This is a genomic window from Micromonospora sp. SYSU B005 (assembly GCF_055362685.1).
Map to the genome: position 1 here is coordinate 1 of NZ_JAXCFU010000003.1, position 56,683 is coordinate 56,683.

Below are 56,683 nucleotides of genomic sequence, written 5' to 3' on the forward strand. Positions count from 1 at the left end.
CGGTATGGAAACGGTTGGCTCGACACCACCGGACCTACCGAGGGCCTTCCCTCACCTCAACCCGACACGCCGCCGCACCCCAAATCTCAAACACTCACTAAGAGGGGGCCCCTCCTTTCAGGCGCCGCGCAGGGTGGCGCCGAAGCGCTCGGCGGCGACAGCCACCGCCGCGTCGCGCGCCGCCACCGCCTCCTCGCCCGCGAGGGTCCGGTCCGGGGCGCGGAACGTCAGCTTGTACGCCAGCGACTTGCGTCCCTCGCCGAGCTGCACGGAGGTGTAGACGTCGAACAGGCGGACGTCCTCCAGCAGCGCGCCGGCGCCCTCGACCAGCGCCGCCCGCACCTCGGCCGCCGGCACCGCGTCGTCCACCACCAGCGCCACGTCGATCAGGGCCGGCGGGAACGTGGAGATGGCCGGGCCGGCCGCCAGCGGGGCGGCGGGCAGCGCGTCCAGGTCCAGTTCCATGGCGCTGGTACGCCGGGGCAGCTCCAGCGCGGCCAGCACGGCCGGGTGCAGCTCACCGGCGTGGCCGACGACCACGTCGTCCACCACTAGTTCGGCGCAGCGGCCCGGGTGCCAGGGCGCCCGCTCGCCGGCCCGTACCGTCACCCGGTCGGCGGGGATCCCGGCGGCGTCGAGCACCGCCCGGCCCGCCTCGACGGCGTCCGCCCAGCCGGCCGTGCGGCCCGCGCCCCACCAGCCGGCCGGTTCGATCTCGCCGGTGAGCGCCACCGCGACGTGCCGCGGCTGGGCGGGCACCACCGCGTCGGCGGCGGCGAACTCCTCGTCGGTGGGCCGCCGGTCCACGCCCATCGCGGGCGGGGCACCGGCGCCGGGGCGCGGGTGGAAGACCGTGCCGATCTCGTAGATCGCCACGTCCCGCTGGCCCCGGCCGACGTTGCGCTTGACGATGCCGAGCAGCGGGCCGAGCAGCGTGGTGCGCAGCAGCGGCTCCTCCTCCGACAGCGGGTTCGCCAGCCGTACCGCGGGGCGGCGCGGGTCGTCGGCGGGCAGGCCGAGCTGGTCGACCAGCTCCGGCGCGACGAACGGCTGCGCCAGCACCTCGACGTAGCCGCGCTCGGCGAGCGAGCGGGCGACGGCCCGGCGGCGCTGCTGCTGCCAGGTCAGGCCCCGGCCGGGCGGCGCGGTGGGCAGCACCGACGGCACCCGGTCGTAGCCGTCGAGGCGTACCACCTCCTCCACCAGGTCGGCCGGGTCGGTCAGGTCGGGCCGCCAGCTCGGCGGCGTCACGGTCAGCACCTCGCCACCCCCGGCGGCGGAACCGCCACCGGTGGTCGTGCCGGCGCTGCCCGGGTCCTCGGCGAGCCGGTCGGCGCCGCGCGTGACGGTGCAACCGACCTGCTCCAGCAGCTCCACCACCCGGTCCGGCGAGTACGTCACGCCGACCCGCCGCGAGGGCAGGTCCACCGGCAGCGTCACCGGCGTACGCGGCACGACGTGGTCGATGTCGAGCACCTCTTCGCCCGCGGTGCCGCCGGCCAGGTCGGTGAGCAGCCGGACCGCCTTCTCCAGCGCGACCAGCGGCAGCGCCGGGTCGACGCCCCGCTCCCACCGCTTCGCCGCCTCGCTGAACAGCTTGTGCCGCCGCGCGGTACGGCCGACGGTGGCCGGATCCCAGTGCGCCGCCTCGAACAGCACGTTCGTGGTGGAGGCGAGCACCTCGCTGGTCTCGCCGCCCATCACCGCCGCCAGCGAGATCGGACCGGTCTCGTCGCAGATCACCAGGTCCTCGGCGGACAGCGTGCGGTTGACCCCGTCCAGCGTGGTCAGCTTCTCCCCCGCCTCGGCGCGGCGTACCACGAGCGTCCCGGCGATCCGGTCCGCGTCGAAGGCGTGCATCGGCTGGCCGAGTTCGAGCATCAGGTAGTTGGTGATGTCCACGGCGAGCGAGATGCTGCGCACCCCGGCCACAGTGAGACGCTGCCGCATCCAGCCGGGCGTCTCCACGGTCGGGTCGACGCCGCGCACCATCCGCGCCGCGAACCGGTCGCAGCCGACCGGGTCGCGGACCTCCACCGGGTACGCCGGTTCGGCGGTCGCGCCGGGCGCGGGCGCGTCGGCCGGGTCGCGGAACGGCACGCCGAGCGCGTGCGACAGCTCCCGGGCGATGCCGCGCACGCTCAGCGCGTACCCGCGGTCCGGGGTGATCTCCATCTCGACCACGACGTCGTCCAGGCCGACGACGGGCCGGGCGTCGTCGCCGGGCTGGGCCTTGACGTCCTCGGGCAGCACGACGATGCCCGAGTGGTCGTCGCCGAGCCCCAGCTCCTGCGCCGAGCAGATCATGCCGTGGGAGTTGCGCCCGTACGTCTTGCGCGCGCCGATCGCGAACCCGCCGGGCAGCACACCGCCGGGGAGGATCACCACGACCTTGTCGCCCACGGCGAAGTTACGCGCCCCGCAGACGATCTCCTGCGGCTCACCGGTGCCGTTCGCGGCGCCGACGTCGACCCGGCAGAAGCGGATCGGCTTCTTGAAGCCGGTCAGCTCCTCGATCTCCAGGACCTCGCCGACGACCAGCGGGCCGGTGACCGACTCGCGCAGGTCCACCACGGACTCGACCTCGATACCGAGGTCGACCAGCGCCTGCTCCAGGTCGCCGGTGGGCAGGTCGGCCGGCAGGTCCACGTACTCCCGCAGCCAACTGACAGAGACTCGCATGACTGTTAAACCACCGTTCCCGTAGCTCAGGCGCCGAACGCGCGGGTGAACCGCACGTCGCCCTCGGCCATGTCCCGCATGTCACTGACGCCGTGCCGGACCATCACGGTCCGGTCGATGCCCATGCCGAACGCGAATCCGGAGTAGACCTCCGGGTCGATGCCGCAGGCGCGCAGCACCCGCGGGTTGACCATGCCGCAGCCGCCCCACTCGACCCACTGCGGACCGTCCCGGTGCTCCGGGAACCACACGTCGAACTCGGCCGACGGCTCGGTGAACGGGAAGTAGTGCGGCCGCCAGCGCGTCTTCGCGCCCTCGCCGAACATGGCCCGGGCGAAGTGGTCGAGCGTGCCGCGCAGGTGCGCCATGGTGATGCCCTTGTCCACCACCAGGCCCTCGACCTGGTGGAAGACGGGCGCGTGGGTGGCGTCCAGCTCGTCGGTGCGGTAGACCCGACCGGGCACCACCACGTAGATCGGCGGCTTGCGGCTGAGCATGGTGCGCGCCTGCACCGGCGAGGTGTGGGTACGCAGCACCAGGCCACTGCCTTCGGGTGCGATGTGGAACGTGTCCATCAGGCCGCGCGCCGGGTGGTCGGCCGGGATGTTCAGCGCGTCGAAGTTGGTCCACTCCAGCTCGACCTCGGGGCCCTCGGCCACCTCGTAGCCCATGCCGATGAACAGGTCACTGATCTGCTCCATCAGCACGCTCAGCGGGTGGCGGGCGCCGCGCGGCCGGCGGTCGTACGGCAGGGTCACGTCGACCCGCTCCTCGACCAGCACCCGCGCGGCCCGTTCCCGGTCCAGGATCTCCTGCCGGGCGGCGTACGCGGACTCGATGGCCCGGCGGGCCTCGTTGACCCGCTTGCCGGCGTCGGCCTTCGCGGCCGGCGGCAGCGCGCCGATCTCCCGGCGCGCCAGCGACACCGGGGACCGGTCACCGAGGTGCGCGGGGCGCAGCGCGGTGAGCGCGTCCGGGTCGGCGGCCTCGGCGAACGCCTTCTCGGCGTCGGCCACTGCTCCGGCCAGGGCGTCCGGGTCGAGCAGGGCGACCTGCTTCGGGTCGTACGGATCGTTGCGGTAGCTCATGGTGAACGGGCACTCCCTCACGGCGGCGCCGACCCTCGCGGGTGGCTAGGCGAGTCTACGGACGCGCGGCTTCGCCGCAGCCCGCCGGTGGGGAGTCGTGCAGGGGGAAGGGTCAGGCCCGCCGCCCGCCGACACCGGCGGGCTGGCTAAACGAACGCCGTGGCGCGTTCATGACGAGGCGGACTCCCCTGCTGTCTCTCGCGCGCCCCGGGGGACACGCAGTGCTCTGGCGGAAGAATACAGGCAGACGGCGGCCGCCGCAGCCAGGTTCAGGCTCTCCGCGCGTCCGTGCAGCGGCACCCGGACCCGGGCGTCGGCGGCGCCGGTCAGCTCCTCGGGCAGGCCGTGCGCCTCCGAGCCGAACAGCCACGCGGTGGGGGCAGCCAGCCGTCCCGAGTCGGCGAGGTCGTCCAGGTCGCTGTCGCCGTACCCGGTGGTGGCCAGGATCTCCAGGCCGGCGGCCCGCAGCGCCTCGACGGCGGCGAGCGGGTCGGCGGCGCGCACCACGTCGACGTGGAAGAGGCTGCCGGCGGAGGCCCGCACGCACTTGCCGTTGTAGGGGTCGACCGCCTCGCCCGCGAACACCACAGCGCCCGCACCGGCCGCGTCGGCGGTGCGCAGCACGGTGCCGGCGTTGCCCGGGTCGCGGATCCCGGCGAGCACCGCTACCAGTCGCGGCCCGTGCGCGAGGGCCTGCTCCAGGGGTACGTCGAGGTGCCGGCACACCGCCACCAGGCCCTGCGGCGCGACGGTCTCGGCCAGCGCGGCCAGGGCGTCGTCGGTCACCTCGGAGACGGGCACGTCGGCACGGGCGGCCGCGGCGGCGAGGTCGGCGTACCTGTCGAGCGCCGGCGGGGTGCCGAACAGCTCGACCACGGTGCCGGTGCGGGCGAGCGCCTCCCGGACCGCCTGCGGACCCTCGGCCAGGAACCGGCCGGCCTGGTCGCGGTCGCGCCGGCGATGCAGCCGACGGGCCGCCACGACCCTGGGGGTACGCGGGGTGAACGGTGCGGGAACGGCGTCGAGGCGCCTCCCCTGCGAACGTGACTGCATGGGAGACGCCTCGATCTGCCGTACGGGGTGGGTCAGGCGGCCTGAGCCGCGGCGCCACCGGTGCCCTCGGCCGCCACGGCGGCGCGAGCCAGCTCGACGATCGCCGCGAACGAGGCGGCGTCGTTGACGGCCATGTCGGCCAGGATCTTCCGGTCGACCTCGATGCCGGCCAGGCGCAGGCCCTGGATCAGCCGGTTGTAGGTCAGACCGTTGGCCCGGGCGCCGGCGTTGATCCGCTGGATCCAGAGCTGCCGGAAGTCGCCCTTGCGGTCGCGACGGTCCCGGTAGGAGTACTGCATCGAGTGCAGCACCTGCTCCTTGGCCTTGCGGTACAGCCGGGAGCGCTGACCGCGGTAACCGCTCGCGGTCTCCAGCAGGGTACGACGCTTCTTCTGGGCGTTCACAGCCCGCTTGACGCGTGCCATCTCAACTCCTTCTTCGGTTCAGGTGGCTCGCGTCAGCGGCCGAGCAGCTTCTTGATGCGCTTGGTGTCGGCCTTGGCCAGCTCGACGGTGCCGGTCAGCCGACGGGTCTGGGTGCTGGGCTTCTTCTCCAGGTTGTGGCGAAGGCCGGCCTGCTGGGCAACGATCTTGCCCTTGCCGGTCACCTTGACCCGCTTGCCCATACCCGTGTGGCTCTTCATCTTCGGCATTGGAACGTCTTCTCCCCTGTTACTGGCCGCTGGTCTCAGCGGTCGTGCCGGTCTCGCCGGCTGCTGCGGTGTCGCCGGCCGCCGGGGTCTCGCCGGCCGGAGCGGCCGGTTCCTCCGCCGCCCGGTCGCGCGGTCCACCGCGGGACGCCGTGGCGGCGACCGCGGAGGCCTTGACGGCCCGGTGCGGAGCGAGAACCATGATCATGTTTCGGCCGTCCTGCTTCGGCGCGGCCTCGACGTATCCCAGGTCCGTGATCTCGGACTCGAGCCGGCGCAGGAGCCGGTAACCCAGCTCCGGGCGGCTCTGCTCGCGACCGCGGAACATGATCGTCACCTTGACCTTGTCGCCGGCCTTGAGGAACCGCACCACGTGACCCTTCTTGGTCTCGTAGTCGTGCGGGTCGATCTTCGGCCGGAGCTTCATCTCCTTGATGACGGTCTGCTGCTGGTTACGCCGCGCTTCGCGCGCCTTGAGTGCGCTCTCGTACTTGAACTTGCCGAAGTCCATGAGCTTGCACACCGGCGGGCGCGCCATCGGCGCAACCTCGACCAGGTCCAGGTCGACGTCCGCGGCCAGCTGCAGGGCGCGCTCCAGCGGGACGATGCCCACCTGCTCACCCTCAGGACCGACCAGTCGGACCTCACGTGCCCGGATCTGCTCGTTCACGCGTGGTTCGACGCTGATGGGGCCTCCTCGAGTCGAGTCTCCTACGGTGCCGACTCCGTGGGCTCCCGGGTGGGAGCCGACCCGGAAAGCAGAAGGCCCCGGCGTATGCCAGGGCCCACTCGACCGGTCGGCACGATCACAGGATCGCGCATCCGGCGTCGGGACATGCCCGAAACCGGGGACCGGACCCGGCCACCGTGGCGGCGACTCGGGTGGGAGCGGGCGCTCCGCTTCTCGACCGCCCGCGCGTCAGGGACGGGGGCAGTCTGGTCGACTCCGCAACACTACACCCTCGGCCCAGGTCCGCCCAAACCGGGCTCGCAGGTCAGCGGGGTGCCGACTGGCCGGCGGACAGCGCCGCCAGGTGCGCCTGGTGCAGGCGGCGCAGCGCGCGCACCGCCTCGACCGCGCTCTCCTTGTCGGCGGCCTGCAACGCGACCATCGGCAGCAGGTCGTCGTCGTGCAGCTCCAGGCTGGCCCACGGTGCGCCCCGGTCGAACCGGACACCGCGGACGACCTCCCACGGCAGCTCGTACGAGCTGAACACGTTGCGCACCCGGACGCCCTTGGCGTCGGCGATCACCCGGGGGCGGGTGAACAGCAGGAAGCCGAGCGCGCCGAAGACACCCAGGCCGATCATGGCGAACTGGTCGCCGCGCTGGAACGTGCCGTAGCCGTTGCCGGTGGCGCCGGTCAGCGACGTCGCGACGAGGCTGAACACCACGATCAGCGTGACGGCCGACACCCAGCAGACGACCCGGACGCGGCGGGGTCGCACGGTCACCACGGAATCGCTCACCCGACCAGTCTGCCATCCGGTTCACGCGCGCCTTCGGCCGCCACACGGTCCGGGCCGCGCCGGCGCAGGCCGGTGACCACCACGGCGAGCAGCGTGAGCAGGGCGCCGGCCAGCACCGGCAGCCGCACACCGGGGCCGCCGGGCAGGATCAGGTCGAGCAGCAGCGCGCCGCCGAGCTGCCCGGCCACCAGCGCCAGGCCGGTGCGCAGCACCCCGGCGGCGCGTACCCCGACCAGCAGCGAGAGCACGATGCCGACGCCGAGCAGGCCGCCGACGTAGAGCCACCACTGGCCGGGCCAGCGGGGCTGGCTCGCGAGCGCGCCGGTGAGCGCCGCGACAGCGCCGATCACCACGGTGCTGACCGCGAAGTTGACGGCGAGCCCGGCCGCCGGGCCGACCGACGCGGCGACCCGCCCGTTGAGCGCGGACTGCGTCGCCACCGCCAGCCCGCCCAGGACGCAGAGCAGCACCAGCCCCACCGCCAGGTCGCCGACCGGGCGGCCGAGCTGCGCCAGCGCGACAGCCCCGACGCCGAGCACCGCCCCGCCGACCCGGGGCACTGTGAGCGGCATCCGGCCGGTCGCGGCCAGCCCGGCCCGGTCCACCGCGAGGCCGCCGAGGCTGCCGCCGGCCACCTGGGCGATCGTGAAGACCGCCACCCCGAGCACCGGCACCACCACCGGCGCGACCAGCACGATCACCGCGCCGCCCACCCCGCCGAGGTACGCCCACCAGGGCAGCCCGGAGCGGCGCAGCCCGGCCAGCCCGGCGCGCATCGACGGCAACGCCACGATCCCGGCCAGCACCAGCAGGCAGCCGCCGAGGTTGTTTACGACCGCGCCGAGGACCGGGGCGCCGGTCCGCTCCCCCATCTCGGCGTTGACCGCGCCCTGGGCGGCCGACGCCACGCCACCGGTCACGACCACCGCGAGCGCGGCCGGGAGCGGCAGCGGCCTCACAGCCGGCAGGCGTGGATGTTGGTGACCAGGATCGCGCGGGCGCCGAGCTCGTACAGCTCGTCCATGATCCGGTGCACATCGTCGCGGAGCACCATCGCCTGCACCGCGACCCAGCCCTCCCGGTGCAGCGGCGAGACCGTCGGCGACTCGATGCCGGGGGTCAGCGAGCTGGCCCGGTCCAGCAGACCGGCCGGCACGTCGTAGGCGAGCATCACGTACCGGCGGGCCACCAGGACCCCGTGCAGCCGGCGCTGCAACTGCTCCTGCTGCGCGCCGCCGGTCGCGCCCGCGCGACGGACCAGGACCGCCGAGGAGCGCAGCAGCGGCTCGCCGAAGACCACCAGGCCGGCCTGGCGCAGCGTCGCACCGGTCTCCACCACGTCGGCGACCACGTCGGCCACGCCGAGGCGGATGGCGTTCTCCACCGCGCCGTCCAGGCGGATCACGTCGGCCTTCACGCCCAGCTCGGCCAGGTGCCGCTCGACCAGACCGGGGTACGCGGTGGCGATGCGGTGCCCGCCGAGCTGCTGGACGGAGGCCACGTCGTCGGGCCGGGCGGCGAACCGGAAGGTGGCCCGCCCGAAGTTGAGGTCGACGATCTCCTCGGCCGGCGCGCCGGAGTCGATCAGCAGGTCCCGGCCGGTGATGCCGACGTCCAGGTCGCCGGAGCCGACGTAGGTGGCGATGTCCTTGGGACGCAGGTAGAAGAACTCGATGTCGTTGGCCTCGTCCCGGCAGACCAGGTCCTTCGGGTCGGTGCGCTGGCGGTAGCCCGCCTCGCGCAGCATCTGGGCCGCCGACTCGGCCAGGGCGCCCTTGTTGGGTACTGCGACACGCAGCATGGGAGTGCTCCTTCGTTCGATCGGATGATCAGCGGACGGGCACTCAGAGATGTCGGTAGACGTCCTTCAGTTCCAGGCCGGTCGCGAGCATCAGCACCTGCGCCTGGTAGAGCAGCTGGGAGATCTCCTCGGCGGCCCGCTCCGGGCCCTCGTGCTCGGCGGCCATCCAAGACTCGGCCGCCTCCTCGACGACCTTCTTGCCGATGAAGTGCACGCCCTTGGCGAGCGCCTCGACCGTGCCCGAGCCCGGGGTGCCGGCGGCGGCCTTGGCCTGCAGCTCGGCGAACAACTCCTCGAACGTCTTCACGGAAGGCGATTCTTCCAGCCGCCCCGGGTGAGCACGCCCACCGGGTCCACCGGCGTCGTCCGGCTCACCCGGGCAGCGCGGCGAGGAAGTCCCGCACCGCGGTGGCGAACTCGGCAGGGCGCGCGGCCGGCACCGCGTGACCGGCCTCGACTGTCACCAGGCGGGCGGCGGGGATCCGGGCCGCCATCCGCGCCAGCTCGTGCTGCGGCAGGTGACTGGCGGGACCACCGGCCACCACCAGGGTGGGCGCGGTGATCTCGGTCAACTCCTCCCACCACGTGGGAGGCGGGGCGTTGAGTTCCGCGACGACCGCTTCGCGGGCGGCCCAGTCATAGGGCAGCGGGCCGGCCGGCCGAGGTGGCAGCCGCAGGCCGAGCGGCACCGGTGGCGGCGGTTCGACGAGCACCAGCGCCGCCACCCGGTCCGGAGACGCCCGGGCGAGCAGGTGGGCGGCCACCGCGCCGGAGGAGTGGCCCAGCACCGTGACCCGGGTCAGCGCCAGCGCGTCGAGCAGTCCTCGTACGTCGTCGCGGACCAGTTCCAGCGAGTACGCGTCGGCGGGCCCGGTCGCGCCGTAGCCGCGCAGGTCGGGGGCGTACGTGCGGGTGGTGGCGCGGAGCACGGCCGCGAGCGCGGCCCAGCCCTCCCCCGATCCCGTGCCGCCGTGCAGCGCCACGAGCGGGCGGCCGTCGGCCCGGCCCCAGACCGGTACGCCATCCGCAGCCCCGGCAGGTCCGCGTACCCGATCTCCGTCATCGCAGCAGTCAACCACGGCGCACCGAAGAATTCGTTCAAAGCGGTTCTTTCGAAAGAGTACTTTTCAAAGTAGTCTTTCGATATGACCGGGCAACACCCTCGCGAGATCACCGACGTGGAGACGCTCCGCGCGTTCGCCCACCCCCTGCGCCTGCGCATCCTCAACGCCGTCGGCCTCTACGGCCCGCTGACCGCCACCGAGGTGGCCGAACGGGTCGGGGAGAGCCCGGCCAACTGCTCCTGGCACCTGCGACAGCTCGCCAAGTACGGCTTCGTGGCCGACGCGGGCGGCGGGACCGGCCGGCAGCGCCCCTGGCGGATGGTCACCGACGGGCACCGGTGGGGCGACGGCGACGAGAGTCCCGAACTGGCCCGCGCCGGCGACGCCGCCGCGCGGGTGCTGCTCGACCTGGAGTACCGCAAGCTCTGGGACTGGATGACGGCCCGCCGACAGGAGCCCGCGCAGTGGCGGGACGCGGGCTTCTTCAACCAGTTCATCGGCTGGTACACGGCTGAGGAACTGGCCGGGCTGCGTGAGGAAGTCCGGTCGCTGTTCGCCCGCCACCTGGACCGGTTGGAGGACCCCGCTGCACGGCCCGCCGGGTCCCGCCCGGTGCGCCTGATGGCGTGGGGCGTACCGGAGGTGGAGCAGTGAGGGCCCTGCTGCGCCGGCCGGACTTCCGGCTGTTCTTCCTCGCGCTGACCGTGAGCATGGTCGCCGAGTCGGTGCTGCTGCTGGCGCTCGCGGTGTGGGTGAAGCAACTGACCGGCTCGGACGGGCTGGCCGGTGCCACGTTCGTCGCCCTGACCGCGCCGATGGTGCTCGCGCCGCTGGTCGGCTGGGTGGTCGACCGGGCACCCCGGCGGCGGCTGTTCGTGGCACTGAACGCCGGCACTGCCGTCCTGCTGCTGCCGCTGCTCACGGTGCACGACGACAGCCGGCTCTGGGTGGTCTACGCGGTCGCCGCCGGCTACGGACTGTCCTATATCGCGCTGGGCGCGACGGTCACCGCTCTCGTGCAGGAACTGGTCCCCGGCGCGCTGCTACCCGACGCGAACGGCGCGACGCAGACCGTCAAGCAGGGCCTGCGGCTGGCCGGCCCGCTGCTCGGCGCCGGGCTGTTCGTGCTGCTCGGCGGCCCGGCGCTGGCCGGTGCCTGCGCGGCCGGTTTCCTGCTGGCCGCGGTCGCCGGGCTGGGTCTGCGGCCCGCCCCGGGCGGCACGGTCGCCGGGGGCCGCGCCGCGGGAGGGCGCGACGAGCTGATCGCCGGGATACGGCACCTGCTGGGCGAACCGGCGCTGCGGCGGGCCCTGATCGCTGTCGTCATCGCCACGGTCGGCCTGGGTTTCGGCGAGACACTGTGGTTCGCGTACGTCGACCAGGGGCTCGGCCGCGAGCCGGCCTTTCTCGGGGTGCTCGTGTCGCTCCAGGGCGTGGGCGGGCTGGTCGGCGGGGCGGGGTCGGCCGCGCTGGTACGTCGCCTGGGCGAGCTGGGCGCCATGGCGCTCGGCGTCGCCTGCGTGGCGCTGGCCGGCCTGGCGCTGGTCCGGCCGGCTCTCGGCCTGGCGGTCGCGGCGAGTGTGCTGATCGGACTGGGGTTGCCGGTCGCCTGGGTCGGTGTGATGACGCTCGTGCAGCGGCGTACCGCCCCGGAGTTGGTGGGCCGGGCCTCGGCCGCGCTGGACGCGGTGGCCAGCGCACCGCAGGCGGTGGCGATCGGCGCGGGCGCGCTGCTGGTCGGCCTGGTCGACTTCCGCCTGCTCTACGCCGCGATCGGAGCCGTACTGACGATCGCCGCCGGCTACCTGTTCACCGGCCGCCAGCTCAGCCCACCGACGGCACCCGCCCTCCTCGGACACCACTCCCCCGCGCTCCCGCCCCGCGGCACACAGCGTCCCGCCGCGCGTCGATCATGAGGTTGGCGGCGACCGGCGTCCCTTTTGTCACCGTCAACTTCATGATCGACGGGGCTCGACGCGCGCACCGAGACCCAGGTGGGTCAGGCGAAGCCGACCCGGTGGGCGGACTGGGCGTCGAGGGCGCGGACGGCCAGGGCGGCGTCCAGCGCTGCCACCGTCGCCGACCAGCCCTTGTCCTCGGCCGAGCCGGGCAGCCCGGCCCGGTCCCGGGCCTGCTCGATGGTGTCCACCGTCAGCACACCGTGCGCCACCGGCTTGCCCTCGTCCAGCGCCACCCGGGTCAGACCCTCGGTGACCGACTGGCAGACGTAGTCGAAGTGCGCCGTCGCGCCGCGGACCACCACGCCGAGCGCGACGACCACGTCGAAGCGACGGGCCATCGCCTGGGCCACCACCGGCAGCTCCACCGAACCGGCCACCCGGGCCACCACGGCCCGCGCCCCGCACGCCTGCGCGGCGGCCACGGCCCGCTCGGTCATGTGGTCGGTCAGGTCGCCGTGCCACCGGGCGGCCACCACGCCGACGGTCATCCCGGCGGCGTCCACCGCGGTCACGCCCGGCTCACCGAAACCCGCCATCGCCCTACGCTCCGATCTCGTCACCGGCGACCGGGCGGCCCATCGGCGCCTCGGTCACCTCGTCCAGTCCGTCCAGCAGGTGCCCCATCCGGTCCCGCTTGGTGCGCAGGTAGCGCACGTTCTCCGGGTTGGACCGCACGGGCAGCCCCTCCCGGCCGGTCACGGTGAGGCCGTACCCCTCCAGCCCGGCCCGCTTGGCCGGGTTGTTCGTCAGCAGCCGCATCGACCGGACGCCCAGGTCGTAGAGGATCTGCGCGCCGGTGCCGTAGTCGCGGGCGTCGGCCGGCAGCCCGAGGTCGAGGTTCGCGTCCACGGTGTCGCGGCCCTGGTCCTGGAGCTGGTACGCCTGCAGCTTGTGCAGCAGGCCGATGCCCCGGCCCTCGTGCCCGCGCACGTAGAGGACCACGCCTCGGCCCTCCTGGGCGACCCGGGCCAGCGACGCCTGCAACTGCGGCCCGCAGTCGCAGCGCAGCGAGCCGAACACGTCGCCGGTGAGGCACTCGGAGTGCACCCGCACCAGCACGTCCCGCCCGTCGCCCAGGTCGCCCATGACCAGCGCGACGTGCTCGGCCGGGTCGTGCTCGGCGCGGTAGCCGAGCGCCTTGAACACGCCGTACGGGGTGGGCATCCGGGCCTCGGCGGCCAGCTCGACCTGCTTCTCGGTACGCCGCCGATGTGCGATCAGGTCCGCGATGGTGACGAGCGTCAGCCCGTGCTCGGCGCAGAACTTCTCCAGGTCCGGCAGGCGCATCATGGTGCCGTCGTCGTTCACCAGCTCGCAGAGCACCCCGGCCGGGCGCAGCCCGGCCATCCGGGTCAGGTCCACCGCCGCCTCGGTGTGCCCGGGGCGGCGCAGCACCCCGCCGGCGCGGGCGCGCAGCGGCACCACGTGGCCGGGCCGGGCCAGGTCGGTCGGGCCGGTGGCGGCGTCGGCGAGCAGCCGGATGGTGTGCGACCGGTCGGCGGCCGAGATGCCGGTGCTGACGCCCTCGCGGGCGTCCACCGTCACCGTGTACGCGGTGCCGCGCCGGTCCTGGTTCGTGTGGTGCATCGGCGGCAGGTCGAGCCGGTCGCACTCGTCCTCGGTCAGCGGCACGCAGATGTAGCCGGAGGTGTAGCGGACCATGAACGCGACCAGCTCCGGGGTGGCCAGCTCGGCCGCGAAGATCAGATCGCCCTCGTTCTCGCGGTCCTCGTCGTCGACCACCACCACCGGACGCCCGGCGGCGATGTCCGCGACCGCCTGCTCGATCGAACCGAACGTGCTCATGCCACGGCCTCCGAGTACGTCGCCGGGATCGGGGCGGGCGCGGTCGCGACGGCCCGGGAGGTGCGCCACCAGCTGTACAGGCCGGCCGCGCAGAACGCGCCGTAGACCAGGTACATGGCGGCCGACGGGTAGAAGCCGCCGCGCAGCAGCAGCGGTACGCCGACCGCGTCGACGGCGATCCAGATCAGCCAGAACTCGACCCAGCCGCGGGCCATGCCGTACGTGGCGAGCAGGCTGCCGACCAGGATCCAGGCATCGGGCAGCGGCCCCCACGAACCGAGCGCGGCGAGCACCGGGTACGCGGCGGCGGTGCCGGCGACGGCCGCGACGAGCAGGCCGAGCCGCTCCGGCCAGGTGGCCCAGCGCGGCACCACGGCCGGCTCGTCCCCGCCACCGGCGCGCCGGTTGCGCGACCAGCGCCACCAGCCGTACACGCTGACGGCGAAGAAGAAGACCTGCCGGCCGGCCTGGCCGTAGAGGTCGTGCGCCTGCGGGGTGACGAAGACGCCGCCGAGGAACACGGTGAGCAGCAGCGCGTTACCGATCATGCCGACCGGCCAGGCCCAGACCACGCGGCGCAGCCCGAGCAGCGCCGAGCCGAGCCCGAAGACGTTGCCGACGATCTCCCGGACCAGCACCGGCGAGCCGGCCACGTGCACCTGGGCGTCGAGCAGCCAGCCGAGCGGGCCCATCACCGGGCACCCCCCACGCTCCGGTCGCCGAGCAGCCGCTCGACGTACTTGGCCAGCACGTCGACCTCCAGGTTGACCGGGTCGCCGACCTGCTTCGTGCCGAGCACCGTGAGCTTCAGCGTGGTGGGGATCAGACCGACCGAGAACCAGTCGTCGCCCGCCTCGGCGACGGTCAGGGACACGCCGTCGACGGTGATCGAGCCCTTCTCCACCACGTACCGGGCCAGCCCGTCGGGCAGCCGGAACCGGACCGTCTCCCACTGCGCTGCGGGCTCCCGGGCGACGATCTCGCCGACGCCGTCGACGTGGCCCTGCACCAGGTGGCCGCCGAGGCGGCTGTTCAGCACGGCGGCCCGTTCCAGGTTGACCGGGTCGCCGGGGCGCAGCGCGCCGAGCGCGGTACGGCGCAGCGTCTCGCCCATCACGTCGGCGGTGAACACGCCGCCGTCGACGTCGACAACGGTGAGGCAGACGCCGTTGACGGCGATGGAGTCGCCGTGCCGGGCGTCCGAGGTGACGAGCGGGCCACGGATGGCGACCAGCGCGGAGTCGTCGCCGGTCTCGGTGCTCCGGACGATCTCGCCCAGTTCCTCGACGATGCCGGTGAACATGTCAGCCCTCCCTCTTCCGGGGCAGCGCGGTGATCCGCAGGTCGGGACCGACCCGCGTAACGTCGGTGATCTCCAGATCGATGGCGTCGGCGATGGTGCTCACGCCGGCGTCGAGCAGCGCGGTCGGACCGGCGCCGAGCAGCTTCGGCGCCACGTACCCGACGATCCTGTCGATCAGGCCGGCGGCGAGGAACGCGCCGGCCAGCGTCGGCCCGCCCTCCAGCAGCGCGGCCCGCACGCCGCGGTGGTGCAGCTCCGCCAGCAGCGCCGCCAGGTCGACCCGGCCGTCCGGGCCGGCGCCGACCTCCGCGGCGGTGGCCACCCAGGTGCGGGCGGCGCCGTCGCGGACCCGGGCGTCGGCCGGGGTACGCCCCGAGCTGTCCACCACCACCCGCAGCGGCTGCCGGATGGCGAGCGTGCCGTCGCGCAGGTTGCGGGCGGTCAGCCGGGGGTCGTCGGTGAGCACGGTGCCCACGCCGGCGAGCACCGCGTCGACGGTGCCGCGCAGCGCGTGCACGTCGACCCGGGCCGCCTCCGAGGTGATCCACATGCTGGTGCCGTCGGCGGCGGCGGAACGCCCGTCGAGCGTGGCCGCGTACTTCCAGATCACGTACGGCCAGCCGCGGCGCATCGAGGTGAGCCAGGCCACGTTGCCGGCCTCGGCCTCCTGGGCGCGTACCCCGAGAGCGACCTGGACCCCGGCGGCGCGCAGCGTGGCGGCGCCGCCGGAGGCGACCGGGTTGGGGTCGGGCACGGCGATCACCACGCGGGACACCCCGGCGGCGATGAGCGCGTGGCTGCAGGGGCCGGTGCGGCCGGTGTGGTCGCAGGGTTCCAGGGTGACCACAGCGGTGCCGCCGCGGGCGCGCGTGCCGGCCTGGGCCAGCGCGACGATCTCCGCGTGCGGGCCACCGGCGTACGCGTGGAAGCCCTCGCCGACGACCTCGCCCTCGGTGTCGAGCAGCACGCAGCCGACCACCGGGTTGGGGCTGGTGGTGCCGAGGCCGCGCGCGGCCAGTTCGATGGCACGACGCATCGCCTCGTCGACGGAGACGCTCGCCATGGCCGCCTGTCCTCCCGCTCGCCGGTCGCGCGCGGGCGGTTCGGGAACAGCGGCAGGAAAGCCGCGGACACGCGGCGGCGGGAACCCGGGGACGGCGACGCCGACCCCGGGGAGCCCACGCGGCGGCTGAGGGTGCTCAGCGGCCGGCAGGGGCCTCCCCCGTTCCGCGCGCTGTCTCCCATCCGGACTTTCTGGGGGCGGACGAGCCGCACCCCAACCGTCGGCCCCGGATTCTCACCAGGTCCACCGTCCGGCCGAAGCCGTCCGGGTCGCGGGCTTACCACGGTCGGACCGTGGATCACCGCCGGTTCGGAATTTCACCGAGCCCCGCCAGCGCGTGGTGGGTATACGGGAAGTCTTACACGTTCCGCCCGGGCGTGCGCCACAGAGGCGAGCTACCTCACAGGACCGCCTCAGGTGACGCCGCGCCGGCGGTCCACCGCCACGTACGAGCCTGGCTGGCTCTTGGCCACCGTCTTCATCTCCGAGGCCACCGCGATCGCCTCCAGCGGGTCGGTGAACCGCTTGCCGGAATCGGACAGCGACACGCCGATGGAGAGCGTCACCAGCGCGGCGCGGCGGATGTTGCCGCGCCGGTCCTTCAGCTCGACGAAGCCGCGTTCCCGGTCGGTGGCGTCGTACAGCGCGTCCGCGGCCTTCTCGAAGTCGACGACGGCCCGGCTGGTCAGCGGCCGGACCTGGCTGGGGGCGCAGACGATGACGAAGTCGTCGCCGCCGACGTGGCCGAGGAACGCCGGCGGCATCCCGATCGACACCACCGCGCGGTGCAGGCTGCGGGCCAGCGCCGAGATGAACTCGTCGCCGCGCACGAAGCCGTACCGGTCGTTGACGCTCTTGAACCGGTCGATGTCGATGTAGCCGACGGCGTAGTCGACGCCGTTGCGGACCCGGTCGCTGATCTCCCGCCGGATCCGGCTGTTGCCGGGCAGTCCGGTCAGCGGCGAGACCTCCCGGAACTCCTTGTTGCGGCGCAGCGTGGAGTTGACCCGGGCCACCAGTTCCAGCGTGTCGAACGGCTTGACCAGGTAGTCGTCCGCGCCGACGCTGAGCCCGTTGACCTTGTCCTGGGTCATCCCCTTGGCGGTCAGCATGATCACCGGCAGGGCCGAGGTCATCGGGTCGGCGCGCAGCCGCCGGGTCAGTTCCAGCCCGTCGATGCGCGGCATCATCAGGTCGACCACTGCGAGGTCGGGCCGCTGCCGCTCGATGACCTCCAGCGCCTCCTGGCCGTCGGCGGCGTGCAGCACCTCGAAGCCGTGCAGGCGCAGGTTGAACTCGACGAAGCGGGCGATGTCCTCGTCGTCGTCGACGACGAGGATCACGTCGGGTCGCTCGCCGGCCGGGTCCATCTCAGGCCCCGGTCATCGCGCGTTCCGCCAGGCCCCGCAGGCGGCGCACCGCCTCCGCGGGATCGTCGGCGCCGTAGACGGCGGTGCCCGCGACGAACGCGTCGGCGCCGGCCGCGGCGGCCTGCTCGATGGTGTCCGCGGCGATGCCGCCGTCGACCTCGATGCGCAGCTCCAGGTGCCCGCTGTCGACGTGCCGGCGGGCCGCGCGCACCTTGTCCAGCAGTTGCGGCAGGAAACGCTGGCCGCCGAAGCCGGCCTTGATCGTCATGATCAGCAGCGTGTCGAAGCTCGGCAGCAGCTCCAGGTACGGCTCGATCGGGGTGTCCCGGTCGATCGCCAGCCCGGCCTTCGCCCCGGCCGAGCGCAGGTCCTTCGCCAGCGCCACCGGGTCGTCGCACGCCTCGGCGTGGAACGTGACGTTGTACGCCCCGGCGTCGGCGTACCCGGGCGCCCAGCGGCGCGGATCCTCGATCATCAGGTGCACGTCGAACGGGATCCCGGTGACGGCGCGCAGGCTCTGCACCACCGGCAGCCCGATGGTCAGGTTGGGTACGAAGTGGTTGTCCATGACGTCGACGTGCAGCCAGTCGGCGGCGGGCTCCACGGCACGGACCTCGTCGGCGAGGCGGGCGAAATCGGCGGCCAGGATGCTGGGCGCGACGATCGGCGGCGGTACGGTCACGGGGCCAGTGTACGAACGCGGTGATCCGGAGGTAGCGGCACGGCTCCCGGAGCGACCAGCGGTGATCCTTCCGTCACCCCCGGTGCACCGTCCGGCCGTCCGGGGAGAAAGTCGGCACGAATAGTCGCCGGTGACTGGCCGATCGATTGAAAGATGACGAAACTCCTACAGGGACGGTCACGTATGCTGCACGCCCGGGCGCGGGGGACGCCGGTCGGGCCTATGACGACCGGCTGTCATCTCTCCCGGAAGGGGCGGACGATGCGACGGTGGCTCCACGTGCTCGCGCTGGCCGGCGCGGCGACTGCGGTGCTCGCGGGTTGCGCTCAGGTGCATCGGGCCGACGGCGACCTGATCGACGACTGGGCGGCGCTGCCGGTGCCGCAGCTGTTCGTCCCGGCGACCGAGGCCTGCCTGCCCCGGCTGAGCACCGTGGTGGCCGCCGCCACCTACGAGACGGTCAACTGCGCGGGCAGCCACCTGGCCGAGACCGTGCACGTCGGCCGGTTCAGCGGACCGGCGGCGCAGGGCGTGCGCCCGGAACCCGGCTCGCCGGCGCTGCGGACCGCGCGCGCAGAGTGCGACCAGCGGGCCCGGGAGATGATCGGCGGGGACTGGCGGGCCGCCCGGCTGACGCTGAACATCGCGCTGCCCACCGTCACCGCCTGGACGTCCGGCGCCCGCTGGTTCCGCTGCGACCTGGCCGAGACCGACAGCATCGACAACACCCGCCCGGTCAACCGGGTCGGCAGCCTGCGCGGCGCGCTCGTCGGCGACAACCCGCTGGTGCACAGGTGCTTCGACCCGAAGCTGATCGGCCAGAACCTCAACTACATGGCCCCGGTGCTGTGCACCGAACCGCACCGGGCGGAGTTCGTCGGCGTGTACGAGGAACGCGACATGAGCTGGGCGGAGTTCACCAAGGGCGCGCCCGCCACGCACCGGCGCTGCATGACGCTCATCGCCGCGTTCGCCGAGGTGCCGGACAACGCCGAACTGCCGTACCGGGCCGGGTCCATCTTCTACCCGCCGTCGCAGCGGGAGTGGGAGGAGGGCGACCGGGGCGTGCGCTGTTTCCTGTGGAGTGACGACCGCAAGCTGAACCGATCGGTGCGCGGCGCCGGCCCCGAGGGACTCCCGGTCACCTGATCGGCTGCCGTATGCTCCACCGCCGAGGCGTACCGGGTGACCGGACGGCGCCGGATGCGCGGGGGAGGTCGGTCGGGATGCGGCGATGGCGGGTGGCGGTCACCGTGGGCGCGGCGCTGGCGCTGGCGCTCGGCGGCTGTGCCGCGCCGGCCGGAGTGGACCGGGACCTGGTCGACGACTGGCCCGCGTTCGCCGCGCCGGTCGGGTTCGTGCCGAAGTCCGGCGCCTGTCATCCCACGGTCGCCGACGTCGGCTACCTCAGCGGCTACCAGCCGGTCGACTGCGCCACCCCGCACCGCACCGAGACGCTGCACGTCGGCACGATGACCGGCGCGGAGGCGGAGCGTTCCGCGCCGCCGCGTACCGGCTCGGCGGGGATGCGTGCCGCGCACGCCGAGTGCGCCCGCCAGGTCACCCGCGCCGTCGGCGCGGACTGGCGCTCCGGGCGGCTGCGCCTGGCGGTGGTCTTCCCGTCGGCGCTCGCGTGGTCCGGCGGGGCCCGCTGGTACCGCTGCGACGTCGCCGAGATCAGCGATCTGGACGAGGGCGCCGTGTCCCAGCGCACCGGCAGCCTGCGGGGGGCGTTGAAGCCCGGCTCGAAGCTCGCGCTCGGCTGCTTCAACCCGAAGCTGAGCAAGGACAAGGTGCAGTCGATGCGGCCGGTGGCCTGCACCAGCAAGCACCACGCCGAGTTCGTCGGCGTCTACCAGGCGCCGGACATCAGCTACGCGGAGTTCGACCGCACGCCGCTGCGCGCGCACAAGGCCTGCCGCGGCCTGATCGCCAAGTACGCCGGGCTGCCGAACGACGGCAACATGCAGTACCGGGCCGGCACCATCATCTACCACCCGTACGAGGAGCAGTGGCGCGACGGCGACCGGGGCGTGCAGTGCTTCCTGTGGGTCTCCGGACGGTCGCTGACCCGCTCGGTCAAGGGCGCGGGCGCCAAGGCGCTGCCGATCAACTGAGAACCGGGCGGGACGGGCCGGCGCCCACCCCGCCCGGTACCGCTCAGCCGACCTGCAGCGTCACGTCGTCCACGACGAAGCTGGTCTGCAGCGAGGAGTCCTCGACCCCGGTCCACTTCAGCGTGACCGTCTGACCCGCGTACGCGGCCAGGTTGAAGGTGCGCTGGGTGTAGCCGGTCGCCTTGTTCAGGTTCGAGTACGTGGCCAGCGTGGTCGAACCGACCTGCACGGTGAGCTTGTCGTACGCGGTCGAGGTGGTCGTCTCGGCCGAGTCGATGTGCAGCCAGAACGAGAACGTGTAGCTGCTGCACCCGGCCGGCAGCGTGACCGACTGGGACAGCGTTTCGGTACGCGAGGAGCCGTACCCGTTCATCCACGCCTTGTACGACCCGGTGCGGGCCGCCTGGCTGGAGCTGTTGGTGATCACGCCGGAGCTGGCCGTCCACGGCGTGGTGCCGGACTCGAAGCTGCTGTTGCCGATCAGCTGCCCGCCGGTGCAGCCGCCGCTGCCGCCGGTCACGGTGATCGTGTAGCCGGCGGTGCGGGTGACCGAGCCGGTACCGGTCACGGTGAGCGTGAACGTACCGGTGGTGGCCGTCGACGAGGCGGTGACGGTCATGGTGGCCGAGCCGCCCGAGGTGACCGAGGACGGGCTGAAGCTCACCGAGACGCCGCTCGGGGCGCCGCTGGCGGACAGCGCCACGGTCTGCGCGCTGCCGGCGGTGGTGGCGGTGCTGACCGTGGCGGTGGTGGAGCCGCCCCGGGCGACGCTGCCGGAGGTGGGGCTCACCGAGACGGAGAAGTCGTTTGTCGGCGTGCCGCCGCCGACCGCGAGCTGCCAGATCGCGTACGCGACGCCGTCCGCGGCCCGGTTCAGGATGGTCGTGTTGATGTTGCTGGTGTTGTCGCAGGAGCGGTGGTAGCACCCGTCGTACGCCGCGCCCGCGGTGCCGCCCCACTTGCTGGCCTGCGCCGAGGTCTTGGTGTAGCTGGCGCCCGCCGCGTAGCCGGAGGTCTGGATGCCGGCGTTGGCGAACGAGTAGTCGTCCGAGCGGCCCTGCCCCTCGGTGTTCTCCTCCGGCGAGATGCCGAACGAGTCCCAGTACGCCTTCAGCGGCGCGGCGGTGGCCGAGGTGATCCGGTTGATGAAGTACCCGCCGTTGGGCGAGCCCACCATGTCGAAGTTGTAGTAGCCCTTGATGTAGCCGCGCTGGGTGGAGCTGAGCTGGTTGACGTAGTGCTTGGAGCCCTGCAGGCCCTGCTCCTCGCCGTTCCACCAGGCGAACCGGACCCGCTTGGTCATGGTCGGGTTCTGCGCGGCCAGCACCAGCGCGTTCTCCAGCAGCACCGACGAGCCGGAGGCGTTGTCGTTGATGCCGGGGCCGGCGGCGACGCCGTCCAGGTGCGCGCCGAACATGACGACCTGGTCGGAGGGGCCCTGCGGCCACTCGGCGATCAGGTTGTTGCCCGGGTAGGTGCAGGTGGAGCAGTTCTGCTCGGTGACCGTGTAGCCGGCGGCCTGGAGCTTGCCCTTGACGTAGTTGACCGACGCCGTGTAGCCGGCCGAGCCGGCGCGCCGGTTGCCGCCGTTGCTGGTGGCGATGGAGTTGAACTGGGTGAGGTGGGCCTGGATGTTGCTCAGGGAGACGTCCGGGGCGGCGAGTGCGGCGACGGCCGGGGCGGGGGCGGCGGCCGGGGCGGGCGCGGCGGAGGCGGTGCCGGCCAGGCTCGCCGTCGTCAGGGTGGCGACGAGGGCGAGCGCGAGGCTCGTGGTCGGCGTTCTGCGTCTCATGGAGACTCCTCGTGGGGGTTCGGCGGGCGGGGGTGCCGGGACCGGTGGTCGAAACAGTTACATGCATCGATCAAACAGTCAACGGGCTGTCACATCCCACCGGCCCCCTCCCCCCACCGGGATGCCGCACACGCTCCATCCCTCCCCATTTCTCCCATGACGATCAAGGAGTTCGTGTCCGGGGCGCGGCGGCCCCGGGGACACGAACTCCTTGATCGACTGCGAGGGGGAGGTGGATCAGACCCGGCGGAGGACCGCCAGGAACATGGCGTCGGTGCCGTGACGGTGCGGCCAGAGCTGCACCGTGGGGCCGTCGCCCAGGCCCGGCATGCCGGCCGGCAGCAGCGGCCGCGCGTCGACGAAGTCGACGCCGAAACCGCACCGCCGGGCCGCCTCGGTCACCGTCACGTGCGTCTCCACCACGTGCGGCGAGCAGGTCACGTACGCGACCAGGCCACCCGGCCGGGCCGCCCGCAGCCCGGCGGTGAGCAGTTCCCGCTGCAACCGGGTCAGCGGCGGCAGGTCCGACGGCTGGCGGCGCCACCGCGACTCCGGACGGCGGCGCAGCGCGCCCAGCCCGGTGCACGGCGCGTCCACGAGCACCCGGTCGAAGTGCTCCTCCGGCAGCTTCGGATCGCTGCCCACCGTGCGTCCGTCGGTGTGCAGCACCGTCACCGGCAGCCCACGGGTCGCCTGCTCCACCAGTCGTGCCCGGTGCTCGGCCACCTCGACCGCGGTGAGCCGCGCGCCACGGATCGCGGCGAGCGCGCCGAGCAGGCCGGACTTGCCGCCCGGACCGGCGCACAGGTCCAGCCAGCGGCCGTCCGGGCCGTCCAGCGGCGCCGCCGTCAGCGCGTCCGCCACCAGCTGGGAACCCTCGTCCTGCACGTGCGCGCGGCCGTCGGCCACCGCCGGCAGGTCACCCGGCGCGCCGCCGGGCAGGTAGACCGCGTACGGCGAGAACGCGCCGGGCGCGCCGCCCACCTCGTCGGCCAGCGCCACCGGATCGGCCAGCCCCGGCCGGGCGCACAGGTGCACCGGCGGGCGCTCGTTGTCCTCGATGAGCAGCCGGGTCGTCTCGCCCATGTCGCCGCCGAGCGCCTCGGCGAACGACCGCACGATCCACTGCGGATGGCTGTACGCGAGCGCGAGGTGCCCGATCGGATCGGTCTCCTGCGCCGGGGCGAGCTTCGCCACCCAGGCGTCGGCGTCCCGGGTGGTGATCTCCCGCAGCACCGCGTTGGCGAACCCGGTGGCGCCCGGCCCCACCGACCGGACCAGGTCCACAGTGGAGGACACCGCGGCGTGCGCGGGCACCCGGGTGTGCAGGATCTGGTACGCCCCGAGCCGCAGCGCGTCGCGCACCGGCGGGTCGATGCGCTGCACGTCCCGCCCGGCCGCGTCGGTGACGATCGCGTCCAGCGTGCCGGTGTGCCGCAGCGTGCCGTAGGTCAGCTCGGTGGCGAACGCGGCGTCCCGGCCGGTCAGCCCGGCCTCGCGCAGCATCGCCGGGAGCACCAGGTTGGCGTACGCGTCGTCGCGGTGCACCGCCGCGATCGCCTCGTACGCGATCTGCCGGGGCAGGTCGACTGCCGGACGGACCGGACGCCCACCCCGCCGGTCCCCACCGAACCGGTCGCCGCCACGCCGGTCGCCGCCGGGCCGGTCCCCGCCCCGCCGGTCACCGCGCTCACGGTCACCGCGCTCACGGTCCCCGCCGAACCGGTCGCCGGCACGCCGGTCCGCGGCGGGCCGGTCGGAACGCTGCCGGGCGCCGCGCTCACGGTCACCGAACCGGTCGTCGCCCCGGCGCTCGCCGCCGGGCCGGTCGCCGTGCTCACGCGCGTACCCCCCGGGACGCTCGCCCTCGACGGGCCGGTCCGGGCGCTGCGGCCCCGTCACGCGAACACCTCGCCGGCGGTGACCCGGGCGCCGCGCGCCCAGTCGCCGGCGGGCATGGCCTTCTTGCCGGCGGCGCGCACCTCGCCGAGGCGCACCGGCGTGGTGGCGGTGCCGACGAGCACACCGGACTTCTCCACGTGCAGCTCCCCCGGCTTCAGCTCCGGGCCGTCGGGCAGCGGCGTGACCGGGCCGAGCTTGACCCGGTCGTCGCGGAACGTGGTCCACGGGCCGGGCGCGGGCGTGCAGGCGCGGATGCGCCGGTCCACCGCGAACGCGGGGTCGCCCCAGCGGACCCGGGCGTCCTCCACCGTCAGCTTCGGGGCGAGCGAGACGCCGTCGGCCGGCTGCGGCACGGCCCGGGCGGTGCCGGCGCCGATCGCGTCGAGCACGGCGACAAGCAGCCCGGCGCCGGAGTGCGCGAGCCGTTCCAGCAGGTCACCGGAGGTGTCGGCGGGCCGGATCTCGTCGGTGACGGTGCCGTAGACCGGGCCGGTGTCCAGCCCCGCCTCCAGCTCGAAGACGCTGGCCCCGGTCAGTTCGTCGCCGTGCAGCACGGCGTGCTGCACCGGCGCGGCGCCGCGCCAGGCGGGCAGCAGCGAGAAGTGCAGGTTGATCCAGCCGTGCCGGGGGATCTCCAGCGCGACCGGCGGCACCAGCGCGCCGTAGGCGACCACCGGTACGCAGTCCGGCGCCAGCTCGCGCAGCCGGTCGAGGAACTCCGGCTCGCGCGGACGGGCCGGGGTGAGCACCTCGACGCCGTGCGCGTCGGCCCACGCGCCGACCGGCGAGCGGACCAGTCCCCGGCCGCGCCCGGCCGGGGCGTCGGGGCGGGTGACCACGGCGAGCAGCTCGTGCCCGGAGGCGGCGATCGCGTCCAGGGCGGGTACGGCGACGGCCGGCGTGCCGGCGAAGACCAGGCGCATCCGGGTCACCGCCCCAGACCGAACGGGTTGCCGGCGGCGTGCGGGCTGAGCTTGACCGTCGGCGGGGCGGCCTGGTCGTACCACTCGGCCTGGCGGATCGCCTTCATGGCCTCCTTACGGCCTGCCGGGTCGAGCCGGTCGACGAAGAGCACGCCGTCGAGGTGGTCGGTCTCGTGCTGCACGCAGCGGGCCATCAGGCCGGTGCCGACGATCTGCAGCGGGTCGCCGTAGCCGTTGAAGCCCTTGGCGATCACGTTCTGTCGGCGCTTGGTGTCGAAGTAGAGCCCGGGGATGGACAGGCAGCCCTCCGGGCCGTCCTGTTCCTCCTCGTCGGGGAACTCCAGCACCGGGTTGACCAGGTGGCCGAGGACGTCGTCGACGTCGAAGGTGAACACCCGCAGGCCCACCCCGAGCTGCGGCGCGGCCAGGCCGGCGCCGCTCTGCTCGCGCATCGTGTCGGTCAGGTCGGCGATCAGCTTGCGCAGCTCGGCGTCGAAGTCGACGACCGGGTCGGCCGGCGTGCGCAGCACCGGATCGCCGAACAGACGGATGGGCTGGACGGTCACTCGGCGTGGCTCCTTGTCTGGGTCGAACGATGCGCGTCCAGTCTACGGAGTCGGCCCGGCCGCCCCGGGTCGCGTACCGGGAACGGTGACCGGGGCCGCCTCCCGCCCCACGGTCACCGGCAGCGTGGCGTGACCACGCAGGGTGAGCCGGACCCGCCGCTCGGGCCGGCCCGCCACCGCCAGCGCGGGCAGCCGGCGCAGCAGCAGCGGGAACGCCACCTGCGCCTCCAGCCGGGCCAGCGCCGCACCGAGGCAGTAGTGCGGCCCGGCGCCGAATGAGAGCGGCGCGATCTGCGCCCGCCACGGGTCGAAGCGGGCCGGATCGGGATAGCGGCGGGGATCACGGTTGGCCGCGCCGAGCAGCACGATGACCCAGCTCTCCGGCGGCAGGTCGACGTCGCCGTAGCGGGACGACGCGGTGCTCATCCGCGAGGTGAGCTGCACCGGCGAGTCGTAGCGCAGCAGCTCGTCGACGTAGGCGGGGGCGAGGTCGGGCCGGTCGCGCAGCGCCGCCGCGGCGCGCGGATGCTCCAGCAGCGCCACCAGGCCGTTGCCGAGCAGGTTGGTGGTGGTCTCGAAACCGGCCACCAGCAGCACGATCAGGTTGGCCAGCAGTTCGTCGCCGGAGAGCCGGTCGCCGCCGTCGTGGGCCTGGACCAGCGCGGTGGTGAGGTCGTCGGCCGGGGCCCGGCGGCGGGCCGCCACCAGCTCGGTGAAGTAGTCCCGCAGCTCGGTCGCGCCGCGGTCGGCCACCGCCAGCTCGTCGGCGGTGATCTCCGGTTCGAGCACACCGGTCAGGTCGGTGGCCCAGCGCCGGAACAGCGGCCGGTCCGCCACCGGCACGCCGAGCAGCGCGCAGATCACGCCGACCGGCAGCGGGTACGCGAACGCGGCCATGAAGTCGACCGGCCCGTCGGCGCCGAGCATCGCGTCGACCAGCTCGTCGGCCTGCGCCCGCACCACGTCGCGCATGGCGGCGATCCGGCGCGGGGTGAACGCGCCAGCGGCCAGCCGGCGCATCCGGCTGTGGTCGGGCGGGTTGGTGCGCAGCATCGACCGGGAGATCGACAGCACCGCCGGGCTCTCCCGCCAGCCCGGCATGAACTGGTCGCGCAGCGCGTCGTCCATCACACCGAAGCGCGAGTCGCGCAGGATCGCGTCGGCCTCGGCGTAGCCGGTGACCACGTAGAGGACCGGCCCGGCCTGGACCACCGGGCCGTGCGCGCGCAGCCGCTCGTACGTCGGGTAGGGGTCGAGACGACCCTCGGGGGACATCAGCAGCGCGAGCGCGTCGGTCGGATCCACGATTCCGCCTCCCCAGGCATCGGAGGCCTTCATCATGCTCCGGCCCGCCGGATCGGGTGAACCCGCACCGGCGAGGTGGCGGTGTCCCCGGCGGTCAGGCCCCGGCGCCCGGCTCCCCGGCGAGCACCGGGCCGCCACCGAGCAGCGCGTGCTCCGGCAGCGGCAGCGTGATGCCGTGCGCGTCCTCCCAGTCGTGGATGAGCCCCGGGCGGGCCTGCGCGGTGAAGAAGTCGACGGCGCTGATCCCGCCGACCACCGGCTCGTCCACCTCGGCGACCAGGCGGGCCGCGACCATCGGCAGGCCGGCGCGCACCGCGGCGCTGAGCCGCCGGTGCCCGTCGACGACGAAGAAGTACTCGCCGGTGTAACCGATGCTCAGCGGCTCCGGCTCACCGTCGCTGTCGGCCGCCCCGGCGGCGGCGTCGGCGTCCCAGAGGCCGCGCAGCGTCGACACGTCCTCGGTGGGGTACACCCGGTTCGGGTCGAGCAGCAGCAGCGGCCGGCCGGCCCGCAGCACGTCCGCGCCGAGGCGGCCCTCGTAGACGTCGATGACGTGCTGGATGACCTGCTCCGGGTCGGCCCGGGTGGTGTCGCAGACCAGGTCGTAGTTGCGCAGGCGGGCCTTGTCGACGCCGTACCGGACGATGAACCGGCCGCGCTCGCTCTCGCTGCGCTCGCGCAGCTTGGCCCGCGCCTCCTCCAGCGAGGTGTAGCTCTCGGCCGGGCCGGACGGGCGGGCCAGCACGCGCCGGGCCGCCTCGGTCGGCTCGGTGATCATGTGCACCTTGAGCGCGTCGGTGAAGAAGTGCCAGGCCAGCCGGGAGTCCATGACCAGGGACTCGCCGGAGGCGGCGATGTCGCGCTGAAGCTGGTCGACGTACCCGTCGACGGCCTGGTCCAGCTCGGCGTGCAGGTTGAGCTGGAGGGCGGTCATCTGCCGCTCCTGGGCCATCTGGCGGTAGAGGTCGCCGACGCTGACCCGGCGCAGCCCGAGCCGCTTGGCGATCTCGACCGAGACGGTGCTCTTGCCACTGCCGAGGTCACCGTTGAAGACGATCGACTGACGAACGGTCACGACTGGTCCACCCCTGCTCACCGGCTGACTGACGACATCGAATCCGTGTCGGCCCGACGTGCTCTGGCACCCGCCGCGCCGCGTCCCGCGCGGGAAAACCGCGCGGCTGGGCATGACGGGCGATGCTATCACCGCCCGCTACTCGATTGCCGGACCAGGTGTGCGGCAAACCCCAGGTCACGACCGTGCGCGAGGGTCCGCGTGCGCACTGTCACGCGGACGCGTCCGATCAGAACAGGGTGAGCGGGTCGACCTGGAGCCGTACCGGGTCGGCCGCCTTGCGGGCGCTGCGCTGCCCGGCGGCGGCGTGCAGCGCCTCGGCCATCGCGGCGGCCCGGGACCGGGGCACGCGGACCAGCATCCGCTCCCGGCCCTCGTCGGCCGGCACCGGGCCGAGCACCTCGGCGTCGCCCGGCAGCCGGGCGCCGGCGAGCAGGTCGGCCACCGCCTCGGCCACGCCGGTGACGCTCGCCATCCGTACCGCCGGAGGGAAGCCCAGCTCCCGCCGCTCGGCCAGTTCCCGGGCCGCGAACCAGGCGGAGTCCCACCGCAGCAGCGCCTGCACCGGGGCCAGCGCGCCGTCGGCGACCACCACCACCCGGCCACCTGCCGTACCGGGCCGGGCCAGCGCGGCGGCGGCCATCCACCGCCGCAGCGCCTCCTCGCCGGCCCGCAGGTCGGCCCGGGTCAGCAGCGCCCACGAGTCCAGCAGCAGCACCGCGCCGTATCCGCCCTCGGCGACCGGCTCGGCGCCCGGTGTGGCGATCACCAGCCCGGCTCCGCCCGGCACGCTCGCCAGCACCTCCTCCCGCCCGGAGGTGCGCACCGGCACGCCGGGGAACGCCCGGCCCAGTTCCTCGGCGGTCCGCCGGGCACCGGTCACCGAGGCGCGCAGCCGCCGCCCGCCGCACTCCGGGCAGGCGTACGCGGCGGCCACCCGACCGCACCAGCGGCAGGCGGGCGTGCCCTGCGCCGACGGCAGCGCGAGCGGCCCGGCGCAGTGCGGGCAGCGGGCCGGGGCACGGCAGTCGGCGCAGGCCACCGACGGCACGTACCCGCGGCGCGGCACCTGCACCAGCACCGGCAGGTCCGCGCGCAGCGCGTCCCGGGCGGTGGTCCAGGCCAGGCTCGGCAGCCGCGCCGAGGCCGCGCCGGGGTCGCGGGCCAGTTGCGGGTCGTCGCCGGTGGGGGCCAGGGCCGGGGTACGCGCGCGCACCACCGCCCGGTCGGCCACCACCTCGCGCGCCCAGCCGGTCTCCACCAGCAACTGCGCCTCGGCGGTCCGGGCGTACCCGCCGACCAGCGCGGCGATGTCGCCGAGCTGCGCCCGGGTGAGCAGCACGTCGCGGGCGTGCGGGTAGGGCGCGCGCGGTTCGGCGTGCAGGTCGTCGCCGTCGTCCCAGATCGCCACCAGGCCGAGCCGCCGCACCGGGGCGAACATCGCCGCCCGGGTGCCGATCACCACGTCCACCTCGCCCGTGCGGGCGGTGAGGAAGGCCCGGTAGCGGCGGGCCGGACCGTCGGCGGCGGTGAGCCGGACGTGCCGCCCCGCGCCGAGCACCGCGGTCAGGGCGGCGTCGAGGCGGTCCAGGTCGCGGGCGTCGGCCACCACGACCACCGCGCCCCGGCCGCCGGCCACCGTGGCGGCGACCGCGTCGGCGTACCTGTCGGCCCAGTCCTCCCCCGGCAACGCCGACCAGACCGCGCGGGCGGGCTTGCCGTCGGTGAGCGCGCGCAGCAGCGCCGGACCGGCCGGGTAGTCCCGCCAGCCGCGCGGGTCCACCTCCGCCCGGCCACCCGGCCGGGCGTCGGCGTCGGCGGCCTCGGCCGGTACGCCGTCGGGCGCGGTGCCGTCCGCGGACGCGGGGCTGCCGTCGGCAGGGCTGCCGTCGGGCGCGGCCACGGCGGTGACGGCCTTCTCGGCGCGGGCGTGCCGGGGCGGCACGGCCAGCCGCAGCACGTCGGCGAGACTGCCGGCGTACCGGTCCGCGACCGCGCGGGCCAGCCGGGCCACCTCCGGGGAGAGCACCGGCACCGGGGAGACGACCTTCTCCAGGTACGCGAGCTTCGGGTGCTCGGACGACTCGGCGCGCTCCAGCAGCCAGCCGTCGACGAGCTGCCCGGCGAAGCGCACCTTCACCCGCACCCCGGGCCGGGCGTCGGCGTCGAGCGCCTCCGGCACCAGGTAGTCGAACGGGCGGTCGAGGTGCGGCAGCGGCACGTCCACGCAGACGCGCGCGACCGGCGACCCCGGTGCGGGTCGCCGGTCGCGGCGCGTGGTGGTGGTCAGGCTCCCGCGGCCGACTTGAGGTCGGCGGCCCGGTCGGTGCCCTCCCAGGTCAGCTCCGGCAGCTCCCGGCCGAAGTGGCCGTACGCGGCGGTCTGCTGGTAGATCGGGCGCAGCAGGTGCAGGTCCCGGATGATGGCGGCGGGCCGCAGGTCGAACACCTCGGCCACGGCCTTCTCGATCGAGGCCACCGGCACGGTCTCGGTGCCGAACGTCTCGATGAACAGGCTCACCGGGTGCGCCTTGCCGATCGCGTACGCGACCTGCGCCTCGCACCGCTCGGCCAGCCCGGCGGCCACGACGTTCTTGGCGACCCAGCGCATCGCGTACGCGGCCGACCGGTCGACCTTCGACGGGTCCTTGCCGGAGAACGCGCCGCCGCCGTGCCGGGCGTACCCGCCGTACGTGTCCACGATGATCTTCCGGCCGGTCAGGCCGGCGTCACCCATCGGGCCGCCGATCTCGAACCGCCCGGTCGGGTTGACCAGCAGCCGGTAGCCCTCGGTGTCCAGGCCGAGGCCCTCCAGCTCCGGGGCGATGACGTGGTCGCGGATGTCCGGGGTGAGCAGCGACTCCAGCGAGATGTCCGCGGCGTGCTGGCTGGACACGACGACGGTGTCGAGCCGGACCGGGCGCAGCCCGTCGTACTCGATGGTGACCTGGGTCTTGCCGTCCGGCCGCAGGTACGGGATCGTGCCGTCCTTGCGGACCGCGGCGAGGCGGCGGGCCAGCCGGTGCGCCAGCGCGATCGGCAGCGGCATCAGCTCGGGCGTCTCGGAGCAGGCGAAGCCGAACATCATGCCCTGGTCGCCAGCGCCCTGCGCGTCCAGCGCGCTCTCCGAGCCGCCGGTACGCAGCTCGAACGCGTTGTCGACGCCCTGGGCGATGTCCGGCGACTGCGCGCCGATGGACACGCTGACGCCGCAGGACGCGCCGTCGAAGCCCTTCTTCGACGAGTCGTAGCCGATGCCGAGGATGGTCTCGCGGACGATGGTCGGGATGTCGGCGTACGCCTTGGTGGTCACCTCGCCGGCCACGTGCACCTGACCGGTGGTGATCAACGTCTCCACCGCGACCCGGCTGTGCGGGTCCTGGGCGAGCAGGGCGTCGAGAATGCCGTCACTGATCTGGTCGGCGATCTTGTCCGGGTGGCCCTCCGTGACCGATTCGGACGTGAAGAGACGTGTCACGGCACTCCTAAGCATGTGAAGACTTTTAAAGGTCGCTCGGCGGCAGTTTAGTCACCGTCGTTCCGCCGTGACCCGATGAACGCGGGTCGACCAACCGTCAGGAACGTGACGGCAGCCGCGGACAGACGAGGTCCCAGACGGCGTCGGCCAGGGCCTCCTTGGGCTGCTCGGGCAGCCGGTGCACGGCACCGTCGGCACCGATCACGGTGGCCGCGTTGGTGTCGGCGCCGAAGACCTTGTCCACGCCGACCTCGTTGACCACGATCATGTCGGCCCTCTTGCGGGCCAGCTTGGCCCGGCCGTTGGCCTCCGCGTCGTCGGTCTCGGCCGCGAAGATCACCAGCACCTGCCCGGGACGGCGGACGCGCCCCAGCTCGGCGGCGATGTCCGGGTTGGTGACCAGCTCGATGGTCGGCGCGACGCCGTCGTCGGACTTCTTGATCTTCCCGCTGGCGTAGCTGGCGGGCCGGAAGTCGGCGGGCGCGGCGGCCATCACGACGGCGTCCGCGTCGGCTGCCGCCGCGAGCGTGGCGGCGCGCAGTTCCTCGGTCGTGCCCACCCGGACCAGGTCCACCCCGGCCGGGTCGGGCAGCGCCACGTTGGCCGCGACGAGCGTGACCCGGGCGCCCCGGGCGACGGCGGCGCGGGCGAACGCGTACCCCTGCTTGCCGGACGACCGGTTGCCCAGGAACCGGACCGGGTCCAGCGGCTCGCGGGTGCCCCCGGCGGTGACCACCACGTGCCGGCCGGCCAGGTCGGCCTCGGCCTCGACGCCGCGGGCCAGGGCCCGGCGGGCCACCGCGAAGATCTCCGCCGGGTCGGGCAGCCGGCCCTTGCCGGTGTCCCGCCCGGTGAGCCGGCCCACCGCCGGCTCGATCACGCGGACGCCGCGCGAGCGCAGCGTGGCCACGTTCGCCACGGTCGCCGGGTGCTCCCACATCTCGGTGTGCATGGCCGGGGCCAGCAGCACCGGGCAGCGCGCGGTCAGCAGCGTGTTGGTGAGCAGGTCGTCGGCCAGGCCGTGGGCGGCCTTGGCGACCAGGTCGGCGGTGGCCGGTGCGACCACGACCAGGTCGGCGTGCTGCCCGAGCCGCACGTGCGGCACCTCGTGCACGTCGGACCAGACGTCGTCGGCGACCGGCCGGCCGGACAGGGCCGCCCAGGTCGGCGCCCCGACGAAGCGGAGCGCCGAGGCGGTCGGCACCACCCGGACCCGGTGACCCGACTCGGTGAAGAGCCGGAGCAGCTCACACGCCTTGTAGGCGGCGATGCCGCCGCCGACCCCGAGGACGATCTCGGCGGGCATCGGCGCGGGCGTGGTTACGGCTGGTCGGTCGGCTCGGCGGTGAGCAGGCCCGCGTTGATCTCGCGCATGGCGATGGAGAGCGGCTTCTCCTGCGGGGTGGTCTCCACCAGCGGGCCGACGTACTCCAGGAGACCCTCACCGAGCTGGCTGTAGTAGGCGTTCACCTGCCGGGCGCGCTTCGCGGCGAAGATGACCAGCGCGTACTTCGAGGTGGTCTTCTCGAGCAGCTCGTCGATCGGCGGGTTGGTGATGCCCTCGGGGTTGGTGGCGATGGATCCCACGAATTAAACCTCTGCGTCTCGTGCGCCGCCCGCGGGCGGTCGGGCCGGAGCCAGGAAGGACGAACCGAGCAATCCTACCAGCTCCGCCGCGGCGCGCTCGGTGTGGTCGTGTGCCACGGCGTGGGCGAAGACGGCCGCGACGTCCGGGTCCGCCCGGTACGCAGGCGGCGCGAGCAGCACCAGCCGGGCGCCGGGCGCCGCCGCCCGTACCGCCAGGGCGCCGCCCAGGTCCAGCGGCAGCAGCACCGGCCGGCCCTCGGCGAGCCGCGTCCGCACCCCGGCCCGGGGCACCCCCCGGCGGTAGGGCCCGATCCGGCACCACTCCAGCAGCTCCCCGGCGGCGATCAGCCGGTCGAAGCCGGGCGCGTCGAGGAAGACGCGGTCGACGCCGTCGCACTCGTCCGGACGGGGTGGGCGGGTGGTGGCGACCACCGGCACCCAGACAGACGCAAGGCGCGCCCGGACCGCCTCGACGACACTGCTCCGACCGGCCCCGGAGGGACCGGACAGGACAGTGAGCCGAGCCGCCGAGCGCGCCTCGTCATCCGTGCTCACCGCTTGTTTCTACACGGCGGGCCGTTCAGTTGGCGGCGAACTCTCCGAGCAGAGCCTTGCGCTGCTGCTCGCCGAGGCCGCGCAGACGACGGCTGTCGGCGATCTTGAGCTTCTCCATGATCTGGGTGGCCCGGATCTTGCCGATGCCCGGCATCGCCTGGAGCACGGCCGAAACCTTCAGCTTGCCCACGACGTCGTCGGACTCGGCCCGCTCGAGGACGGTGGCGAGGGTGGTCTTGCCCTGCTTGAGCTGCTCCTTCAGCTCAGCGCGGGCCTTGCGGATCTCCGCGGCCTTCTCCAGCGCGGCAGCGCGCTGCTCGGGGGTCAGTGACGGGAGCGGCACCAGTTCTCCTCAGGTCCCTAGTACGGCGGGCTGAGCGCCCCACCGCATCTGTGAAACGTGGTGTCGCTGGCAACCAAAGGGGTCCGTGGTTCCCAGCGCGGGGAAAACTAGCGGTCAACGGAGATTTCGGCAACGTGGACGCGCGATGATCAACCCAAAGTGACCGAGCCGTCAGTCAGTCCGCCGCGCCCAGGGCGGCCCGGCAGTCGGCCAGCACCCGCTCGGTGGCGGCCCGCAGGTCGGCCGGGTCGGGGCCCGCGCCGAGCACCTCCCGGGAGTACGAGGGAAGCACCGACGGCAGCGCGGCGCCGAACACGGTACGCAACCCGGCGGGCGTTCCACCCTGTGCGCCCAGCCCCGGCGCGAGCAGCGGACCGTTCACCGAGTCCAGATCGTGACCCGTCTCACCGATCGTCGCCCCGACCACCAGCCCGAAACTGCCGAGTGGTTCCGCACCCCTGTTGAGCTGGGAAATCTCGTCGATCACGGTCTGCGCGACGGTGCGCCCGTCGGCGCCCACGGCGCGCTGCACGGAGGCACCCTCCGGGTTGGAGGTGAGCGCCAGGACGAAGACCCCGCCGCCGTGCTCGGCGGCGGTGGAGAACATCGGGGCGAGCGAACCTACTCCCAGGTAGGGGCTCGCGGTGACCGCGTCGACATACAGGGGGCTGGATGGATCGAGGTACGCCGACGCGTACGCGGCGACCGTCGAGCCGATGTCGCCGCGCTTCACGTCAAGCAGAGTGAGCGCTCCCAAATCTCGCAACTGTCGGATAGTTGACTCAAGCACACCGACACCGCGGGCGCCGAAGCGCTCGAAGAACGCCGACTGCGGCTTCACCACGGCGACCCGGTCGCCGATCGCCTCCACCACCGTGCGGCAGAACCGCTCCAGGCCCGCCACGTCGTCGGACAGGCCCCAGGCGGTCAGCAACCCGGGGTGCGGGTCGATGCCCACGCAGAGCGGCCCTCGTTCCGCCACAGCCCGGTGCAGGCGGGCGCCGAACGTCTCCATCACGTCTCTCCCTCTCCCGGCGGCTCCGGGCCGCCTGGCGTGTCCGGCGACGGGCCTTCCGTCGCGCCCTGTCGTATCCGGCCGGGCTCAGCCGGCCTTGACCGCCGCGGCCACTCCGGCCGCGATCCGCGCCACGTCCGCGGCGTCGCAGACGTACGGCGGCATCGTGTAGACGAGATCCCGGAACGGGCGCAGCCACACCCCCTCCGCGACCGCCGCGGCGGTCGCCCGGGGCAGGTCCACCTCGTGGTCGAGCTGCACCACCCCGATCGCGCCGAGCACGCGGACGTCGGCCACGCCGGGCGCATCCCGCAGCGGCTCCAGACCGGCCCGCAGGCCCTCGGCGATGCCCGCCACGCGTCCCGCCCAGTCCCCGGCCCGCAGCAGGTCCAGGGAGGCGTTGGCGACGGCGCAGGCGAGCGGGTTGCCCATGAAAGTCGGCCCGTGCGCCAGCACCCCGTCGGCGGAGATCGCCCGCGCCACCTCGGGCGTGCACAGCGCCGCGGCGAGCGTCAGGTACCCGCCGGTGAGCGCCTTGCCGACGCAGAGCACGTCCGGTGCGACACCGGCGTGCTCGGCGGCGAACATCCGGCCGGTCCGGCCGAAGCCGGTGGCGATCTCGTCGAACACCAGCAGGATGCCGTGCCGCCGGGTCACCTCGCGCAGCACGCGAAGGTAGTGCGGGTGGTGGAACCGCATCCCGCCGGCGCCCTGGACCACCGGCTCCACGATCACCGCGGCCAGCTCGTCGGCGTGCCGCTCCACCGCGTCCACCAGCGCCGCCTCGTACGCCGGGTCCGGTGCCGCGTCGAAGCCGGGCGGCGGCACCGGTGCGAACACCTGCCGGGGCAGCACGTCGCCCCAGAGGTGGTGCATGCCGCCCTCCGGGTCGCACACGCTCATCGGGTGGAACGTGTCGCCGTGGTAGCCGCCCCGCCAGGTGCCCAGCCGGCGGCGCTGCGGGCGTCCCCGGGCACGCTGGTACTGCAGGCACATCTTCACCGCGACCTCGACGCTGACCGAGCCGGAGTCGGCCAGGAAGACGTGTTCCAGGCCGTCCGGGGTCAGCTCGACGAGCGTGCGCGCCAGGCGTACCGCGGGCTCGTGGGTGAGCCCGCCGAACATCACGTGGCTCATCCGGCCGAGCTGGTCGGTCACCGCGGCGTCGAGCGCCGGGTGCCGGTAGCCGTGGATCGCCGCCCACCACGACGACATGCCGTCGACCAGTTCCCGCCCGTCCGCCAGCCGCAGCCGCACCCCCGCGGCGCTCTCGACCACGTACGGCGCGCCGGCGGGAGGCATCGCGGCGTACGGGTGCCACACGTGCCGCCGGTCGGCTTCCAGAATCTCCTCAGGCGTCACGTCTCCTCCTCCTTCACCCCTCCCCTCCCACCCCTCCCCTCCCCCGCTCCCCCTCCCCCGCTCTCCCCCGCGATCTTGCAGTTGGTGCCCCGGCTGCGTCCGGAATGGGCGGTGTGCCGGGGCCGAAGGTGCAAGATCGTGCGGGTGCGGGTGCGGGGGTGGGGTGGGGGTGGGGGTGGGTGGGTCAGGGTCGGGTGGTTCGGGTTGTTATGGCCCGGGTCAGGGCGGGGCCGCGGTAGATGAAGCCGGTGTAGAGCTGGAGCAGGGCGGCGCCGGCGTCGAACATGCGTGTCGCGTCGTCCGGGTGCAGGATGCCGCCCACGCCGATCACCGGCAGCCGGCCGCCGGTCTCCCGGTGCACGAACGCGACCATCTCCCGGGCCCGGGCGGTCAGCGGCCGGCCGGACAACCCGCCGGCCTCGGCGGCGCGCTCCCGGTCGGCCGGGGCGAGCCCGTCACGGGCGAGCGTGGTGTTCGTGGCGATGACCCCGGCCGCGCCCCGGTCGAGGCACACCTCCAGCAGCTCGGCCACGGCCGGCTCGGTGAGGTCCGGGGCGATCTTCACCAGCACCGGCTTCTCCCCCACCAGCGCGGCGAGCAGGGCGTCCAGATGGGATCGGTCCTGAAGCGACCGCAGCCCGGGAGTGTTCGGTGAGGACACGTTGACCGCGAAGTAGTCGCCGTGGTCCTTGAGCGCCCGGTACGAGGCGAGGTAGTCCTCGACGGCCTCGTCCAGCGGGGTCACCTTGGACTTGCCGAGCGAGATGCCCAGCGGCACGCCGAGCGGGCGCGGCAACGCGGCCAGCCGGTCCGCCAGCGCCTCGGCACCGGCGTTGTTGAAGCCCATCCGGTTGATCACGGCTTCGCTGTCGCGCAGCCGGAACAGCCGGGGCCGGGGGTTGCCCGGCTGGGCGTGCGCGGTCACGGTGCCGACCTCGACGAAGCCGAAGCCCAGCGCCGGCCAGGCCGGCAACGCGAGTCCGTTCTTGTCCATGCCGGCCGCCAGCCCGACCGGGTTGGGGAAGCGCACCCCGAACACGGTGCGCGGCGCCGACCGGAAGTACGCCGCACGCAGCGCCGCGAGGACCGCCGGTCGGCGGGACACCGCGGCCAGCCGCGCCAGCGTCCACTCGTGCGCCCCCTCGGCGTCCCCGCCCGCGAGCGAGAACAACCGGGGCCGCACCACCTTCTCGAAGATCACGCCGCGCCCCCTCGCCCGGCCCGCCCGGTCTCCCCGGTCTCCCCGGTCTCCCCGGCCTCCCCGGCCTCCCCGGCCTCCCCGTTGATCATGAGGTTGGCGGCGATGTGGATCTCCAAATCCGCCGCCAACCTCATGATCGGCGCGTTCAGGCGCGCTGTCACTCGCCCGCCCGCAGGGCGGCGTGCAGGTCCTGCAGGGGGCGGACCTTCAGGTCGCCGCGGATGCGGGCCTCGATGCCCATGACCGCGGCGGCGGCGCCGGGAACCGTGGTGACGCACGGGATGTCCACGCTCACCGCCGCGCTGCGGATCTCGTACCCGTCGGAACGGGCGCTCGCGCCGGAGCCCTGCGGCGTGTTCACCACCAGCGCCACGTCGCCGCCGAGGATCAGCGAGACCGCGTCCGCGCCCTCCCCCGACTCGTAGTGCTTACGGATCTGCTCGCAGGCGATGCCGTGCCGGCGCAGCACCTCGGCCGTGCCGGTGGTGGCCACGATCTCGAAGCCCAGGTCGGCCAGGCGCTTGATCGGGAAGATCATGCCGCGCTTGTCCCGGTTGGCGACCGAGACGAAGATCTTCCCGGCGGTGGGCAGCGACCCGTACGCGGCGGCCTGCGACTTGGCGAACGCCTGCCCGAAGCCGGTGTCGATGCCCATCACCTCGCCGGTGGACTTCATCTCCGGGCCGAGCAGCACGTCGATGCCCTTGCCGGACGGAGTGCGGAACCGCTTGAACGGCAGCACCGCCTCCTTGACGGCGATCGGCGCGTCGGCCGGCATGGTGCCGCCGTCGCCGGTGGGCGGCAGCATCCCCTCGGCGCGCAACTGCGCGACGGTGGCGCCGAGCGCGATCCGGGCCGCCGCCTTCGCCAGCGGCACCGCGGTGGCCTTCGAGACGAACGGTACGGTCCGGGAGGCGCGCGGGTTGGCCTCCAGCACGTAGAGCATGTCGCCCTGCAGCGCGTACTGGACGTTGAGCAGACCGCGTACCCCGATGCCGCGGGCGATCTGCTCGGTGTAGTGCCGCACCTGGGCCAGGTGCGAGCCGGCCAGGGTGATCGGCGGCAGCGCGCACGACGAGTCGCCGGAGTGGATGCCGGCCTCCTCGATGTGCTCCATCACGCCGCCCAGGTAGACGTCGCCGTCGGCGTCCACGAGCGCGTCCACGTCGATCTCGATGGCGTCGTCCAGGAACCGGTCCACCAGCACCGGGCGGTCCGGCGAGATGGCGGTGGCCCGGCCGATGTAGTCGCGCAGTGTGGCGTCGTCGTACACGATCTCCATGCCACGCCCGCCGAGCACGTACGAGGGGCGGACCAGCACCGGGTACCCGATCTCGTCGGCGATCGCCTTCGCCTCGTCGTACGAGGTGGCCATGCCGTGCGCGGGCGCGCGCAGCCCGGCCCGGGCCAGCACCGCGCCGAACGCGCCGCGCTCCTCGGCCAGGTGGATCGACTCCGGGGAGGTGCCCACGATCGGCACGCCGGCGTTCTTGAGCCGCTGCGCCAGGCCCAGCGGGGTCTGCCCGCCGAGCTGCACGATCACCCCGATGACGCCGGGGCCGCCCGCCTCCTTGCCGGAGGAGTCCTCGGCATGCCAGACCTCCAGCACGTCCTCGAACGTCAGCGGCTCGAAGTAGAGCCGGTCGGCGGTGTCGTAGTCGGTGGAGACGGTCTCCGGGTTGCAGTTGACCATGACGGTCTCATAGTCCACGTCCCGCAACGCTTGCACCGCGTGCACACACGAGTAGTCGAACTCGATGCCCTGACCGATCCGGTTCGGCCCGGAGCCCAGGATGAGCACCTTCGGCCGAGCCGAGGGCGCCACCTCGGTCTCCGAGTCGTACGTCGAGTAGTGGTACGGCGTGGTCGCCTCGAACTCGGCCGCGCAGGTGTCCACCGTCTTGTAGACCGGCCGGACGCCGAGACGGTGCCGCAGCGTCCGGACGCCGTCCTCGGCGGCCAGCTCGGGACGCAGCGCGGCGAGCTGCCGGTCGGAGAGGCCGGCCCGCTTGGCGCGGCGCAGCAGTGCGGCGTCGAGCACCGGCGCGTCCACGATCTCGGCGCGCAGCTCGACCAGCGAGGCGATCTGGTCCAGGAACCACGGGTCCATGCCGCCGGAGGCCTCGGACACCTCGGCGATCGACGCGCCGAGGCGCAGCGCCCGCTCGACCGTGTAGAGCCGGCCGTCGTGCGGCGTGCGCAGCGCCGCGAGGGTGTTCTCCTTCGTCGCGCCCTCCGGGTCCGGAGTGGTCCAGAAACCGGATGACTTGGTCTCCATCGAGCGCATCGCCTTGTTCAGCGCCTCGGTGAAGTTGCGGCCCAGGCTCATCGCCTCGCCCACCGACTTCATCGTGGTGGTCAGCTCCGGGTCGGCGCCGGGGAACTTCTCGAACGCGAACCGGGGGATCTTCACCACCACGTAGTCGAGCGTCGGCTCGAACGCCGCGGGCGTCTTCAGCGTGATGTCGTTGGGGATCTCGTCGAGCGTGTAGCCGATGGCGAGCTTCGCGGCGATCTTCGCGATCGGGAAGCCGGTGGCCTTCGACGCCAGCGCCGAGGAACGCGACACCCGCGGGTTCATCTCGATCACGACGATCCGGCCGTCGGCCGGGTTCACCGCGAACTGGATGTTGCAGCCGCCGGTGTCCACACCGACCTCGCGCAGCACCGCGATGCCGAGGTCACGCAGCCGCTGGTACTCCCGGTCGGTGAGCGTCATCGACGGGGCGACGGTGACGCTGTCGCCGGTGTGCACGCCCATCGGGTCGACGTTCTCGATCGAGCAGACCACCACCACGTTGTCGTGGCGGTCGCGCATCAGTTCGAGCTCGTACTCCTTCCAGCCGAGCACGCTCTCCTCGATGAGCACCTCGTGCACCGGGCTGGCCGCCAGGCCGGACCCGGCGATGCGCTCCAGGTCCTCGTCGGTGTGCGCCATCCCGGAACCGAGGCCGCCCATGGTGAACGACGGCCGGATGACCACCGGCAGGCCCAGGTCGGCGACCGTCTCGCGGACCTCGTCCATCGAGTGGCAGACCCGCGACCGCGGCACCAGCGCCGACGGATCGTCCAGGCCCAGCCGTACGCCGGCCTTCGCGACGATCTCCTTGAACAGCTGCCGGTCCTCGCCCCGGTTGATCGCCTCGATGTTCGCGCCGATCAGCTCGACGCCGTACTTCTCCAGCACGCCCGCCTCGTGCAGGGCGACAGCGGTGTTCAGCGCGGTCTGCCCGCCGAGCGTCGGCAGCAGCGCGTCGGGGCGCTCCTTGGCGATGACCAGCTCGACGAACTCACGCGTGATCGGCTCGACGTACGTGGCGTCGGCGAACTCCGGGTCCGTCATGATCGTCGCCGGGTTCGAGTTGACCAGGCTGACCCGGATCCCCTCGCTGCGCAGCACCCGGCAGGCCTGGGTGCCGGAGTAGTCGAACTCGCAGGCCTGTCCGATCACGATCGGCCCGGAGCCGATCACCAGGACGTGCTTGAGGTCGGTCCGCTTAGGCATTCTTTCCGCCTTCGATCAGTTCGGCGAAGCGGTCGAAGAGGTAGTCCGCGTCGTGCGGGCCGGCCGCCGCCTCCGGGTGGTACTGGACGGTGAAGGCGGGCACGTCCACGGCCCGCAGCCCCTCGACCACGTTGTCATTGAGGCAGACGTGTGACACCTGGACACCGCCGAACTCGGTCTGGATCACCTGATCCGGCACCACGGCGCCGTCCCCGGCACCCGGCACCTGCACCGCGAAGCCGTGGTTGTGGCTTGTCACCTCGACCTTGCCGGTGGCCCGGTCGAGCACCGGCTGGTTGATGCCGCGGTGGCCGTACCCCAGCTTGTAGGTGCCGAAGCCGAGCGCCCGGCCGAGGATCTGGCTGCCGAAGCAGATGCCGAACAGCGGGATCCGCCGGGCCAGCACCTCCCGGGCCAGCGCCACCGGGCCGTCGGCGGTCGCCGGGTCGCCCGGGCCGGGTGAGAAGAAGACAGCGTCCGCGCCGGTCGCGAGCAGGTCCTCGATCGTCGACCCGGCGGGCAGCACGTGGGTGGTGACGCCGCGGGCGGCGAGCCGGCGCGGCACGTTGCGCTTGATGCCCAGGTCCACCGCGGCCACCGTGAACCGGTGCTCGCCCTGCGCCTGCACGACGTACGGCTTGGCGGTGGTCACCTCGTCGGACAGGTTCGCACCGACCATCTGCGGCGAGCGGCGGACCCGCTCCAGCAGGGCGGCCGGGTCGTCCTCGACGCTGGAGATGCCGACCCGCATCGCACCGCGCTCGCGCAGGTGCCGGGTCAGCGCCCGGGTGTCCACGCCGCTGATGCCGACGACGCCCTCGGCGGCGAGCCGGTCCTCCAGGCCGCCGGTGGCCCGCCAGTTGGAGCTGATCCGGGCCGGGTCGCGCACCACGTACCCGGCCACCCAGATCCGGTCGGACTCGTCGTCGGAACCGTTGACGCCGGTGTTGCCGATGTGCGGCGCGGTCTGCACCACCACCTGCCGGTGGTACGAGGGGTCGGTGAGCGTCTCCTGGTAGCCGGTCATGCCGGTGTTGAAGACCGCCTCGCCGAAGGTCTCCCCGACGCTGCCGTACGCCTCACCGTGGAACGTGCGCCCGTCCTCGAGGACGAGAATTGCAGGCCGTCGCTTCACTGTGCCCGCCTTTCGTTCGCGACTGCGGGACTCCGCTCCGCTGCGTTCCTCGCGCTCACTTAACAGCCTTTCCGTCCAGGACCGTCGGCTCGCCGCGCAGGAAGGTCGCCACGATGCGACCCGGCAGCGTCATGCGGGCGTACGGGGTGTTGCGACTGCGACTGGCCAGCTCCGCCGGTTCGATGACGCGGCGGACGGCCGGGTCGACAAGGGTCAGGTTGGCCGGTACGCCGGGCGCCGGGTCGAGGCCGTGCCCGGTCAGCCCGGCGATCCGGGCCGGCGTGCGGGACATCCGCTCGGCGATCAGGTCCCAGCGGGGGCCGAACACGTCGAGCGCGATCGACAGCGCCGTCTCCAGGCCGAGCATGCCCGGCCGGGCGTACGCCCACTCGCACTCCTTGTCCTCCACGGCGTGCGGCGCGTGGTCGGTGGCGATGATGTCGATCACGCCCTCGGCCAGCGCCTCCCGCAGCGCGGCGATGTCGGCGGCGGTACGCAGCGGCGGGTTGACCTTGAAGACCGGGTCGTAGCTCTCCGCCTTGGCGTCGGTCAGCAGGAGGTGGTGCGGCGTCACCTCGGCGGTGACCCGTACCCCGCGCGCCTTGGCCTGGCGCAGCACCTCGACGCTGCCGGCGGTGGAGACGTGGCAGACGTGCAGGCGGCTGCCGACGTGCTCGGCGAGCAGCACGTCCCGGGCGATGATCGCCTCCTCGGCGACGGCCGGCCAGCCGGTCAGGCCGAGGCGGGTGGACACCTCGCCCTCGTGCATCTGCGCGCCCTCGGTGAGCCGGGGCTCCTCGGCGTGCTGGGCGATCACGCCGTCGAACGCCTTGACGTACTCCAGCGCCCGGCGCATCAGCCGCGGGTCGGACACGCAGTGGCCGTCGTCGGAGAAGATCCGCACCGCGGCGGCGGAGTCGGCCATCGCGCCCAGCTCGGCCAGGCGCTCGCCGGCCAGCCCGACGGTGACCGCGCCGATCGGCTGCACGTCGACCAGGCCGGCCTCCCGGCCGAGCCGCCAGACCTGCTCGACCACGCCCGCGGTGTCGGCGACCGGCGAGGTGTTCGCCATCGCGCACACCGCCGTGTAGCCGCCGAGCGCCGCCGCCCGGGAGCCGGACTCGACCGTCTCGGCGTCCTCCCGGCCGGGCTCGCGCAGGTGGGTGTGCAGGTCGACCAGGCCGGGCAGCGCGACCAGGCCGGTCGCGTCGATGACTGTGGCGTCGTCCGCGGCGAGCCCGCGGCCCGTCCCGGCCACCACGCCGTCGCGGATGAGCAGGTCGGTCGGCTCGCCGCCGACCACACTGACGCCTGTGATGAGGTACGCGGTCACCGGTTGTTCCCTCCGAGCAGCAGGTAGAGCACGGCCATCCGCACGGAGACCCCGTTGGCGACCTGTTCGACGATGGTGGAGCGGGACGAGTCGGCCACCTCGGGCGTGATCTCCATGCCCCGGTTCATCGGTCCGGGGTGCATGACGATCGCGTGTTCGGGCAGCCGGCGCATGCGCGGCCCGTCGAGCCCGTAGCGGCGGGCGTACTCGCGGGCCGACGGGAAGTAGGAGTCACCCATCCGCTCGCGCTGCACCCGCAGCATCATCACCACGTCCACACCTGGGAGAACGGTGTCGAGGTCGTAACAGACGTCGGTGCCGGGCGCCAGGGCGGCGGCGATGTCGACCGGGATGAGCGTGGGCGGGCCGACCAGGGTGACCTTCGCGCCGAGCGTGGACAGCAGCAGCACGTTCGAGCGGGCCACCCGGGAGTGCAGCACGTCGCCGACGATCGCCACGTGCAGGCCGTCGAGCCGGCCCAGCCGGGCCCGCATCGTGTACGCGTCGAGCAGCGCCTGGGTGGGGTGCTCGTGGGTGCCGTCACCGGCGTTGACCACCGACCCGTCGACCCACTCGGCGAGCCGGTGCGGTGCGCCGGAGGCGGGGTGCCGGACGACCACCGCGTCCGCGCCCATCGCCTGGAGCGTGAGCGCGGTGTCCTTCAGGCTCTCCCCCTTGGCCACGCTGGAGCCCTTGGCGGAGAAGTTGATCACGTCGGCGCTGAGCCGCTTGGCGGCCGCCTCGAACGAGATCCGGGTCCGGGTGGAGTCCTCGTAGAAGAGGTTGACCACGGTGCGCCCGCGCAGCGCGGGCAGCTTCTTGACCTCACGCCCGGCCACCGTCGCCATCTCCGCGGCGGTGTCCAGGACCAGGGTGGCGGTGCCGGCGTCCAGGTCGGCGCCGGAGAGCAGGTGCCGGATCATGCGAGCGAACCCCCGTACAACTTGACCTCGTCGGCGCCGTCGGTCTCGGCGAGGGTGACCTTGACGTTCTCGGCCAGCGCGGTGGGGATGTTCTTGCCGACGTAGTCGGCGCGGATCGGCAACTGGCGGTGGCCGCGGTCGACCAGGACCGCGAGCTGCACGGACGCCGGGCGGCCGACGTCGCTGAGCGCGTCCAGCGCGGCCCGCACGGTACGGCCGGAGAACAGCACGTCGTCGACGAGGATCACCCGCTTGCCGTCGATCCCGCCGGGTGGCAGGTCGGTCGGGCCGACCGCGCGGGTGGCGTGCCGGCGCAGGTCGTCGCGGTAGAGCGTGATGTCGAGCACGCCGACCGGGACGGTGACGTCCTCGAAGGTGCTGATCCGGGCCGCCAGGCGGTGGGCCAGCGGCACGCCCCGGGTGGGGATGCCCAGCAGCACGGTGTCGGCGGCGCCCTGGGTCTTCTCCAGGATCTGGTGGGCGATGCGGTCGACCACCCGCGACACGTCCGCTGCGGCGAGGATCACCTTCACCGAGGGTTGTCGCGGCGGCGACGAGTGGGCAGCCGGTGGGTAGGCCACGGCGGACCTCCTTCCCCGCCTCACGGGACGGGTCGTTAAAGGACGTCTGGTCTGCTCCGGCCGGCCCGCGCGGGGCCCGGACCGGGGCTTCACGCCACGTTACCAGCGGTCACCGGGCTGCCCGCCGCCGGTCCTGACCTGCTGGTCAGCCCGGAGAAATGGGGACAAGCCACACGTGGGTGCCGGACCTCGTGGACGGCAACACTTGACCACTTGTCGCAATCCCCGTACCGTCACGCTCCGTAGCGATAGCTCGGAGAACCCGAACAGCACTGGGAGTGTCCGAATGCCCTCTGAATACGCCAAGTCGCTGGGCGCCCGCCTGCGCTCCATCCGCCAGCAGCAGGGCCTGTCCCTGCAGGGGGTGGAGGAGAAGTCGAACGGGCGGTGGAAGGCCGTGGTGGTCGGCTCGTACGAGCGCGGCGACCGCGCCGTCACCGTGTCCCGCCTGGCGGAGCTGGCCGACTTCTACCGCGTTCCCGTCTCGGAGCTGCTGCCCGACGGCAGCGGGGTGCGTCACGAGCCCACCAGCAAGATCGTGCTGGACCTGGAGCGGCTCTACGACGAGGCCTCCGAGGACCTCGCGTACGTGGCCCGCTACGCGCGCGCCATCCAGCAGCAGCGCGGCGACTACAACGGCCGGGTGCTCTCGATCCGTGCCGACGACCTGCGCGCCCTCGCGATCGTCTACGACGCCTCGCCGTCGGGCCTGATCGAGCGGCTGACCGAGCACGGCGTGCTGGTCGCCGACCCGCGGGCGTTCTTCGCCTCCTGACACCCCCGTACGACGAAGGGCCCGTGCCGGTCGGCACGGGCCCTTCCGTCGTCGCTGCGCGTCAGCGCGAGGCGTACTCGGCGATCCGGCCGAGGATGCCGTTGAGGAAGCGGGGCGAGTCGTCTGTCGACATCTGCCGGGCCAGCTCGACGGCCTCGCTGATCGCCACCGCGTCGTCGATCTCGTCGACGTAGAGCAGCTCGTACACGGCGATCCGGGCCAGGTTGCGGTCGACCACCGGCATCCGCTCCAGCGTCCACCCCTCGGCGTAGCTGGCGATCGTCTCGTCGATCCGGTCGAGGTGCGCCGCCACGCCCTCGACCAGCCCGACCGCGTAGCCGAGGTGGTCGGGGCGCGGCTGCTCGATCCGTTCCAGGTAACCGGCGAGCACCTCGACCGGCGGGCGGTCCCGCAGGTCGGCCTCGAAGAGCACGTCCAGCGCCCGCTTGCGCGCCTTGCGGCGCGCCGGCATCTGCTGCTTGGGGCCCTCGGCCATCAGGCTCGGCCGAGGTAACGGCCGTCGCGGGTGTCGACCTTGATCTTCTCACCGGTGGTGATGAACAGCGGCACCTGCACTGTGGCGCCGGTCTCGACGGTGGCCGGCTTGTTGCCGCCGGTCGAGCGGTCGCCCTGCAGGCCCGGCTCGGTGTAGGTGACCTCGAGCACGACCGAGGTCGGCAGCTCGATGTACAGCGGCACGCTCTCGTGGGTGGCGACAGTCGCCTCGGCCTCGGGGAGGAGGTAGTTGGCGGCCTCGCCGACGGTGCCGCCGGGGACGGTGATCTGGTCGAACGTCTCCAGATCCATGAAGACGTAGTCCTCGCCGTCGGCGTACAGGTACTGCATGGTGCGCTTGTCCACGGTCGCGGTCTCGACCTTGGTGCCCGCGTTGAAGGTCTTGTCGACCACCTTGCCGGACAGCACGTTCTTCAGCGTGGTGCGCACGAAGGCACCACCCTTACCGGGCTTGACGTGCTGGAACTCGACGACGGCCCACAGCTCGCCGTCCAGGTTGAGTACCAGGCCGTTCTTCAGGTCGTTGGTGGTGGCCATTTCCTGCCTTGATCATCAATTGGCGGACAGACCGTCCAAGTCTACTCGCTCTGTCGAATCGGACTCGCACGCTGAGCCAGGTGGTGCAGTGCCAGCCGGTAGCCGTCCACGCCCAGGCCGCAGATCACGCCGGTCGCCACCGCGGAGACCACCGAGTGGTGCCGGAACTCCTCCCGGGCGTGGATGTTCGAGATGTGCACCTCGACCAGCGGGCCGCGCAGCATGGCGCAGGCGTCCCGCACCGCGACCGAGTAGTGCGACCAGGCCGCCGGGTTCAGCACCACCGCCGCCGCCTCGTCGGCCGCCTCGTGCAGCCAGGCCAGCATCTCGTGCTCGGCGTCGGTCTGCCGGACCACCACGTCCAGGCCCAGCTCCCGGCCGTGCCGCTCGCAGTCGGCCACGAGCTGGGCGTAGCTGGTCACCCCGTACACGTCGACCTGGCGGGTGCCGAGCCGGCCCAGGTTCGGCCCGTTGAGCACGTACACCCTCACGAGCTGATCTCCGCGTACGCGGCGGCGAGCAGGTCGTCCGGCGGCGCCTCCAGGATCGCCGGGCGGGCGAGCCCGTCGAGCACCACGAACCGCAACCGGCTGCCCCGGGCCTTCTTGTCCACCCGCATCGCGGCGAGCAGTTCCGGCCAGGCGTCGGCCCGGTAGCCGGTGGGCAGGTCGAGCGCGGTCAGCACCCGGCGGTGCCGCTGCGCGTCGGCCGCGTCGAGGCGACCGGCGAGCCGGGCCAGCGTGGCGGCGTAGACCAGGCCGACCGCCACGGCGTGACCGTGCCGCCAGCGGTAGCCCTCCACCTTCTCGATCGCGTGGGCGAGGGTGTGCCCGTAGTTGAGCACCTCGCGTACCCCGGACTCGCGCAGGTCTCCGGCGACCACGTCGGCCTTCACGCGGACCGCGCGCTCGACCAGTTCCCGCAGCACCGGCCCGGCCGGGTCCAGCGCGGCGGCCGGATCCCGCTCGACCAGGTCGAGGATGACCGGGTCGGCGATGAAGCCGCACTTGACCACCTCGGCCATGCCCGCCGCCAGGTCGGCCGGGGGCAGGCTGTCCAGCGTCGCCAGGTCGGCCAGCACGCCGGCCGGCGGATGGAACGCGCCGACCAGGTTCTTGCCGGCGGCGGTGTTGATGCCGGTCTTGCCGCCCACTGCGGCGTCGACCATGCCGAGCAGCGACGTGGCGACCGGCACCCAGCGCACGCCGCGCAGCCAGGTCGCGGCGACGAACCCGGCCAGGTCGGTGACCGCGCCGCCGCCCACGCCGACCACCGCGTCGGTACGGGTGAACCCGGCGTCGCCGAGCCGGTCCCAGCAGGCAGCCGCCACGTCGACGTGCTTGCCCGCCTCCGCGTCCGGCACCTCGATCAGCAGCGGCGTCACGCCGCCCTCGCGCACGCCGTCGGCGAGCCGGTCGGCGAGCGCCTTCAGCGGCGGCGCGTGCAGGAAGGCCACCCGCTCGGCGCCCGGCAGCAGCCGGGGCGGCGGGTCCAGCAGGTCACGTCCCACGAGCACGTCGTACGGCCGCTCGCCGCCGACCGGGATCCGGGTCACCTCGTCCATCGCGGGCAGCCTAGTCCAGCGCGCCGCCCTCGCGGGGCGACTGTCCACTGGCTGGGTGTTTGTCCGGCCACCTCGCGGGTAGGGCGGCCGGAATGAGTGAGACGACGGCACACGCGAATCGACCGGAGTCCGCGACGAGCATCCGGCTGCCCGCCACGATCCTCGGCGTCGGGCTCGGTGGCTTCGTCGACGGCATCGTCCTGCACCAGGTCCTCCAGTGGCACCACATGCTCAGCAGCACCGGCAGCGACCGCATCGGTGTACGCGAGTACCCGGTGGACACCGTGACCGGGTTGCAGATGAACACGCTCTGGGACGGCCTGTTCCACGTGGTCACCTGGGTGGCGGTACTGACCGGCCTGGCGCTGCTCTACTCCCGGGTCACACACTCCCGGGGCCGGCTGTGGCGCTCGCCGATGCTGTGGGGCTGGGCACTGATCGGCTGGGGCCTGTTCAACCTGGTCGAGGGCGTCATCGACCACCACCTGCTCGGCATCCACCACGTCCGCGGCGGCCCGAACCAGCTCTGGTGGGATCTCGGGTTCCTCGCCCTGGGCCTGGTGCTGATCGCTGTGGGCTGGGCGATCCAGCGCCGGGCCCGCGCGGTGGACCTCTGCGCGCCGGAGCGCCGGTGAGCCTGGCCCACGCCGGGCACACCGACGGCGGCTTCCCGGTGACCGCGCTGATCCCGGTGGTGCTGTTCTGGGCGTACCTGGCCGCCGCGCTGCGGCTGCGCGACCCCGGCGGGCCGGGCTGGCCGCACGCCCGCACGGCGAGCTTCGGTCTGGGCGCGCTGCTGCTGGTGACCGGGCTGCTCTGGCCGGCCGGCGACTTCGTCGGGCACATGTGGCAGCACCTGCTGATCGGCATGCTCGCGCCGCTGGCGCTGGTGCTCGGCGCCCCGGTCACGCTGCTGCTGCGCACGCTGGACCGGCGTACCGGCCGGGCCCTGGTCCACCTGCTGCGGCACCCGGTCGCGCGGGTGCTCGGCCACCCGGTCACCGGTCTGCTGCTCACCGCGGGCGGGCTCTGGCTGCTCTACCTCACCCCGCTGTACCGGGCCACCCTGGACAACCCCGCCCTGCACACGCTGGTGAACCTGCACTTCCTGCTCAGCGGCTGTCTGTTCGCCTGGTCGATCGCCGGGCCGGACCCGGGACCGCACCGCCCGCGGGTACCGGTGCGGCTGGTGGTGATCGGGGTCGGGGTGGCCGCGCACGCCACCATCGCCCAGCTGCTCTACGCCGGGCTGTTCGTGGACGTGCCGGCCACCGCCGCCGAGCTGCGGGCCGGGGCCACGCTCATGTACTACCTCGGCGACCTGGCCGAGATCGCGCTGGCGCTGGCGCTGCTCGCCACCTGGCGACCCGAACCGGCCCGGCGCCGACGCGCGGTCGGGACCGTTGCCGCAAACGCCTGACCGGCCGGACCTGGCCGACGCGCCTTCTCACCCGCCCACGAAGTTCCACCCACCGACGTCATGCGCGCCGGCTGGAACGCCACGGGTGCCAAGAGGCCGAGGAGACACCCACCACGTTCCACCCACCACGTCATCAGCCGACGAGTGGAACACCACGGGTGTCATAACGCCCCGGAGACACCCACGGCGTTCCACCGAGGGAGCCGGGAGCGGTGGGGCGGGTCAGGGCTTGAGCAGCGCGGCGATCTCCGCGGCCAGCTCCTCCGGGTTACGGCCGTCGGTGACCACCGTCGCGGTCGCCACCTCGGCGTAGAGCGGTCGGCGCTGGTCCATCAGGTGCTTGAGCGTGGCACGCGGGTTCAGCGCGAGCAGCGGCCGCCCGGCGCCCAGACCGACCCGCTTGACCGCGTCGGGCAGCTCCACCGACAGGTGCACCACCGTGTGGCCGATCAGCGCGGCCCGGTTCTCCTCGGCCAGGACCGCGCCGCCGCCGAGCGCGAGCACGCCCGCGTGCGACGCGAGCGCCGCCGCCACGGCGGCCCGTTCGAGGGTACGGAAGTGCTCCTCCCCCTCGTCCACGAAGATCTCCGGGATGGGCTTGCCGGCGAGGTTCTCGATGTCGGCGTCGGTGTCCCGGAAGTCGACACCGAGCGCCTCGGCGAGCGCCGTGCCGACTGTGGTCTTGCCGGAGCCGGGCGCACCGACCAGCACGCAGACCGGCCGGGTACTCATTTGATCACCAGGCTGTCGAGGTAACCGGTCAGGTTGCGGCGCATCTCGGCGACCGAGTCGCCGCCGAACTTCTCCACCGCCGCCTCGGCCAGCACGAGCGCGACCATCGCCTCAGCCACCACGGCCGCCGCCGGCACCGCGCACACGTCGGAGCGCTGGTTGATCGCGGTGGCCGGCTCGCCGGTGGTCACGTCGATCGTCGCGAGGGCCCGGTTCAGCGACGAGATGGGCTTCATGGCCGCCTTCACCCGCAGCGGCTCACCCGTGGTGATGCCGCCCTCCAGGCCACCGGCCCGGTCGGTGATCCGCCGCACGCCGGTGGCGGTGGGCACGATCTCGTCGTGCGCCTCCGAGCCGCGCGAGCGGGCCTGCTGCCAGCCGTCGCCGATCTCCACGCCCTTGATCGCCTGGATCGACATGAGCGCGGTGGCGAGGCGGGCGTCGAGCTTGCGGTCCCACTGGACGTGGCTGCCCAGGCCCGGCGGCACCCCGTACGCGAGCACCTCGACCACGCCACCGAGCGTGTCGGCGGCCTTCTTCGCGGCGTCGACCTCGGCGACCATCCGGGCGCTGGCCTCGGCGTCGAGGCAGCGCAGCGGGTCGGCGTCGATGCGGGCGGCGTCCTCCGGCGTGGGCCGCAGGCCCGGCTTGACCGCCACCGGGCCCAGCTCGACCACGTGGGAGACGATCTCGACGCCGAGCGCCTGGCGGACGAGCGCCTTGGCGACGGTGCCCACCGCAACCCGGGCGGCGGTCTCCCGGGCGCTGGCGCGCTCCAGGATCGGCCGGGCGTCGGTGTGCCCGTACTTCTGCATGCCGGCCAGGTCGGCGTGCCCCGGGCGGGGACGGGTCAGGGGCGCGTTGCGGGCCTGGCTCGCCAGCTCCTCCGGGTCGACCGGGTCGGCGGCCATCACGGTGCGCCACTTGGGCCACTCGGAGTTGCCGACCCGGATCGCCACCGGGCTGCCGAGCGTCACCCCGTGCCGGAGCCCGCCGATGATCTCGACCTCGTCCTGCTCGAACGACATCCGGGCACCCCGGCCGTAGCCGAGCCGGCGCCGGGCCAGCTCGCCGGAGATCTCCCCGGTGGTCACCTCGATGCCGGCGGGTACGCCCTCCAGCATCGCGACGAGGGCGGGTCCGTGCGATTCACCTGCAGTCAGCCAGCGCAACACGACGGTCAGTGTGTCACGCCCGGTGGTCACCGGCGTACGCCGCCCGCCGCATCCCGCCCACCGGACAGGCCACCTCCGCGCGCCGGTCCGCCGCCCGGCGGGTGAGGTGTTAACAGGGGACCCTTCCTCGACCGGAGGCGTCAAGAAGGGGCCCTTCCTTACACCGGCAGCGCGGCGCGCATCGCGGCGCGTGGGGCGGTGACGCCGGTGAACTGCTCGAACTGGCCGAACGCCTGGGCCAGCAGCAGGTCAAGCCCGGAGACCACCCGGCACCCGGCAGTCAGCGCCGCCGCCGCGAGCGGCGTGGGCCACGGGTCGTAGACCACGTCGAAGAAGACCGACTCCGGTCGCCAGTCGAAGTTGTCGGCGAGCGGGTCGGCCACGCCCTTCGGCACTGTGGAGATCACCAGGTCGGCGCGGGCGTGCGCCGGTGCGCCGTCCCACTCGGCCCCGGCCAGCGGCACCCCGGCCGCTTCGGCGACCGGGCGCAGCTCGTCGACCGCCTCCGGGCGGCGGGCCACCACAGTCACCTCGGCCGCCCTGATCCGGGCCGCCGCCGCGATGGCCGCCCGCGCGGTGCCACCCGCGCCGAGCACGGTGACCACCGCCCCGGCCACGCAGCCGGCACCCGTGAGCACCTCGACCATGCCAGTCACGTCGGTGTTGTCGGCGTACCAGGTGCCGTCGGGCCGGCGTACCAGCGTGTTTGCGGCGCCGACGGCGGCGGCGACCGGCGAGACCTCGTCGGCCAGCGCGAGCGCCGCCTCCTTGCCCGGCATGGTCACCGACAGCCCGGCCCACTCGGGGCCGAGGCCCGCGACCAGGCCGGGCAGCTCGTCGGCGCCGGCTTCGATCCGGGTGTACGACCAGCCGGTCAGCCCGGCCGCCGCGTACCCGGCGGTGTGGATCACCGGGGAGAGCGAGTGGGCGATCGGCTTGCCGACCACCGCGGCGCGGCGGGGATCGGCCATCAGATGATCCCGGCCTCCTTGGCCTTCTGCTCGTTGCGCTTCTGCTCGGCGTAGGTCTCGGCGAACGCGGAGCGGCCGTCCTTGCTGATCGCCACGAAGTAGAGCCACTTGCCGTCCGGCGGGCTCAGCGCGCCCTCCAGCGCCTCCTTGCCGGGGTTGTTGATCGGCGAGGGGACCAGCCCGCGCAGCTTGCGGTTGTACGGGTTCTTCGGGTTGTCCAGCTCGGCGGCGGTCATGTCCTTGGATGCCTTGGTCTTCTGCCCGGTCAGCTCCAGGTAGTAGTTGACGGTGACGTCCATCTCCAGGCAGTTGCAGGGGAACTCGCCGTAGACCCGGTTGTACGCGACCCGGGCGACCTTGCCCAGGTCGATTTTGTTGCCGGCCTCGGCCTGCGCGAGCGAGGCGACGATCAGCGCCTCGTACGGGGTGATGCCGCCGCGTTCCTTCTGCACCTTCTCGGCGTACTGCATGCCGGAGGTGACGGTAAGGAAGTTGTCCACCATCAGCTTGAGGATCGTCTCGGCGGTGGCCTTCGGCGGGATCTCGTAGGTGTCCGGGAAGAGGAAGCCCTCGATCGACGGGCTGACCTTCTTGCCGTCGGAGCGCTTGAACCACCAGTCCGGTACGCCGAGCGCCTCCGGGTCCTTCGCCGCCGCCTCGAAGTCCTTGACCGGGATGTCGGTCTTCTCGGAGAGCCGCTTGTAAACCGTCTTCGCGGTGAGGCCCTCGGGGATGGTGATCCCGTTGACGATCTTGTTCTTGAGATCCAGCATCGCCGCGACCGCCGCGTCGCCGCTCATCTGCTTGCGCAGCTTGTACGTGCCGGGCTGGATGTTCTTGCTGCGCGAGTTCTCCTCGGCAGCCTCGATGAACGCCTTGGTGCTCTTCACCACGTCGGCCGCGACGAGCGCGTCGGCCATGTCGGCGATCAGCGCGCCCTGCTTGATCTCGACGGTCACCTCGCCGGTGCCGGAGCCGTCGTAGTCGGGCGTGACGAAGTAGTTCTGGACCCGGTCGAAGCCGTAGAAGGCACCGCCGCCGATGCCGCCGAGCAGGACCAGCGCGAGCGCGAGGGCGAGCAGGGTCTTGCCCCGGCCGCCGCCGGACTTGCCCTGGCGTCGGCGTACCGCGCCGCGCCGGTGCCGGCCCTTCTCCCCCCTGTCCTGCTCGTCGAAGCCCAGATCAAGGTCGTCGATCATTGCGTCCGCCTCCGCTGTGCGTCCAGCCAGCTCTGCAGAATCTCCACTGCGGCGGCCTGGTCGACCACCGCTCGTTGGCGCTTTCCCCGGACGCCCCGTTCGGCCAGCCTACGACTCGCGACGACGGTAGACATCCTCTCGTCCGTCAGCGTCACCGGAATCGGCCTCATTACATCAGCCAATCGGCTGGCATATGCTGATACGTTCGCCGCCGCGGGGCCGTGCTTTCCGGCCAGGTTGACAGGCAGCCCGACCACGATCCCCACCGCCTCGTGCTCGGCGGCGAGCCGGACCAGCTCGGCCATGTCGCCGGGCACCGCGTCCGGTTCGGCGGTCAGGTCACGGGCCAGCGTCACCAGGGGCGTGGCGAGGATGCCGTGCGGATCACAGCGGGCCACCCCCACCCGGACCTGGCCGACGTCGACGCCCAGCCGGACGCCACGGGACAGCTCGCTCACGAGCGGACACCTCCCCGCCGGTACGGGCCAGGGCGGACCGGGTGGTCCGCCCTGGCGTAGATCCGTTCGCTCATGCCGTGCCGGCTGGGCATGCCCTCACGGCCCTCGCTTCGCTCGGTGCGTTCGCTCATGCCGTGCCGGCGACCGCCCGCTCGACGGTGACCAGCAGGTTCGGCGCCTCCGTCGCGGGCAGGCCGCCGCCCTGGGCCAGGTCGTCGCTGCCGCCGCCCCGGCCGGAGAACGCCGCCTTGACCAGGTCCTTCGCGCTCAGGTTCCGCCCCCGGGCGGCCTGGTTGACGGCCACCACGAGCGACGCCTTGCCGTTGGCCCGGGCGGCCACCGCGACCACCGCCGGGCGGGCCGCGTCGATCCGGCCCCGGATCTCCTGGGCGAGGGTCCGCACGTCGTTCGCGGCCGCGCCCTCCGGCGCCTCGGTGCCGACGTACGCGACGCCGCGCACGTCCTTCGCCTGTGCCGCCAGGGCACCGGCCCCGCCGAGCACGAGCTGGGCGCGCAGCTTCTCCAGTTCCTTCTCCGCGTCGCGCAGCTGGGTCACGGTCTGCTCCACCCGGTCGGCGACCTGCTCGCCGGGCACCCGGAACAGCTCGGCCAGCCGGGACACCAGCAGGTGCTCGCGGGCCAGGAAGCCGAACGCGTCCATGCCGACGAGCGCCTCGATCCGGCGGACCCCGGAACCCACGGACGCCTCGGAGAGGATCTTCACCAGGCCGAGCTGGGCGGAGCGGGCCACGTGCGTGCCACCGCACAGCTCGCGGGCGTAGTCGCCGACCTCGACGACCCGGACCCGCTCGCCGTACTTCTCACCGAACAGGGCCATCGCCCCGATCCGGCGGGCCTCCTCCTGGCTGGTGACGAACGCGTGCACCTCCAGGTCGGCCAGCAGCACCTCGTTCACCTGCTGCTCGACGTCGTGCAGCACGCTCGGCGCCACACCAGTCGGGGTGTTGAAGTCGAACCGCAGCCGGCCCGGCGCGTTGAGCGAACCCGCCTGGGTCGCCGACTCGCCGAGGAAGTTGCGCATCGTCTGGTGCACCAGGTGCGTGGCGGTGTGCGAGCGGGAGATCGCCCGGCGGCGGGACACGTCGATCTCGGCGTACCCGGTCTCCCCGGAACGCACCTCACCGCGCACCACCTTCGCCCGGTGCACGATCAGGCCGGGCACCGGCTGCTGCACGTCGAAGACCTCGACCTGGCCGCCGCCCACGGTGATGAGCCCCTGGTCTGGCTGCTGGCCGCCACCCTCGGCGTAGAACGGGGTGGTGTCGAGCACCAGCTCGATCGTGTCGCCCTCGACCGCCGCGGAGATCGCGGCGCCGCCGGACAGCAACGCGCGGACCCGCGACTCGCGGCTCAGCTCGGTGTAGCCGGTGAACTCCACCGGACCGCCACCGTCGAGCACCGACCGGTACGCCGACACGTCGGTGTGCCCGGTCTTGCGCGCCTGCGCGTCGGCCTTGGCCCGGCTGCGCTGGTCGGCCATCAGCCGGCGGAAGCCCTCCGCGTCGACCTGCAGCCCCTGCTCGGCGGCGATCTCCAGGGTCAGGTCGATCGGGAAGCCGTACGTGTCGTGCAGCTGGAACGCCTTGTCACCGGAGAGCGCGGCCTTGCCGGCCGACTTGGTCTCGGCGATGGCGGTGTCCAGGATCGTGGTGCCGGCGCGCAGCGTGGCCAGGAACGCGTCCTCCTCGGCGTACGCGTACTGGGAGATCCGGCCGAAGTCCTCGGCCAGCTCCGGGTACGACGGCGCCATGCAGTCACGGGCCACCGGCAGCAGCTCCGGCAGCGCCCGGTCGGAGTAGCCGAGCAGCCGCACCGCCCGGATCGCCCGGCGCATGATCCGCCGCAGCACGTAGCCCCGGCCCTCGTTCGACGGGGTCACCCCGTCGCCGATGAGCATCAGCGAGGTGCGCACGTGGTCGGCGATGACCCGCAGCCGTACGTCGTCCGGGTGCGACTCGTTCGCCGCGTGACCGGAGTGCACGCCGTAGCGCTTGCCGGTCAGCTCGGCGGCCTTGTCCAGGATCGGCTTGACCTCGTCGATCTCGTAGAGGTTGTCCACGCCCTGGAGCAGCGAGGCCATCCGCTCCAGGCCCATGCCGGTGTCGATGTTCTTCGCCGGCAGGTCACCGAGGATCGGGAAGTCCTCCTTGCCGGTGCCCGGACCGCGCTCGAACTGCATGAAGACGAGGTTCCAGAACTCCAGGTAACGGTCCTCGTCGACCTCGGGGCCGCCCTCGCGGCCGTAGGCCGGGCCGCGGTCGTAGTACAGCTCGGAGCAGGGGCCGCACGGGCCGGGGATGCCCATCGACCAGAAGTTGTCGGCCTTGCCGCGGCGCACGATCCGCTCGGCCGGCACGCCGGTGGCCCGCCAGATGTCGTACGCCTCGTCGTCGTCCAGGTAGACGGTGGCCCAGATCCGCTCCGGGTCCAGTCCGAAGCCGCCCGCCTCGACCGGCTTGGTGGCCAGGTCCCAGGCGAGCGGGATCGCCCCGGACTTGAAGTAGTCACCGAAGGAGAAGTTACCGTTCATCTGGAAGAACGTGCCGTGCCGGCTGGTCTTGCCGACCTCGTCGATGTCCGGCGTCCGGATGCACTTCTGCACGCTCGTCGCCCGCGCGTACGGCGGG

At 73.4% G+C, this 56,683-nt stretch carries 55 protein-coding genes, 1 pseudogene and 1 riboswitch (1 of these 57 cut by a window edge); of the genes and pseudogenes, 7 read left to right on the top strand and 49 right to left on the bottom strand.

Annotation, left to right across the window (positions count from 1 at the left end; all coding sequences use genetic code 11):
• Window positions 1–117 precede the first annotated feature (117 nt).
• The 11 genes from SM452_RS09175 to SM452_RS09225 all read right to left on the bottom strand — a co-directional run bounded on the left by SM452_RS09175 (window position 118) and on the right by SM452_RS09225 (window position 9,725).
• Window positions 118–2,682: a phenylalanine--tRNA ligase subunit beta gene (locus tag SM452_RS09175; RefSeq protein WP_463839725.1), complete on the bottom strand. Its 2,565-nt coding sequence runs from the start codon at window positions 2,680–2,682 to the stop codon at window positions 118–120.
• 26 nt (window positions 2,683–2,708) lie between these two features.
• Window positions 2,709–3,770: a phenylalanine--tRNA ligase subunit alpha gene (pheS, locus tag SM452_RS09180; protein WP_013474913.1), complete on the bottom strand. Its 1,062-nt coding sequence runs from the start codon at window positions 3,768–3,770 to the stop codon at window positions 2,709–2,711.
• Window positions 3,771–3,938: 168 nt separating this feature from the next.
• Window positions 3,939–4,823, bottom strand: a complete 885-nt coding sequence (locus SM452_RS09185; protein ID WP_463839726.1) for a TrmH family RNA methyltransferase — start codon at window positions 4,821–4,823, stop codon at window positions 3,939–3,941.
• Window positions 4,824–4,855: 32 nt separating this feature from the next.
• Window positions 4,856–5,248, bottom strand: coding sequence for a 50S ribosomal protein L20 (rplT, locus tag SM452_RS09190; protein WP_043324928.1), 393 nt, complete (start codon window positions 5,246–5,248; stop codon window positions 4,856–4,858).
• A 32-nt stretch (window positions 5,249–5,280) separates the two neighbouring features.
• Window positions 5,281–5,475, bottom strand: coding sequence for a 50S ribosomal protein L35 (gene rpmI / locus SM452_RS09195; RefSeq protein WP_007075851.1), 195 nt, complete (start codon window positions 5,473–5,475; stop codon window positions 5,281–5,283).
• 19 nt (window positions 5,476–5,494) lie between these two features.
• Window positions 5,495–6,142 (bottom strand): translation initiation factor IF-3, encoded by a 648-nt coding sequence (gene infC, locus SM452_RS09200; protein WP_043324929.1) that lies wholly within the window; start codon window positions 6,140–6,142, stop codon window positions 5,495–5,497.
• A gap of 325 nt (window positions 6,143–6,467) precedes the next feature.
• Complete coding sequence (locus tag SM452_RS09205) at window positions 6,468–6,941, bottom strand: PH domain-containing protein (RefSeq protein ID WP_194802848.1); 474 nt, start codon at window positions 6,939–6,941, stop codon at window positions 6,468–6,470.
• Window positions 6,938–7,900 carry a DMT family transporter gene (locus SM452_RS09210; RefSeq protein ID WP_463839727.1) on the bottom strand — a complete coding sequence of 321 codons (963 nt, stop codon included), beginning with the start codon at window positions 7,898–7,900 and terminating at the stop codon, window positions 6,938–6,940. The genes SM452_RS09205 and SM452_RS09210 overlap by 4 nt, the downstream gene beginning before the upstream one ends.
• The gene (gene hisG / locus SM452_RS09215) at window positions 7,897–8,742 is read right to left on the bottom strand and encodes an ATP phosphoribosyltransferase (RefSeq protein WP_262015704.1); all 846 of its coding nucleotides are present in this window, start codon (window positions 8,740–8,742) and stop codon (window positions 7,897–7,899) included. The genes SM452_RS09210 and hisG overlap by 4 nt, the downstream gene beginning before the upstream one ends.
• A gap of 43 nt (window positions 8,743–8,785) precedes the next feature.
• On the bottom strand, window positions 8,786–9,049 hold the full coding sequence (locus SM452_RS09220) for a phosphoribosyl-ATP diphosphatase (protein WP_013285536.1): 264 nt from the start codon (window positions 9,047–9,049) through the stop codon (window positions 8,786–8,788).
• 64 nt (window positions 9,050–9,113) lie between these two features.
• The gene (locus SM452_RS09225; RefSeq protein WP_463839728.1) at window positions 9,114–9,725 is read right to left on the bottom strand and encodes an alpha/beta fold hydrolase; all 612 of its coding nucleotides are present in this window, start codon (window positions 9,723–9,725) and stop codon (window positions 9,114–9,116) included.
• Window positions 9,726–9,887: 162 nt separating this feature from the next.
• Here SM452_RS09225 and SM452_RS09230 point away from each other — a divergent pair, with 162 nt between their 5' ends.
• Entirely contained in the window at window positions 9,888–10,460 is a 573-nt protein-coding gene (locus tag SM452_RS09230) for a winged helix-turn-helix domain-containing protein (protein ID WP_210887302.1), read from the top strand.
• Entirely contained in the window at window positions 10,457–11,722 is a 1,266-nt protein-coding gene (locus SM452_RS09235) for an MFS transporter (RefSeq protein ID WP_463839729.1), read from the top strand. Before SM452_RS09230 ends, SM452_RS09235 begins: the two co-directional genes overlap by 4 nt.
• An 83-nt stretch (window positions 11,723–11,805) precedes the next feature.
• Here the strand turns inward: SM452_RS09235 and ribH are convergent, their stop codons facing one another.
• The 7 genes and pseudogenes from ribH to rpe form a co-directional block, all read right to left on the bottom strand.
• Complete coding sequence (gene ribH / locus SM452_RS09240; protein ID WP_091424378.1) at window positions 11,806–12,303, bottom strand: 6,7-dimethyl-8-ribityllumazine synthase; 498 nt, start codon at window positions 12,301–12,303, stop codon at window positions 11,806–11,808.
• Window positions 12,304–12,307: 4 nt separating this feature from the next.
• Window positions 12,308–13,573, bottom strand: coding sequence for a bifunctional 3,4-dihydroxy-2-butanone-4-phosphate synthase/GTP cyclohydrolase II (locus SM452_RS09245; RefSeq protein ID WP_194802851.1), 1,266 nt, complete (start codon window positions 13,571–13,573; stop codon window positions 12,308–12,310).
• Window positions 13,570–14,226, bottom strand: coding sequence for a nicotinamide riboside transporter PnuC (gene pnuC / locus SM452_RS09250; protein WP_370585017.1), 657 nt, complete (start codon window positions 14,224–14,226; stop codon window positions 13,570–13,572). The genes SM452_RS09245 and pnuC overlap by 4 nt, the downstream gene beginning before the upstream one ends.
• Window positions 14,111–14,876, bottom strand: a pseudogene (locus SM452_RS09255) (riboflavin synthase). The gene pnuC and the pseudogene SM452_RS09255 overlap by 116 nt, the downstream one beginning before the upstream one ends.
• A gap of 1 nt (window position 14,877) precedes the next feature.
• Window positions 14,878–15,939, bottom strand: a complete 1,062-nt coding sequence (gene ribD / locus SM452_RS09260) for a bifunctional diaminohydroxyphosphoribosylaminopyrimidine deaminase/5-amino-6-(5-phosphoribosylamino)uracil reductase RibD (RefSeq protein ID WP_269696566.1) — start codon at window positions 15,937–15,939, stop codon at window positions 14,878–14,880.
• Window positions 15,940–16,105: 166 nt separating this feature from the next.
• A riboswitch (FMN riboswitch) is annotated at window positions 16,106–16,278 on the bottom strand.
• 74 nt (window positions 16,279–16,352) lie between these two features.
• Window positions 16,353–17,309: a GGDEF domain-containing response regulator gene (locus tag SM452_RS09265; protein ID WP_194802855.1), complete on the bottom strand. Its 957-nt coding sequence runs from the start codon at window positions 17,307–17,309 to the stop codon at window positions 16,353–16,355.
• Window position 17,310: 1 nt separating this feature from the next.
• Window positions 17,311–17,991 (bottom strand): ribulose-phosphate 3-epimerase, encoded by a 681-nt coding sequence (gene rpe / locus SM452_RS09270; RefSeq protein WP_128137820.1) that lies wholly within the window; start codon window positions 17,989–17,991, stop codon window positions 17,311–17,313.
• A 261-nt stretch (window positions 17,992–18,252) separates the two neighbouring features.
• On the opposite strand from rpe, the gene SM452_RS09275 reads away from it, so the two are divergent.
• Both SM452_RS09275 and SM452_RS09280 read left to right on the top strand, forming a co-directional pair.
• Entirely contained in the window at window positions 18,253–19,140 is an 888-nt protein-coding gene (locus SM452_RS09275; protein ID WP_194802856.1) for a septum formation family protein, read from the top strand.
• 77 nt (window positions 19,141–19,217) lie between these two features.
• Window positions 19,218–20,108, top strand: a complete 891-nt coding sequence (locus SM452_RS09280) for a septum formation family protein (protein ID WP_194802857.1) — start codon at window positions 19,218–19,220, stop codon at window positions 20,106–20,108.
• Window positions 20,109–20,151: 43 nt separating this feature from the next.
• On the opposite strand, the gene SM452_RS09285 is transcribed toward SM452_RS09280, so the two are convergent.
• The 21 genes from SM452_RS09285 to pyrR all read right to left on the bottom strand — a co-directional run bounded on the left by SM452_RS09285 (window position 20,152) and on the right by pyrR (window position 44,688).
• Entirely contained in the window at window positions 20,152–21,900 is a 1,749-nt protein-coding gene (locus SM452_RS09285; RefSeq protein WP_262015711.1) for a M28 family peptidase, read from the bottom strand.
• A 237-nt stretch (window positions 21,901–22,137) separates the two neighbouring features.
• Window positions 22,138–23,802 carry an RsmB/NOP family class I SAM-dependent RNA methyltransferase gene (locus tag SM452_RS09290; RefSeq protein WP_262015712.1) on the bottom strand — a complete coding sequence of 555 codons (1,665 nt, stop codon included), beginning with the start codon at window positions 23,800–23,802 and terminating at the stop codon, window positions 22,138–22,140.
• Complete coding sequence (gene fmt / locus SM452_RS09295; RefSeq protein ID WP_194802937.1) at window positions 23,799–24,725, bottom strand: methionyl-tRNA formyltransferase; 927 nt, start codon at window positions 24,723–24,725, stop codon at window positions 23,799–23,801. Before fmt ends, SM452_RS09290 begins: the two co-directional genes overlap by 4 nt.
• 5 nt (window positions 24,726–24,730) lie before the next feature.
• Entirely contained in the window at window positions 24,731–25,291 is a 561-nt protein-coding gene (gene def, locus SM452_RS09300) for a peptide deformylase (RefSeq protein ID WP_043324943.1), read from the bottom strand.
• A gap of 42 nt (window positions 25,292–25,333) precedes the next feature.
• A complete protein-coding gene (locus SM452_RS09305; protein ID WP_355510002.1) occupies window positions 25,334–26,596 on the bottom strand; it encodes a cytochrome P450 in 1,263 nt (420 codons plus the stop codon).
• Window positions 26,597–26,690: 94 nt separating this feature from the next.
• Complete coding sequence (locus SM452_RS09310; RefSeq protein WP_262015714.1) at window positions 26,691–27,671, bottom strand: AAA family ATPase; 981 nt, start codon at window positions 27,669–27,671, stop codon at window positions 26,691–26,693.
• A 229-nt stretch (window positions 27,672–27,900) separates the two neighbouring features.
• A complete protein-coding gene (locus SM452_RS09315; protein ID WP_463839730.1) occupies window positions 27,901–29,898 on the bottom strand; it encodes a primosomal protein N' in 1,998 nt (665 codons plus the stop codon).
• A 59-nt stretch (window positions 29,899–29,957) separates the two neighbouring features.
• Window positions 29,958–31,148: a methionine adenosyltransferase gene (metK, locus tag SM452_RS09320; protein WP_262015716.1), complete on the bottom strand. Its 1,191-nt coding sequence runs from the start codon at window positions 31,146–31,148 to the stop codon at window positions 29,958–29,960.
• A 97-nt stretch (window positions 31,149–31,245) separates the two neighbouring features.
• Window positions 31,246–32,454, bottom strand: coding sequence for a bifunctional phosphopantothenoylcysteine decarboxylase/phosphopantothenate--cysteine ligase CoaBC (coaBC, locus tag SM452_RS09325; protein WP_463839731.1), 1,209 nt, complete (start codon window positions 32,452–32,454; stop codon window positions 31,246–31,248).
• Window positions 32,455–32,468: 14 nt separating this feature from the next.
• Entirely contained in the window at window positions 32,469–32,735 is a 267-nt protein-coding gene (rpoZ, locus tag SM452_RS09330; RefSeq protein WP_013285517.1) for a DNA-directed RNA polymerase subunit omega, read from the bottom strand.
• Window positions 32,736–32,738: 3 nt separating this feature from the next.
• Complete coding sequence (locus tag SM452_RS09335) at window positions 32,739–33,290, bottom strand: nucleoside/nucleotide kinase family protein (protein ID WP_262015718.1); 552 nt, start codon at window positions 33,288–33,290, stop codon at window positions 32,739–32,741.
• A 25-nt stretch (window positions 33,291–33,315) separates the two neighbouring features.
• Window positions 33,316–33,633 (bottom strand): integration host factor, actinobacterial type, encoded by a 318-nt coding sequence (gene mihF, locus SM452_RS09340; RefSeq protein WP_013285515.1) that lies wholly within the window; start codon window positions 33,631–33,633, stop codon window positions 33,316–33,318.
• A gap of 175 nt (window positions 33,634–33,808) precedes the next feature.
• A complete protein-coding gene (gene pyrF / locus SM452_RS09345) occupies window positions 33,809–34,648 on the bottom strand; it encodes an orotidine-5'-phosphate decarboxylase (RefSeq protein WP_355510014.1) in 840 nt (279 codons plus the stop codon).
• A gap of 87 nt (window positions 34,649–34,735) precedes the next feature.
• Window positions 34,736–36,010 carry an adenosylmethionine--8-amino-7-oxononanoate transaminase gene (locus SM452_RS09350; RefSeq protein ID WP_262015720.1) on the bottom strand — a complete coding sequence of 425 codons (1,275 nt, stop codon included), beginning with the start codon at window positions 36,008–36,010 and terminating at the stop codon, window positions 34,736–34,738.
• Between the two features lie 184 nt (window positions 36,011–36,194).
• On the bottom strand, window positions 36,195–37,211 hold the full coding sequence (locus SM452_RS09355) for a quinone-dependent dihydroorotate dehydrogenase (RefSeq protein WP_262015721.1): 1,017 nt from the start codon (window positions 37,209–37,211) through the stop codon (window positions 36,195–36,197).
• Window positions 37,208–37,345: a hypothetical protein gene (locus SM452_RS09360; RefSeq protein ID WP_463839732.1), complete on the bottom strand. Its 138-nt coding sequence runs from the start codon at window positions 37,343–37,345 to the stop codon at window positions 37,208–37,210. The genes SM452_RS09355 and SM452_RS09360 overlap by 4 nt, the downstream gene beginning before the upstream one ends.
• Before the next feature lie 23 nt (window positions 37,346–37,368).
• Window positions 37,369–40,716, bottom strand: coding sequence for a carbamoyl-phosphate synthase large subunit (carB, locus tag SM452_RS09365; RefSeq protein ID WP_355510023.1), 3,348 nt, complete (start codon window positions 40,714–40,716; stop codon window positions 37,369–37,371).
• Window positions 40,709–41,851, bottom strand: a complete 1,143-nt coding sequence (gene carA, locus SM452_RS09370; protein ID WP_262015724.1) for a glutamine-hydrolyzing carbamoyl-phosphate synthase small subunit — start codon at window positions 41,849–41,851, stop codon at window positions 40,709–40,711. Before carA ends, carB begins: the two co-directional genes overlap by 8 nt.
• 55 nt (window positions 41,852–41,906) lie before the next feature.
• Complete coding sequence (locus SM452_RS09375) at window positions 41,907–43,184, bottom strand: dihydroorotase (protein ID WP_262015725.1); 1,278 nt, start codon at window positions 43,182–43,184, stop codon at window positions 41,907–41,909.
• Window positions 43,181–44,107 carry an aspartate carbamoyltransferase catalytic subunit gene (locus tag SM452_RS09380; RefSeq protein ID WP_262015726.1) on the bottom strand — a complete coding sequence of 309 codons (927 nt, stop codon included), beginning with the start codon at window positions 44,105–44,107 and terminating at the stop codon, window positions 43,181–43,183. Before SM452_RS09380 ends, SM452_RS09375 begins: the two co-directional genes overlap by 4 nt.
• A complete protein-coding gene (gene pyrR / locus SM452_RS09385) occupies window positions 44,104–44,688 on the bottom strand; it encodes a bifunctional pyr operon transcriptional regulator/uracil phosphoribosyltransferase PyrR (protein WP_262015727.1) in 585 nt (194 codons plus the stop codon). The genes SM452_RS09380 and pyrR overlap by 4 nt, the downstream gene beginning before the upstream one ends.
• A 286-nt stretch (window positions 44,689–44,974) precedes the next feature.
• Between pyrR and bldD the strand changes: the two genes are divergently transcribed.
• A complete protein-coding gene (gene bldD, locus SM452_RS09390) occupies window positions 44,975–45,463 on the top strand; it encodes a transcriptional regulator BldD (RefSeq protein WP_013285505.1) in 489 nt (162 codons plus the stop codon).
• Between the two features lie 61 nt (window positions 45,464–45,524).
• Here the strand turns inward: bldD and nusB are convergent, their stop codons facing one another.
• Genes nusB through aroB form a run of 4 tightly spaced genes read right to left on the bottom strand, consistent with a single transcriptional unit; the run spans window position 45,525 to window position 48,080 of the window.
• Window positions 45,525–45,935 carry a transcription antitermination factor NusB gene (gene nusB / locus SM452_RS09395; protein WP_199733039.1) on the bottom strand — a complete coding sequence of 137 codons (411 nt, stop codon included), beginning with the start codon at window positions 45,933–45,935 and terminating at the stop codon, window positions 45,525–45,527.
• Between the two features lie 23 nt (window positions 45,936–45,958).
• Complete coding sequence (gene efp, locus SM452_RS09400) at window positions 45,959–46,516, bottom strand: elongation factor P (RefSeq protein ID WP_013285503.1); 558 nt, start codon at window positions 46,514–46,516, stop codon at window positions 45,959–45,961.
• 41 nt (window positions 46,517–46,557) lie between these two features.
• Window positions 46,558–47,007 (bottom strand): type II 3-dehydroquinate dehydratase, encoded by a 450-nt coding sequence (gene aroQ / locus SM452_RS09405; RefSeq protein ID WP_262015728.1) that lies wholly within the window; start codon window positions 47,005–47,007, stop codon window positions 46,558–46,560.
• Window positions 47,004–48,080 carry a 3-dehydroquinate synthase gene (gene aroB, locus SM452_RS09410; protein ID WP_402808441.1) on the bottom strand — a complete coding sequence of 359 codons (1,077 nt, stop codon included), beginning with the start codon at window positions 48,078–48,080 and terminating at the stop codon, window positions 47,004–47,006. Before aroB ends, aroQ begins: the two co-directional genes overlap by 4 nt.
• A 92-nt stretch (window positions 48,081–48,172) precedes the next feature.
• Here aroB and SM452_RS09415 point away from each other — a divergent pair, with 92 nt between their 5' ends.
• A complete protein-coding gene (locus SM452_RS09415) occupies window positions 48,173–48,715 on the top strand; it encodes a DUF2243 domain-containing protein (RefSeq protein ID WP_366619352.1) in 543 nt (180 codons plus the stop codon).
• Window positions 48,712–49,500: a cytochrome c oxidase assembly protein gene (locus SM452_RS09420; RefSeq protein ID WP_463839733.1), complete on the top strand. Its 789-nt coding sequence runs from the start codon at window positions 48,712–48,714 to the stop codon at window positions 49,498–49,500. The genes SM452_RS09415 and SM452_RS09420 overlap by 4 nt, the downstream gene beginning before the upstream one ends.
• 222 nt (window positions 49,501–49,722) lie before the next feature.
• Here the strand turns inward: SM452_RS09420 and SM452_RS09425 are convergent, their stop codons facing one another.
• The 6 genes from SM452_RS09425 to alaS all read right to left on the bottom strand — a co-directional run.
• Window positions 49,723–50,232, bottom strand: a complete 510-nt coding sequence (locus SM452_RS09425; RefSeq protein WP_262015732.1) for a shikimate kinase — start codon at window positions 50,230–50,232, stop codon at window positions 49,723–49,725.
• Window positions 50,229–51,407 carry a chorismate synthase gene (aroC, locus tag SM452_RS09430; RefSeq protein WP_043330334.1) on the bottom strand — a complete coding sequence of 393 codons (1,179 nt, stop codon included), beginning with the start codon at window positions 51,405–51,407 and terminating at the stop codon, window positions 50,229–50,231. Before aroC ends, SM452_RS09425 begins: the two co-directional genes overlap by 4 nt.
• A 158-nt stretch (window positions 51,408–51,565) precedes the next feature.
• A complete protein-coding gene (locus tag SM452_RS09435; protein ID WP_463839734.1) occupies window positions 51,566–52,378 on the bottom strand; it encodes a shikimate dehydrogenase in 813 nt (270 codons plus the stop codon).
• On the bottom strand, window positions 52,378–53,577 hold the full coding sequence (mltG, locus tag SM452_RS09440) for an endolytic transglycosylase MltG (protein WP_463839735.1): 1,200 nt from the start codon (window positions 53,575–53,577) through the stop codon (window positions 52,378–52,380). The genes SM452_RS09435 and mltG overlap by 1 nt, the downstream gene beginning before the upstream one ends.
• Complete coding sequence (gene ruvX / locus SM452_RS09445; RefSeq protein WP_262015736.1) at window positions 53,574–54,035, bottom strand: Holliday junction resolvase RuvX; 462 nt, start codon at window positions 54,033–54,035, stop codon at window positions 53,574–53,576. The genes mltG and ruvX overlap by 4 nt, the downstream gene beginning before the upstream one ends.
• Before the next feature lie 127 nt (window positions 54,036–54,162).
• Window positions 54,163–56,683, bottom strand: the 3' portion of a protein-coding gene (gene alaS / locus SM452_RS09450; protein ID WP_262015737.1) for an alanine--tRNA ligase. Its footprint extends 161 nt past the window's final position; only the last 2,521 of its 2,682 coding nucleotides appear in the window; its start codon lies off the right edge, out of view; its stop codon occupies window positions 54,163–54,165.

What these genes read in the sequence shown, in the direction of transcription:
- SM452_RS09285 (WP_262015711.1), bottom strand. Translation starts at nt 21,900, where the DNA reads ATGAGACGCAGAACGCCGACCACGAGCCTCGCGCTCGCCCTCGTCGCC.
- ribD (WP_269696566.1), bottom strand. Translation starts at nt 15,939, where the DNA reads ATGGCGAGCGTCTCCGTCGACGAGGCGATGCGTCGTGCCATCGAACTG.
- nusB (WP_199733039.1), bottom strand. Translation starts at nt 45,935, where the DNA reads ATGCCGGCGCGCCGCAAGGCGCGCAAGCGGGCGCTGGACGTGCTCTTC.
- pheS (WP_013474913.1), bottom strand. Translation starts at nt 3,770, where the DNA reads ATGAGCTACCGCAACGATCCGTACGACCCGAAGCAGGTCGCCCTGCTC.
- fmt (WP_194802937.1), bottom strand. Translation starts at nt 24,725, where the DNA reads ATGCGCCTGGTCTTCGCCGGCACGCCGGCCGTCGCCGTACCCGCCCTG.
- SM452_RS09245 (WP_194802851.1), bottom strand. Translation starts at nt 13,573, where the DNA reads ATGAGCACGTTCGGTTCGATCGAGCAGGCGGTCGCGGACATCGCCGCC.
- SM452_RS09425 (WP_262015732.1), bottom strand. Translation starts at nt 50,232, where the DNA reads ATGAGTACCCGGCCGGTCTGCGTGCTGGTCGGTGCGCCCGGCTCCGGC.
- aroB (WP_402808441.1), bottom strand. Translation starts at nt 48,080, where the DNA reads ATGGACGAGGTGACCCGGATCCCGGTCGGCGGCGAGCGGCCGTACGAC.
- SM452_RS09415 (WP_366619352.1), top strand. Translation starts at nt 48,173, where the DNA reads ATGAGTGAGACGACGGCACACGCGAATCGACCGGAGTCCGCGACGAGC.
- SM452_RS09280 (WP_194802857.1), top strand. Translation starts at nt 19,218, where the DNA reads ATGCGGCGATGGCGGGTGGCGGTCACCGTGGGCGCGGCGCTGGCGCTG.
- hisG (WP_262015704.1), bottom strand. Translation starts at nt 8,742, where the DNA reads ATGCTGCGTGTCGCAGTACCCAACAAGGGCGCCCTGGCCGAGTCGGCG.
- SM452_RS09175 (WP_463839725.1), bottom strand. Translation starts at nt 2,682, where the DNA reads ATGCGAGTCTCTGTCAGTTGGCTGCGGGAGTACGTGGACCTGCCGGCC.
- SM452_RS09230 (WP_210887302.1), top strand. Translation starts at nt 9,888, where the DNA reads ATGACCGGGCAACACCCTCGCGAGATCACCGACGTGGAGACGCTCCGC.
- mltG (WP_463839735.1), bottom strand. Translation starts at nt 53,577, where the DNA reads ATGATCGACGACCTTGATCTGGGCTTCGACGAGCAGGACAGGGGGGAG.
- efp (WP_013285503.1), bottom strand. Translation starts at nt 46,516, where the DNA reads ATGGCCACCACCAACGACCTGAAGAACGGCCTGGTACTCAACCTGGAC.
- ribH (WP_091424378.1), bottom strand. Translation starts at nt 12,303, where the DNA reads ATGGCGGGTTTCGGTGAGCCGGGCGTGACCGCGGTGGACGCCGCCGGG.
- rplT (WP_043324928.1), bottom strand. Translation starts at nt 5,248, where the DNA reads ATGGCACGCGTCAAGCGGGCTGTGAACGCCCAGAAGAAGCGTCGTACC.
- SM452_RS09265 (WP_194802855.1), bottom strand. Translation starts at nt 17,309, where the DNA reads ATGGACCCGGCCGGCGAGCGACCCGACGTGATCCTCGTCGTCGACGAC.
- pyrF (WP_355510014.1), bottom strand. Translation starts at nt 34,648, where the DNA reads ATGGAGACGTTCGGCGCCCGCCTGCACCGGGCTGTGGCGGAACGAGGG.
- bldD (WP_013285505.1), top strand. Translation starts at nt 44,975, where the DNA reads ATGCCCTCTGAATACGCCAAGTCGCTGGGCGCCCGCCTGCGCTCCATC.
- rpmI (WP_007075851.1), bottom strand. Translation starts at nt 5,475, where the DNA reads ATGCCGAAGATGAAGAGCCACACGGGTATGGGCAAGCGGGTCAAGGTG.
- SM452_RS09275 (WP_194802856.1), top strand. Translation starts at nt 18,253, where the DNA reads ATGCGACGGTGGCTCCACGTGCTCGCGCTGGCCGGCGCGGCGACTGCG.
- SM452_RS09360 (WP_463839732.1), bottom strand. Translation starts at nt 37,345, where the DNA reads ATGAGGTTGGCGGCGGATTTGGAGATCCACATCGCCGCCAACCTCATG.
- SM452_RS09380 (WP_262015726.1), bottom strand. Translation starts at nt 44,107, where the DNA reads ATGATCCGGCACCTGCTCTCCGGCGCCGACCTGGACGCCGGCACCGCC.
- SM452_RS09185 (WP_463839726.1), bottom strand. Translation starts at nt 4,823, where the DNA reads ATGCAGTCACGTTCGCAGGGGAGGCGCCTCGACGCCGTTCCCGCACCG.
- carB (WP_355510023.1), bottom strand. Translation starts at nt 40,716, where the DNA reads ATGCCTAAGCGGACCGACCTCAAGCACGTCCTGGTGATCGGCTCCGGG.
- coaBC (WP_463839731.1), bottom strand. Translation starts at nt 32,454, where the DNA reads ATGCCCGCCGAGATCGTCCTCGGGGTCGGCGGCGGCATCGCCGCCTAC.
- SM452_RS09435 (WP_463839734.1), bottom strand. Translation starts at nt 52,378, where the DNA reads ATGGCCGATCCCCGCCGCGCCGCGGTGGTCGGCAAGCCGATCGCCCAC.